26 protein-coding genes and 1 pseudogene (2 of these 27 cut by a window edge) are annotated in these 57,671 nt (G+C 75.1%); 21 read left to right on the top strand and 6 right to left on the bottom strand.

Going from position 1 to position 57,671, the window contains the following annotated elements:
• The 5 genes and pseudogenes from ACLQ2V_RS24905 to ACLQ2V_RS24885 all read left to right on the top strand — a co-directional run.
• Positions 1-16, top strand: a pseudogene (locus ACLQ2V_RS24905) (RtcB family protein); its annotated part reaches 1,181 nt to the left of the window's first position; the annotation flags it as partial.
• A 164-nt stretch (positions 17-180) separates the two neighbouring features.
• Complete coding sequence (locus ACLQ2V_RS24900; RefSeq protein ID WP_425721037.1) at positions 181-444, top strand: metal-sensitive transcriptional regulator; 264 nt, start codon at positions 181-183, stop codon at positions 442-444.
• Between the two features lie 179 nt (positions 445-623).
• On the top strand, positions 624-2,018 hold the full coding sequence (locus tag ACLQ2V_RS24895) for a rhodanese-like domain-containing protein (protein ID WP_425720996.1): 1,395 nt from the start codon (positions 624-626) through the stop codon (positions 2,016-2,018).
• 23 nt (positions 2,019-2,041) lie between these two features.
• The gene (locus ACLQ2V_RS24890; RefSeq protein ID WP_425720995.1) at positions 2,042-2,632 is read left to right on the top strand and encodes a rhodanese-like domain-containing protein; all 591 of its coding nucleotides are present in this window, start codon (positions 2,042-2,044) and stop codon (positions 2,630-2,632) included.
• 48 nt (positions 2,633-2,680) lie between these two features.
• The gene (locus ACLQ2V_RS24885) at positions 2,681-3,457 is read left to right on the top strand and encodes a sulfite exporter TauE/SafE family protein (RefSeq protein ID WP_425720994.1); all 777 of its coding nucleotides are present in this window, start codon (positions 2,681-2,683) and stop codon (positions 3,455-3,457) included.
• 51 nt (positions 3,458-3,508) lie between these two features.
• On the opposite strand, the gene smpB is transcribed toward ACLQ2V_RS24885, so the two are convergent.
• Positions 3,509-3,997: an SsrA-binding protein SmpB gene (gene smpB / locus ACLQ2V_RS24880; RefSeq protein ID WP_425720993.1), complete on the bottom strand. Its 489-nt coding sequence runs from the start codon at positions 3,995-3,997 to the stop codon at positions 3,509-3,511.
• Between the two features lie 115 nt (positions 3,998-4,112).
• On the opposite strand from smpB, the gene ACLQ2V_RS24875 reads away from it, so the two are divergent.
• The 14 genes from ACLQ2V_RS24875 to ACLQ2V_RS24810 all read left to right on the top strand — a co-directional run bounded on the left by ACLQ2V_RS24875 (position 4,113) and on the right by ACLQ2V_RS24810 (position 46,682).
• A complete protein-coding gene (locus ACLQ2V_RS24875; RefSeq protein WP_425720992.1) occupies positions 4,113-4,658 on the top strand; it encodes an RNA 2'-phosphotransferase in 546 nt (181 codons plus the stop codon).
• 120 nt (positions 4,659-4,778) lie between these two features.
• Positions 4,779-6,017 (top strand): MFS transporter, encoded by a 1,239-nt coding sequence (locus tag ACLQ2V_RS24870; RefSeq protein ID WP_425720991.1) that lies wholly within the window; start codon positions 4,779-4,781, stop codon positions 6,015-6,017.
• Positions 6,014-17,272 carry an amino acid adenylation domain-containing protein gene (locus tag ACLQ2V_RS24865; RefSeq protein WP_425720990.1) on the top strand — a complete coding sequence of 3,753 codons (11,259 nt, stop codon included), beginning with the start codon at positions 6,014-6,016 and terminating at the stop codon, positions 17,270-17,272. Before ACLQ2V_RS24870 ends, ACLQ2V_RS24865 begins: the two co-directional genes overlap by 4 nt.
• A gap of 597 nt (positions 17,273-17,869) precedes the next feature.
• Complete coding sequence (locus ACLQ2V_RS24860; protein ID WP_425720989.1) at positions 17,870-24,046, top strand: amino acid adenylation domain-containing protein; 6,177 nt, start codon at positions 17,870-17,872, stop codon at positions 24,044-24,046.
• 31 nt (positions 24,047-24,077) lie between these two features.
• A complete protein-coding gene (locus ACLQ2V_RS24855) occupies positions 24,078-31,961 on the top strand; it encodes an amino acid adenylation domain-containing protein (protein WP_425721036.1) in 7,884 nt (2,627 codons plus the stop codon).
• Positions 31,958-39,169 carry an amino acid adenylation domain-containing protein gene (locus ACLQ2V_RS24850; RefSeq protein ID WP_425720988.1) on the top strand — a complete coding sequence of 2,404 codons (7,212 nt, stop codon included), beginning with the start codon at positions 31,958-31,960 and terminating at the stop codon, positions 39,167-39,169. Before ACLQ2V_RS24855 ends, ACLQ2V_RS24850 begins: the two co-directional genes overlap by 4 nt.
• On the top strand, positions 39,166-40,392 hold the full coding sequence (locus tag ACLQ2V_RS24845) for a cytochrome P450 (RefSeq protein WP_425720987.1): 1,227 nt from the start codon (positions 39,166-39,168) through the stop codon (positions 40,390-40,392). Before ACLQ2V_RS24850 ends, ACLQ2V_RS24845 begins: the two co-directional genes overlap by 4 nt.
• A 78-nt stretch (positions 40,393-40,470) precedes the next feature.
• A complete protein-coding gene (locus ACLQ2V_RS24840; protein WP_425720986.1) occupies positions 40,471-40,683 on the top strand; it encodes an MbtH family protein in 213 nt (70 codons plus the stop codon).
• Between the two features lie 116 nt (positions 40,684-40,799).
• Positions 40,800-42,065, top strand: a complete 1,266-nt coding sequence (locus ACLQ2V_RS24835) for a KamA family radical SAM protein (RefSeq protein WP_425720985.1) — start codon at positions 40,800-40,802, stop codon at positions 42,063-42,065.
• The gene (locus ACLQ2V_RS24830) at positions 42,062-43,423 is read left to right on the top strand and encodes an MFS transporter (RefSeq protein WP_425720984.1); all 1,362 of its coding nucleotides are present in this window, start codon (positions 42,062-42,064) and stop codon (positions 43,421-43,423) included. Before ACLQ2V_RS24835 ends, ACLQ2V_RS24830 begins: the two co-directional genes overlap by 4 nt.
• 69 nt (positions 43,424-43,492) lie before the next feature.
• A complete protein-coding gene (locus ACLQ2V_RS24825; protein WP_425720983.1) occupies positions 43,493-43,906 on the top strand; it encodes a type II toxin-antitoxin system Phd/YefM family antitoxin in 414 nt (137 codons plus the stop codon).
• 90 nt (positions 43,907-43,996) lie between these two features.
• Complete coding sequence (locus ACLQ2V_RS24820; protein ID WP_425720982.1) at positions 43,997-44,638, top strand: GNAT family N-acetyltransferase; 642 nt, start codon at positions 43,997-43,999, stop codon at positions 44,636-44,638.
• Positions 44,622-45,467 (top strand): carbon-nitrogen hydrolase family protein, encoded by an 846-nt coding sequence (locus ACLQ2V_RS24815; protein ID WP_425720981.1) that lies wholly within the window; start codon positions 44,622-44,624, stop codon positions 45,465-45,467. The genes ACLQ2V_RS24820 and ACLQ2V_RS24815 overlap by 17 nt, the downstream gene beginning before the upstream one ends.
• A 42-nt stretch (positions 45,468-45,509) precedes the next feature.
• Positions 45,510-46,682 (top strand): trans-sulfuration enzyme family protein, encoded by a 1,173-nt coding sequence (locus tag ACLQ2V_RS24810; protein WP_425720980.1) that lies wholly within the window; start codon positions 45,510-45,512, stop codon positions 46,680-46,682.
• Positions 46,683-46,818: 136 nt separating this feature from the next.
• Here ACLQ2V_RS24810 and ACLQ2V_RS24805 read toward each other — a convergent pair whose 3' ends face one another.
• Entirely contained in the window at positions 46,819-48,555 is a 1,737-nt protein-coding gene (locus ACLQ2V_RS24805; protein ID WP_425720979.1) for a cellulose binding domain-containing protein, read from the bottom strand.
• Positions 48,556-48,782: 227 nt separating this feature from the next.
• Positions 48,783-50,180, bottom strand: a complete 1,398-nt coding sequence (locus tag ACLQ2V_RS24800; protein ID WP_425720978.1) for a non-reducing end alpha-L-arabinofuranosidase family hydrolase — start codon at positions 50,178-50,180, stop codon at positions 48,783-48,785.
• Between the two features lie 266 nt (positions 50,181-50,446).
• Between ACLQ2V_RS24800 and htpG the strand changes: the two genes are divergently transcribed.
• Together htpG and ACLQ2V_RS24790 are read left to right on the top strand one after the other, a co-directional pair.
• Positions 50,447-52,360 carry a molecular chaperone HtpG gene (gene htpG / locus ACLQ2V_RS24795; RefSeq protein WP_425720977.1) on the top strand — a complete coding sequence of 638 codons (1,914 nt, stop codon included), beginning with the start codon at positions 50,447-50,449 and terminating at the stop codon, positions 52,358-52,360.
• Between the two features lie 334 nt (positions 52,361-52,694).
• Positions 52,695-53,225, top strand: a complete 531-nt coding sequence (locus ACLQ2V_RS24790) for a flavin reductase family protein (protein WP_425720976.1) — start codon at positions 52,695-52,697, stop codon at positions 53,223-53,225.
• A gap of 93 nt (positions 53,226-53,318) precedes the next feature.
• Here ACLQ2V_RS24790 and ACLQ2V_RS24785 read toward each other — a convergent pair whose 3' ends face one another.
• From ACLQ2V_RS24785 to ACLQ2V_RS24775, 3 genes are all read right to left on the bottom strand, one after another.
• Positions 53,319-54,356, bottom strand: a complete 1,038-nt coding sequence (locus ACLQ2V_RS24785; RefSeq protein WP_425720975.1) for a LacI family DNA-binding transcriptional regulator — start codon at positions 54,354-54,356, stop codon at positions 53,319-53,321.
• A gap of 79 nt (positions 54,357-54,435) precedes the next feature.
• Positions 54,436-56,928 (bottom strand): beta-glucosidase, encoded by a 2,493-nt coding sequence (locus ACLQ2V_RS24780; RefSeq protein WP_425720974.1) that lies wholly within the window; start codon positions 56,926-56,928, stop codon positions 54,436-54,438.
• Between the two features lie 260 nt (positions 56,929-57,188).
• On the bottom strand, positions 57,189-57,671 hold the final stretch of the coding sequence (locus ACLQ2V_RS24775; protein ID WP_425720973.1) for an ROK family transcriptional regulator. Its footprint extends 723 nt past the window's final position; 483 of the gene's 1,206 nt are visible here — the last part of the coding sequence; its start codon lies beyond the right edge, outside the window; its stop codon occupies positions 57,189-57,191.

Below are 57,671 nucleotides of genomic sequence, written 5' to 3'. Positions count from 1 at the left end.
GCTCGGGGTGACGGGTTGCCCAGTCCCGGCCGGCGCCGGGCGGCGGCCGGGCGCCCCCGTGGCCCGGCGGAGCGGGCGAACGGCCGTGATCATGAACGTGCGACACGGGTCACGACCGTCCCGGAACAGATACCCCCTGGGGTATGTTGGCCATGGTGACAGGAGGTGGGTGCTGTGGAGATGAGTCCGGTCCTGCTCAGGGATGCGCTGACCCGGTTGAAGCGGGCGCAGGGGCAGTTGGGCGCGGTGATTTCGATGATCGAGAACGGTGACGACTGCAAGCGGGTCCTCACCCAGTTGGCGGCAGTGTCCAGCGCTGTCGACCGGGCGGGCTTCAAAATCATCGCGACGGGTATGCGGGAGTGTCAGGCCGCCCGCGAGCGCGGCGAGGAGCCGCCGATGAGCGACGAGGAGCTCGAGAAGCTCTTCCTGTCCCTTTCCTGATCCATTTTCGTCCGGGCCCGTCGCCAGGTTGCCGGCGAGTTCCGCCCCGATGTGCGCGGGACTGTGCGTTTCGGATACCCCCAGGGGTATGCACTGGCTGGAGTCTAGAAATTACTTCATGGCAGAAGTCGCGACCGGCCGCTGGCCCACCACAGAGTCAGAGCCAAGGAGAGGCAGCAGTGACTGAACTGAGTGTGGAGGTCGTGCAGACCTCGTCCCTGGGTGACCGCAGCTATCTGGCCCACGACGGGCAGGTGGCGATCGTGGTGGACCCGCAGCGCGACATCGACCGGATGCTGGCCCTGGCCGGCCGGCTCGGCGTGCGGATCACGTACGTCGCCGAGACCCATCTGCACAACGACTACGTCTCCGGCGGCCTGGCCCTGGCCCGGCTGACCGGCGCGACCTACCTGATCGCCGGTGCCGACGAGGTCGGCTTCGGGCGGCGGCCGGTGGCCGACGGTGACGAGATCATCGTGTCGGAGAGGATCCGGCTGCGGGTCGTGGCCACGCCCGGGCACACCTTCCACCACCTGTCGTACGTCCTCGACGGCGACGACGGCCCGGCCGGCGTGTTCACCGGCGGATCGCTGCTGTTCGGCACCACCGGGCGCACCGACCTGCTCGGCCAGCAGCACGCGCACGACCTGGCCGCACAGCAGCACGCCTCGGTGCGGCGGCTGGCGGACCTGCTGCCCGACGGTGCCCAGGTGTGGCCCACCCACGGCTTCGGCAGCTTCTGCTCGGCCACCCAGTCGAACGCCACGGAGTCGACCATCGGCCGGGAGCGCACCGCCAACCCGGCGCTGCGGCTGGAAACCGACGACTTCGTCGCGCAGACCCTCGCGGGGCTCGACGCCTATCCGGCGTACTACGCGCACATGGGTGCCCGCAACACCGCTGGCGCCGACCTGATCGACCTCACCCCGGTCGCCGCCGCCGACCCTGCCGAACTGGGCCGGCGGATCGCGGACGGCGAGTGGGTGGTCGACCTGCGTTCGCGCAAGGCATTCGCGCACGGGCACCTGACCGGCACCCTCAGCTTCGGCCTGGACGGGCCGATGTCGACGTGGCTGGCCTGGATGGCCCCGTGGGGTGCGCCGCTCACCCTGCTGGGTGACAGCGAACAGCAGGTCGCCGACGCGCAGCGGGAACTGGCCCGCATCGGCATCGATCGGCCCGCCGCCGCGGCCTCCGGCAGCCCCGAGCAGTGGGCCGCTGGCGACGACACCCGCCTCTCCCGGCTGACCACGGCCACCTTCGCCGACCTGGCCGCCGCCCGTGCCGGCACCCCGCCGCGCGGGCTGCCCGCCGTCGACGTGCTGCTCGACGTACGGATGAGCAACGAGTGGCGCACCGACCACATCGACGGCGCCGTGCACATCCCGCTGCCCGACCTGCCTGCCCGGGGTGCCGACGTGCCCGCCGGCACGGTCTGGGTGCACTGCGGCTCCGGCTACCGCGCCGCAGCCGCCGCCAGCCTGCTGCAACGCGCCGGCCGCCAGGTCGTGCACATCGACGACGCCTACGCCGACGCCGCCGACGCCGGCCTACCCATCGTTGCCGGTAACTGAGACAGAACAGGAGAACGCAGCACATGACCACCACACCAACCGGGATCCCCGCCGCACTCGACGTCCCCGCCCTGCAACACCTGCTCACCGACGGCCACGCGTTGCGGCTGATCGACGTGCGTACCCCGGCGGAGTTCGAGACCGCGCACATCCCCGGCTCCTACAACGTGCCCCTGGACCTGCTGCGCGAACACCGCGACGAACTGCGCAGCCACCTCGACGAGCAGGTGGTCCTGGTCTGCCGCTCCGGGCAACGCGCCGCCCAGGCCGAACAGGCCCTCGCCGGCGCGGGCCTGCCGAACCTGCGGGTGCTCACCGGCGGCATCACCGCCTGGCAGGCCGCGCGCGCCCCGGTGACCACCGGCAAGCCGCGCTGGGACCTGGAACGGCAGGTCCGCCTGGTCGCCGGCGGTATCGTGCTGCTGGCCGTGCTCGCCAGCACCCTCGTGGAGCCGGTGAAGTGGGTGGCCGGCTTCATCGGTGCCGGTCTCACGGTCGCGGCGCTGACCAACACCTGCGCGATGGGCATGCTGCTGGCCAAGCTGCCGTACAACCGGGGCCCGCGCACCGATCTCGACCAGGTCGTCACCGCCCTGACCGGCGACCGGCGGTAGTCCCGTGCCGTATCCACGCAGTCGATGCCGGCCGGGCCGGGTCCCGTCATGATCGCCTCGATCGGGTTCGGCGCGCTCATCGGGATCCTGCTCGGTCTGCTCGGCGGCGGTGGCTCGCTCCTCGCCGTTCCCGCCCTGGTCTACGGCGCCGGCCTGACTCTCGCCGCCGCCGTCCCCACGTCGCTGCTGGTGGTCGGCATCTCGTCGGCCACCGCACTGCTCCCGCGCCTGGGGGCCGGGCTGGTGCAGTGGCGCATCGCGGGAATCATCGGCGGCACCGGCGCCGCGGCGGCGTTCGCCGGTGCCGCCGTCAACCGGATGCTCGACCCGCGGACGGTCCTGGTCGGCTTCGCCGTGCTGATGGTGGTCGCCGGGTGGCGGATGCTGCGCGACACCGACGACTCCGGCGGAGACTGTGCCCTGCCCGACGGCGGCGTCAACTGGCGAGGCTGCCTCCCGAAATCCATCGCCGTGGGCCTGGCTGTCGGCTTCCTCACCGGCCTGTTCGGCGTCGGCGGCGGTTTCCTCGTCATCCCCGCCCTCGTCTTGCTGCTCGGCCTGACCATGCCCGCCGCCGTCGCCACGTCGCTGGTCGTCATCGTGGCCAACTCCGCAGCCGGATTCGCGGCGCATGCCGGTGACGCGACCGTCGACTACGGCATCGCCGTGGCGTTCACCCTCGCCGCGATCATCGGCTCGCTGGCCGCCGGCCGGATCGCGCCCAGGCTGCCCGCCCAACGGCTGCAACGCGTCTTCGCCTGGCTCGTCTTCGTCGTCGCCGCATTCGTCGGCATCCAGGCGATCGTCAACCCCGGCGCGGCCTGAGCACCCCGAGGTCGGCTCACACCGCAACTGTCGCCCTGACGGTGCAACGGCTCAGGGGCGGCGGGCGCGGGCGCCCTTGAGTCGGCGACCGAACTCCCGGGCGATCTCCCGCTTGGCGTCGCGCTCGGCGATCGCCTGCCGCTTGTCGTACGACCTGCGGCCCTTCGCCAGGGCCAGCTCGACCTTCGCCCAGCCGTCGGAGAAGTACAGCGACAGCGGCACGAGGGTCAGCCCGCCCTCGCGTACCCGGTCGAGGATCCGGTCGATCTCGATGCGGCGCAACAGCAGCTTGCGGGTCCGGCGGGGCTGGTGGTTGGTCCAGGTGCCGAAGCCGTACTCGGCGATGTGCAGGCCGTGCAGCAGCAGCTCGCCGTCGCTCTCCTGGGCGAAGGCGTCGACCAGGGAGACCCGCCCGGCCCGCAGCGACTTCACCTCGGTGCCGACGAGCACCAGCCCCGCCTCGTACGTCTTGAGGATGTCGTAGTCGTGCCGGGCCTTCTTGTTCGACGCGACGAGGGTGCGTCCGGTCTCCCTGGGCACCTCTGGCCTCCCCGTTTGTGGTTGCACGTCAACGCGAGACGCTAGCAGCCGCGCGGACCCGTCGCCTTCGGATAACGGGTGGCACGTCGCGCCGCAGGCCGGCCACAATCCCGGGATGGATCACCGCGCGCGGGTCAGGTTGAGCAAGCGGATGTCCCTGGCGCTGCGGCACGAGCCGCACCGGCTGGGCCTCACGCCGGACCGGGCCGGCTGGGTCGCGGTGGACGACCTGCTGGCCGCCCTGCGGGTGGGGCGCGACGCCCTCGACGAGGTGGTCGCCGAGTGCGACAAGCAGCGCTTCGCGGTGGAGCGCGGCCCCGACGGGGCCGACCGGATCCGGGCCAACCAGGGCCACTCCATCCCGGTGGAGCTGGAGTTGCCGGCGGAGGTCCCGCCCGAGCGGCTGTACCACGGCACCGGGGCCGCCGCCCTGGACTCGATCGTGGCGACCGGGCTGCACCGGGGCGGCAGGCACCACGTCCACCTTTCCGCCGACGTGGAGACCGCCCGTCGGGTCGGGGCGCGGCGCGGCGGCCCCACGGTGATCTTCACCGTGGCGGCGGCGGCGATGGCCCGCGACGGGCACCTCTTCCACCGCAGCGCCAACGGGGTGTGGCTGACCGAGGCCGTCCCCGCCCGCTACCTGACTCCGGGACGATAGCGAAGAGCCGAAAACGCGTTCGCCATTGAAAGTCGTCCCGTCGCCCGGCAGGATCAGCAACTCGGGGGAATCGACAGGCATGGGGACCGTTCAGTGGGGGAAGAGGCCGACGGCCGGCGTGTGGCGCGCGACCTGCGGCTTGTCGTGGCCGCCCACGCGGTGTCGACGTACGGCAGCTACCTGAACCTGGTGGCGCTGGGGCTGTTCACCCTCGAGGTGACCGGGTCGGCCGTGCAGACCGGCCTGTTCATGGCCGTCCGGCTGACCGCCGGCTTCCTCATGGGCCCGCTGAGCGGGCTGCTGGCCGGCCGGCACCGGCGTACCCGGCTGATGATCGGCGCCGACCTGCTCTCGGCGCTGTCCCTGGTGCTGCTGGTCGCCGCCCCCGCCGGGGCCGGGCCGCCGCTGCTCTACCTGCTCGCCGTGGTGCTCGGCGGCGGGCAGACCCTCTGGGGGGTCGCGCTGCGCAGCGAGCTGCCCGAGCTGGCCGGCGGCGACCGGCGGGCCCGCGCCAATGCCCGGGTGGTGTCGGCCCGGTCGGTGGCGATGCTGCTCGGCTTCGCCTCGGCGGGCATCCTGGTCGCCCGGTTCGGCTACCAGACGGCGTTTGCGATCGACGCCGGCACGTACGCGCTCTCCGCCGCCCTGCTGGCCCGGGTGACGGCCCGCCGGCCGGGCGCGGCACCCGCGACGGCGGCACCGGCCGGGCCGCGCGCCCTGGCCGGTTTCGGGGTGCTGCGGGCGGTCGCGCCGGTGGTGGTGGCGATGATCGGGGTGCGCGCCGCCGACGCGTTCGGCTCCGCCTCGCACAACGTCGGCATCCCGGTGCAGGCCACCCTGGTCCGCCCCGACTCGCCCGCCTGGTACGCCGCCGTCTTCATGACCTCCTGGGCGGTGGGTGCCCTGGCCGCCGGCCGGTGGTGCGCCCGGCTGGCCGCCCGCCCCGGCGGCGCGGTGGGTTCCGCGTCGGCCTTCGGCGTCGCGACCTGCCTGATGTCGGTCTTCTTCGTGCTCGCCTTCACCGACCCGCCGCTGTGGCTGCTGGTGCCGTTGAGCCTCGCGGCGGGGGCGGCGGACGGCTACGCCGAGATCGGCTACACCACCCGGCTCCAGGCGGTCGACGAGGCAATCCGGCCCCGGCTGTTCGGCTTCGCCAGCGCCGCCCAGAACGCCGGCTTCGGCCTCGGCATGATCGGCTGCGCCGTCGCGCTGGACCGGGTGGCCCCGCTGGCGGTCGTCGCCGTGGCCCACGGGGCGGCCTTCGCGGTGGCCCTCACCTTCCTGCTCGTGTGCATGTTCCGCCGGCCGGCCGACCGGTCCGATTCGCCGCCCCCACGACCCGTCGAGGTGACGCCGTGACCCCCGCGCAGCCCGCCCGCCGCCCCGCCGTCAGCCACGGCGGCGACCTGCCCGACGACGCGGCGTCTCCCCGGACGCTGGGCGAGGCGTTGCTGCGGGCGGCCCGGGAGTTCCCCGACGCCGGCATCCGGGTGGTCGACGCCGCCGGCCGGGAGGTGTTCCTCGATCACCCGACGCTGCTGGCCCGCGCCCGGGTGGTGCGGGCCGGCCTGCGGGCGCGCGGGGTCGCCCCCGGCTCGCCGGTGATCCTGCGGATCAGCTCCGGCGCGCAGTACTGGCCGGTGTTCTGGGGCTGCGTGCTCGGCGGCGCGCTGCCGCTGACCGTCGGCGCCCCGGCCGGCTACGACGCCGACAATCCCGCCCTGGCCGGGCTGCGGCACGCCTGGCGGGCCCTCGACGCCCCGCCCGTCGTCGCCGGCGTCGAGGACCTCGCGGGGCTGACCAACCTCCCAGCGGCCGCGACCGTGCTCACCGTGCCGGAGCTGCTGACGGCGGCCGACGCCGCCGGGGCGTCGCCGGTCGAGGGCGCGGGCGACCCCGACGCGGTGGCCGTGCTGCAACTGTCGTCCGGCAGCACCGGCACGCCGAAGATCATTCCGCTGACCCACCGGGGCCTGGCCGAGTACGCCGTCGGCGCCCGCGAGATGCTCGACATCGGGCCGGGCGACGTGCTGCTCAACTGGCTGCCGCTGGACCACGTCGCCGGCCTGCTCCTGTACCACCTCGGCGGGGTGTTCCTCGGCGCCGACTCCGTGCAGGTCGCCACGGAGTGGGTGCTCGCGGAGCCGACACGCTGGCTGGAGCTGATGGCCCGGCACGGCGTCACGCACAGCTGGGCGCCGAACTTCGCCCTGCGGCTGGTCGCCGACGCGCTGACCCGCACCCCCGGCCGGCACGCGGACCTCGGCGGGCTGCGGCGGCTGGTCAGCGGCGGCGAGCAGTGCCTGCCGGAGACCTTCGACGCGTTCGTCGCCGCGACCGGGTTGCCGGCGGCGGTGCTGACCCCGGCCTGGGGGCTCTCCGAGACCCACACCGCGATCACCTTCATGTCGTTCACCGAGCCGGGCTGCCGGCAGCGGGTCCGCACGGCCAGCCTCGACGGCGACGTGCAGTGGGTCGCCGGCGACGCGGCCGACGACGAGTGCACCGAACTGCTCGCCGTCGGCCGCCCCGCGCCCGGGGCCACCCTGCGGATCGTCGACGCCGACGGCGCGGTGGTCCCCGAGGGGCGCGTCGGCCGGGTGCAGATCCGCTCCGCCGCCCGGGTCACCCCCGGCTACCTCGGCGACCCCGAGGCGACCCGGGCGGCCTTCCCCGACGGCGACTGGCTGGAGACCGGCGACCGGGGGTACCTGCGCGACGGCGTGCTCACCATCACCGGCCGGGCCAAGGACCTGCTCATCCTCAACGGCCAGAACATTCCCTGCCACGAGATCGAGCGGGTGGTCGGCGGGATCTCCGGGGTGCGCGCCGGGCTCGTCGCCGCCGTGGGCGTGCCCGACCCCCGCACCGGCACCGAGACCCTGGCGCTCTTCCACGTCCCCGAACCCACGGCCGCCGAGCCGGCGCGGCAGGTGAGCGCCGCCGTCGTCGCGGCGGTGGCCCGCCGCTGGCAGGTCGTCCCGGGGCGGGTGGTGGCCGTCGCCGAAGAGGAGTTCCCGCGTACGACCGGGGGGAAGGTCCAGCGGGCGGAGCTGCGGCGGCGGCTGCTCGCCGGCGGCTTCCCGCCCGAGCGCCCCGACGCCGCCCCGGCGGGGGCCAACGGGTCGGGCGGCGCTGCGGCGGGGGGCAACGGCCGCGACGCCGAGCCGCCGGTTGCGGCGGGGGCACGGGCGCCGTCCGGTCCCGGCCGGGCGGCGGTACGGGCGGTCGTCCGCGAGGCGCTCGCCGACGTCCTCGGCCGCCCCGCCGAGACCGACCGGCCCTTCTACGAGCTGGGCATCGGAAGCGTCGAGATCGTCCGGCTGCGGGCCCGGCTGGAACAGGCCCTGGGGTACGCGATTCCGCAGCCGACGCTCTTCGCCCACCCCACCGTCGACGCGCTCAGCGCCCACCTCGCCACCGTGCCGCTGCCGGACTTCGCGTCGCCGCCCGAGTCCGCGTCGCCGCCCGAGCCCGCGCCGTCTTTCTCCGCGCCGTCGCCCGAGTCCGCGTCGTCGCCGCAACCGGGCACGGGGCGGCGGATCGCGGTCATCGGGATGGCTGCCCGGTTCCCCGGCGCGGCCGACGTGGACGAGTACTGGGCGCGGCTGCTCGCCGGGGTGGAGAGCATCCGCCACTTCACCCCCGAGGAATTGGCCGCCGCCGGGGTGCCCGAGGAGACCCTGCGCGCCCCGGACCTGGTGGCCGCCAGTGGCGTCCTGGACGACGTCGCCGGCTTCGACGCCGGCTTCTTCGGCGTCAGCCCGCGCGAGGCCGAGCTGTTGGATCCGCAGCACCGCCTCTTCCTTGAGACCTGCCACCACGCGCTGGAGGACGCCGGCTACCCCGCCGAAAGCGACGGCCGGCGCATCGGCGTGTACGCGGGCGGCGGAATGAACCTGTACCCGCACCACACCTACCTGCGCCACCAGCTCGCGTGGGCCGTCGAATCGGCCGACCCGGCCACCTCGATCGGCGCGGCGCTGGGCAACCAACCCGACTTCCTGGCCAGCCGGGTCGCGTACCGGCTGGGGTTGACCGGTCCCGCCGTGACCGTGCAGACCGCCTGCTCCACCTCGCTGGTCGCGGTGCACCTGGCGGCGCGCGCCCTGCTCGTCGGCGACGCCGACGTCGCCGTGGCGGGCGCGGTGGCGGTGCACGTCCCGCAGGTCACCGGGCACCGGCACACCCCCGGCTCGATCCTGTCCGCGCACGGCCGGTGCCGGCCCTTCGACGCCGACGCCGACGGCACCGTGGGCGGCAACGGGGTGGCGGCCGTGGTGCTGAAGCCGCTGGACCGGGCGCTGGCCGACGGCGACCGCATCCACGCGGTGCTCCTCGGCTCGGCGGTCAACAACGACGGGGCCGGCAAGGTCGGCTACACCGCGCCGGGGGTGCCGGGGCAGGTGGACGTCGTCCGGCGGGCGCTGCGCGACGCGGGGGTGCCGGCGGCCTCGGTCGGGTACGTCGAGGCGCACGGCACCGGCACCGCCCTCGGCGACCCGGTCGAACACCACGCCCTCGCGCAGGCGTACGCGCCGGCGCGGGCGTTCCTCGGCTCGGTCAAGGCCAACATCGGGCACCTGGACAGCTGCGCCGGGATGGCCGGGCTGGTCAAGGCCGTGCTGACCGTCCGCTCCGGCCGCATCGCGCCCCAGCTCAACTTCGCCCGGCCGAACCCCGCGCTGGGCCTGGTCGACGGGCCGTTCACCGTCACCACCGTCGCCCGCGACTGGCCGGCCACCGCGACGCCCCGGCGGGCGGCGGTCAGCGCCCTCGGCGTGGGTGGCACCAACGCCCACGTGATCGTCGAGGAGCCGCCGCCCGTGCCGCCCCGCCGCGACGAGCCGTCGACCCCGGTCCCCGGCCTGCTCCCGCTCTCCGCGGCGGACCCGGCGGCGCTGACCGCGCTCGTCCTGGCGTACGAGGACCGGCTGCGTGCCGACCCGCCGCCGCTGGCGGACCTGGTGCTGACCGCCGGCGTGGGCCGCCGCCACCTGCGGCACCGCCTGGTCGCCCTCGGCGACTCGCCCGCCGCGCTGGCCGACGCCCTGGGCCGGCACGCCGCCGGTCTGTCGGCCGACGTGGTCACGGGCGACGCGGGCGGCGACGGCGCCGGGCCGATCGCCCTGGCCTTCCCCGGCCAGGGCGACGTGCGCGACGTGCTGCTGCCGCTGGCGGCACGGTTCCCGGTCGTCCGGGCGACGCTCGACGAGGCCGCCGAGGCGTACCGGGAGGCCGTCGGCGGGGACCTGATCGCCCGACTGCGCGGGCAACGACCCCCCACCGGCCGTCCCACCGACGTCGGTCAGCCGGCGCTGGTCGCCGCCGGGGTGGCGCTGGCCGAGCTGTGGCGCTCGTGGGGCCTGGCCGTCGACCACGTCCTCGGGCACAGCCTCGGGGAGTACCCGGCGCTGGTCGTCGCGGGCGCGCTCTCCCTCGCCGACGCCGTCCGGCTGGCCGCCCACCGGGGCCGGCTGATGGCCGAGCACGTGGCGCCGGGGGAGATGCTGGCGGTGCTCGCCGACCGGCCCGTGGTGGCCGACCTGCTGGCAGGGTCGGCGCTGGAGCTGGCGGTGGTCAACGCCCCCGACCGGCACGTGCTCGCCGGGCCGCCCGCCGAGGTCGCCGCCGCCGTGGGCCGGGCCCACCGGCTCGGGGTGCCGACCCGGCGGCTGGCGGTGGACCGGGCGTTCCACTCGGTCGCCGTGGAGCCGGTGCTGGACCGTCTCCGGGCGCTGGCCGAGAAGGTCACCTTCCGACCCACCCGGTTGCCGGTGGTCAGCGCCCTCGACGGCCGGATGCGCCCGCCCGGGTGGCGGCCCGACGCCGAGCACCTGTGCCGGCATGCGCGCGAGCCGGTGCGGTGGCACGAGGCCGTCGCCACCCTGGCCGCGTCGGGCTGCCGCACGGTGGTCGAGGCGGGTGCCGACGGCCTGCTCACCACCCTTTCCGAGGCGGCCGGGCCGACGCCGCGCTGGGTGCCGTCGCAGCGTCGCGGCCTGGGGCCGGCCGAGGGGCTGTGGCGGGCGGCGGCGGAGCTGCACGTCGCGGGCACCGCGCTGGACTGGGCGGCGCTCGCCGACGGCCACGGCGGCCGGCGGGTCACGCTGCCCGCCTACCCCTTCCAGCGCCGCCGCTTCTGGTCGGCACCGCAACCGCCGGTCGCGCCCGCCGTTTCTGCCGTTTCTGCCGTCCCTGCCGTCCCTGCCGTCCCGGCCGAGTCCGCCGCCGCTTCGCCTCGGGTGGCGGAGGCGGTCGGGCCGGTGCTGGAGCGGGTCCGGGCGCTGACCGCCGAACGGCTCGGTATGGCCGTCGCCGAGGTGGGCCCCGACCAGAGCTTCTTCGCCCTGGGCGCCGACTCGCTCCTGCTGATCGGGATGGCCCGGGAGGTCGACCGCGCCTTTGCCGTCCGGGTGCCGGTGCGGGACCTCTTCACCACCGTGGACACCCCCCGCCGGCTGGCCGAGGCGATCACCGCAGCCTCACCGGCGCACCCGGCTGCGACCGTCGCGCCCGAGACCGCGACGGCCGCCACCGGCCGGCCGGCCGACCCTCCAGAGGTCACCGCGCCCGCGAGCCCGACCGCGCCGGCGGGGGCGGCACCGGGACCGACAACTCCGACCGAGACCGGAACGCCGTCTCACGGCGAGACCACAACGCCGTCCCAGGGCGCGGCCGGGGGAGCGGACCGGCCGACTTCGGGCGAGCTGGCGGGCATCATCCACCGGCAGCTCGACCTGATGGGACAGCAGCTCGCCCTGCTCGGTGCCGCTGCGGGGCACGGCGGCAGCGCAACCGCCCCGCCCCCGCCGGCCGTACCCTCGGCGGTCGCCGCGCCGCCCACGAGCCCGCCGGCCGCGCCGCCCACGAGCCCGCCGGCCGCCCCGCCACCGAGCCCGCCGGCCGCCCCGCTGTCGAGCCCGGCACCGGGCCCGGCTGCCGGCCCGGCGGTGCCACCACCGGCGGGTACGACCCCGCGCCCGGCGGTGGTGACACCGGGGCCGGTTGCGCCGCCGGTGGCCGGGCCGGTGGCCACGGCCGAGAAGAGCGACGCGCCGGGACGGACCGTCGACTTCAGCCTCTACTTCTTCGGCGACTACCCGGACCAGGACGGTCGGGACAAGTACGGGGTGCTGCTCGACGCGGCCGAGTTCGCCGACGCGCACGGCTTCCACGCGCTCTGGATGCCGGAGCGGCACTTCCACTCCTTCGGCGGCCTCTTCCCCAACCCGTCGGTGCTGGCCGCCGCCCTGGCGGCGCGGACCCGGCGGATCCGGCTCAACGCCGGGTCGGTGGTGCTGCCCCTGCACCATCCCGTGCGGGTGGCCGAGGAGTGGTCCATGGTGGACAACCTCTCCGGCGGCCGGATCGGGCTCGGCTGCGCCCCCGGCTGGCATGCCAACGACTTCGTCTTCGCCCCCGAGCACTTCGGCCGGCACAAGGAGGTCATGTACGAGCACCTGGAGACCGTCCGGCGGCTGTGGCGCGGGGAGGCGGTGCCGGCCCGCTCGGGCAGCGGCGAGGAGATCGAGGTGCGCCTGTTCCCCCGGCCGGTGCAGGCCGAGCCGCCGGTGTTCACCGCGATCGTCGGCAACCCCGACAGCTACCGGGAGGCCGCCCGTCGCGACGTCGGCGTGGTCACCAACCTGATGACGCAGGACGTGGCGCGGCTCGCCGAGAACATCGCCCTGTACCGGCGTACCCGCGCCGAGCACGCGCTGGACCCGGCCGGCGGGCGGGTGGTGGTGCTGCTGCACACCTACCTGGGCGAGGACGCCGAACGGGCCCGCGCCGAGGCGTTCGAGCCGTTCTGCGCGTACCTGCGCTCCTCCTTCGGCCTGCTCGGGCAGGTGGTCAACAGCCTCGGCATGAACATCGACCTGGCCGACACCCACGAGGACGACGTCCGGTTCGTGCTGTCGCGCGCCTACGAGCGGTACTGCGCGCAGCGGGCCCTCATCGGCTCCCCGGGCAGCTGCCGGTCGGTGGTCGAGGCGGTGCTCGACGCCGGTGCCGACGAGATCGCCTGCTTCGTCGACTTCGGCCTGCCGGCCGACGCGGTCCGCGCCGGCCTCCCGGCGCTGGACGCCCTGCGCCGGGCCACCCCGGCCCGCCCCGCCCGACCCCTGGCCATCTCGTCCGGGGCCACCCCGCCCCAGGTGGTCCCGCCGGTGGTAACCGCGCCGCTGTCGGCGGCGCAGCGCCGGTTGTGGCTGGTGGAGACGCTGGAACCGGGCACCCCGGCCTACAACGAGGCGGTGGCCGTGCGGCTGGTCGGCCCGCTCGACCATGCGGCGCTGCGCGGCGCGTTGCAGGACGTGGTCGACCGGCACGACCCGCTGCGCACCAGCTACACCGAGGTCGACGGGGAACCCCGGCAGGTCGTCCACGCGCGGATGCCGGTGCGGTGCCCGGTGCGCGAGCACGTCGGCGAGGCCGAGGACGCGGCGGTCCGGGCCGCGCTGGCCGCCGAGAGCCGACGGGTGTTCGACCTGGCCCGGGGCCCGGTCTTCGCCTTCACGCTGCTGCGCTTCTCCGCCACCCACCACGTGCTGGTGCTGGCGTTCCACCACCTATCCACCGACGGCGGTTCGTACGCCGTGCTGACCCGGGAGGTCTCGGCCTGCTACCGGGCCCGGGTGGCCGGCGTCGCCCCGCAGCTGCCCCCGCTGGCGGTCGGCTACCCGCAGCTGGCGACGGCCGACGCGGGCGAACCCGACGAGCGTGACCTGGCCTACTGGCGGGGCCAGCTCGATGCGCCCCCGCCGGCCCTGGTCATCCCCTCCGACCTGCCCCGCCCGGCCCTGCCCTCGGCGGCGGGCCGCAGCGTCTTCCGCGAGTTCCCCGCCGAGCTGGCCGAGCGGGTACGGCGCTTCAGCCGGGACGAGCGGGTCACCCCGTTCACCACCCTGCTCAGCGCGTTCGGGGTGCTGCTGTTCCGGTTCACCGGCCAGGCCGACCTGGTGATCGGCACCGGCACCTCGGGCCGCGACGAGCGCAGCGCCGACCTGGTCGGCTTCTTCGTCCGGACCCTCCCGCTGCGGCTGGACCTCACCGGCGACCCGACCTTCCGCGACCTGCTCGCCCGGGTCCGGGCCACCGCCGCCGACGGGTACCAGCACGACGGCGTGCCGTTCGACGCCCTGGTGCGCGCGGTGGACCCGCCCCGCCAGGTCGGCCGGCACCCCCTGTTCAACGTGGTCGTCGAGTACGAGAGCGGCCCGGAGGCGTTCGTCTTCGACCTGCCGGGCGTGACCGCCGTGCCCCTGCCGGCGGGGCTGGACAAGGCGCCGGTCGACCTGATGGTCTACCTGTCGCACGGCCCGACGCTGCGCGCCCACGTGGAGTACCGCACGGAGGTGCTGGACGGGGCGACCGTCCAGCGGCTGCTCGATCAGCTGCACCGGCTGCTCGACGTGCTGACCCGTGAGCCGGGCACGGCGCTGTCCCGGCTGGCCGCCCGCCTCGCCGACCCCGCCGACCGGCCGATCGGGGCGTGCCCCGCGCCCGCCGCCGACCGGCTGCACGACCTCTTCGGCCGGCAGGCCGACCGGACCCCGGAGGCGGTGGCGGTGACCGCCGGGGAGCAGCGGTGGACGTACCGGGGGCTGCGCGAGCGGGCCCGGGACCTGGCCCGCCGGATCGCCGCGCACGGCGTCGGCGCGGACGACGTCGTGGCCGTGCTGCTGCCGCGCCGGCCGGAGCTGGTCGCCGCGCAGCTCGGCGTGTTGCTGGCCGGCGCGGCGTTCCTGCCGTTGGACCCGGACCTGCCGGTGGCCCGGCTGCGTGACCTGCTGGCCGACAGCGGCGCCCGCCTGCTGCTGACCACCGCCGGTGTCGTCGACCCGACCCGACCGGCCGATCCGGCGGCCCGGCCGGCCCCGGTGGTGCGGATGCTGGTGGAGGAGCCCGCCGGGCCCGGCCTGCCCGACCCGGTCGACGCCGCCGGCCCCGACCACCTCGCCTGGTGCGTCTACACCTCCGGCTCGACCGGCCGCCCCCGGCTGGTGGGGGTGCCGCACCGGGCCGCCGTGGACGTCGTCGACTGGCACGTACGGGCCCTGGCCCTGACCGGCGCGGACACCGTGGCGCACGCCCTCGGCCTCGGGTTCGACGCGAACCTCGCCGAGATCCACCCGACGCTCGCCGCCGGGGCGGCGCTGCACCTGGTGCCGGCGCGGGTGCGCGCCGACCCGGCGCGGCTGGTCCACCAGTGGCGACGCGCCGGGGTCACCGTGGCCTTCCTGCCGGCACCCCTGGCCGAGCTGGTGCTGGCGCTCCCGACGCCGCTCGCCCCGACCGTGCGGACCCTGGTGGTCGGCGGCAGCCAGCTGCGCCGCCGCCCGCCCGTCGGCTATCCGGCGACCGTGCTCAACGCGTACGGCCCGACCGAGGCCGCCGTCGTCACCACCGCCGGCCCGGTGCGGGCCGAGGGCGTCGGCCCGGTCGACATCGGCCGGCCGGTGGACCACCGCCGGTTGTACGTGCTGGACCGGGCCGGGGCGGCGGTGCCGCCCGGCGCGGTCGGTGAGCTGCACGTCGGCGGCAGCGGGCTGGCGCGGGGCTACCTGGGGCGCCCCGCCGCGACCGCGGCGGCGTTCCTGCCCGACCCGTTCGCCGCGACGCCCGGGGCCCGGATGTACCGGACCGGGGACCTGGTCCGGCTCCGGGGCGACGGCACGCTGGAGTTCCTCGGCCGGGTCGACGACCAGGTGAAGATCGCCGGGCACCGGGTCGAGCCGGGCGAGGCCGCCGCCGCGCTGGCCGCCCTGCCGGGGGTACGTCAGGCCGCCGTCGTCGCCCGCCACGACCGCGACGAGCCCTACCTCGCCGGGTACGTCGTGCTCGACGACGAGGCCACCGGGGACCCGTCCGCCCGGCTCGCCGCCGAGCTGGGCGACCGGCTGCCGGCGCACCTCGTTCCCCGCGCCTGGCGGGTGCTGGACGCCCTACCCGTCGGGGACACCGGCAAGATCGACGTCTCGCGGCTTCCGGCGCCGGCCGCGCCGGCGGCGGGGGAGGAGCCCCGCCCGGGTCGGGAACGGCTCGTGCACGACGCCTGGTGCGCGGAACTCGGCGTGGCCCGCGTCCCCCTGGACGTCTCCTTCTTCGCGGCGGGCGGCGACTCGCTGGGCGCGGTGCGCCTGGCCAACCGGCTGCGCGACACCCTCGGCGTCGAGGTGGGGGTCGACCGGGTGCTGCGCAGCCCCGGGGTCCGGGCGATGGCCGCCGATCCCGCCGGTCCGGCGTTCGCCGCCGTCGATTCGAGCGGGCCGAGCCCCGCCGCCGATTCCGGCGGGCCGAGCTCCGCAGGGCCGAGCTCCGCCGTCGCCGATCGTGGCGGGCCGGTGCGGGACCGAGGGCCGGTGACGTACCAGCAGGAGTTCATGTGGCACCGGCAGCGCCTGGCCGCCGACCCGGCGACCGGCTACATGGCCGTACGCGTCGACCTCGCCGGCCGGCTCGACGTGGCCGCCCTGACGGCGGCCGTCGACGGTCTCGTCGCCCGGCACGAGGCCCTGCGTACCCGCGTGGTGGCCCGCGACGGCACCGCGGTGCAGGAGGTGCTGGCCCATCGCCCGGTCCCGGTGCCGGTGGTGGACCTCGCCGGAGTCGACGCCGCCGGGGCGCGGGCCTGGTGCGTGGCGGTCGGCCGGGAGGCGTTCCCGGCCGACGGGCCGTGGCTGCGGGCCCGCCTCGCCCGGCTGGCCGACGACCGCTGGGTGCTGCTGATGGTCGTGCACCATCTCTGCGGGGACGGCTGGTCGATGCTCCAGCTCCTCGACGAGTTGGCGCGCGGCTACCGGGGCCTGCCACCCGAGCGCACACCGAAGCTGCGGTACGTGGACTACGCGCGCCAGCAGCGGGCGGCCGGGGTGCCGCCGGCGGTGCTCGACCACTGGCGGGACACCCTCGCCGGGTCGTCCCGGTCCATGGCGTTGCCCACCGACCGGCCGCGCCGGGCCGCGCCCTCCGGCGGCGCGGAGTACGCCTTCGACGTGCCCGCCGAGCTGACCGATCGGCTGACCCGGCGCGCCGCCGCCGCCGGCCTGACGTTGTTCCCGCTGCTGGCCGCCGGGTACGCGCGGCTGGTCGGTGAGCTGACCGGGACCCGCGACGTCCTGCTGGCCTGCCCATACGCCCACCGGGACCGCCGCGAGGTGGAACCGTTGGTCGGCCTGTTCACCAGCACCCTGCCGCTGCGGGTGCGGCTGGTCGACGGGGAGCCGCTGGTCGACCTCGCGGCGCGGTTCGACGCGGTGTTCCTCGACGCGGTGCGGCACCAGCCGGCCCCGCTGCCGCTGCTCTACGCCGCCCTCGACCCCGCCTGGCGGCTGGGGGATGCGCCGCCGTTCGCCAGCGCGCTCTTCGCCTGGAACCCGGGGATGCCCACGCTGCGTCTGCCCGGCCTGGTCGCGGAGGTCACCGATCAGGGGTTGGACTGCGCGCGTCGGGACTGGGCGGTGATGGTCACCCCGGCCGGCGCGGGCCTGCGGGGTGCCGTCGAGTACTCCACCGAGCTGTTCGACGAGGCGACCGTCGCCGCCCGGTGCCGCCGGTACGTCGAGATCCTCGCTTCAGCGGTGGCACCCCGAGGCCCCTCAGACTGATCGATGGCTCAGCATGAGACGGCTGTCCCGCTGAGTGAGCGCTCGGTCGACAGTGAGCCATGACACGTGGCCGGCGGGCCGGGGCGAGCCGCGCCCCGGTGGCGGCGAGTTGATCTGCCGATCCACCAGGTACAACGTTGCAAGCCATGATCATAAGCGCGTCCGCTATTGGATTCCGTCGACGGGTAACTGTCGCCGGCTGGTCGGGATGCTGACAGCTCGCGCATTGACCACCTACCGGGTGCGATGCAAAATGGTCACGGCTGGCGAACATCGGGGGAACTGTCGCGGCCATCGACTGAGGGACCGAAAAGGCTTTTGGGGGAATGTGGAAAAGGTCTCTGGTTAGTGGTCAGAAACGGACAAACCCTCGTTGAGGGGGGCGATCACCGCCCTCGCTGGGCCATCTTCACCGATGACATGCGTTCACCCGGATGAGTTGCTGACTCAACTCGCTCCGGTTGTTCGGCATGCCCGGAACTGATTGCGTCCATTCCGTCCGGGGCTGGACCCTGCGGTTGTCCGTTGATTTCGAGCACATTAACGCCCGCATTTACCGACGACCTCCTGCCCTTTGCCGCTGAGGAGCTGTTTAAATTGCGCCAGTTCGAAGAGCGTGTCGACGCCGAGTACGCGCCGTCCTTCGCTCAGCACCGCATGTGGTTCCTCGACCGGCTGGAGGGCGGTCGCGGCACCGCGTACGTCGCGACGCCGATGTGGCGGGTGCACGGCCCGCTGGAGCGCGACCGGCTGGCCGGCGCGCTGGCCGCGCTGGTGGCCCGGCACGACTCGCTGCGCACCCGCTTCGTGGAACGCGACGGCGTGCCCCGCGCCCTGGTCGCCGACCACCTCGACGCCCCGGTCGACTGGCGCGACGCGGCGTCGACCGACGACGTGGAGCGCGCGGCGCAGGCGGAGGCCCGGCGCCCGTTCGACCTGGCCACCGGCCCGCTGCTGCGGGTGGTGGTGTGGCGGCTGAGCGACACCGAGCACGTGCTGCTGGTGGCGCTGCACCACATCGTCTCCGACGGCTGGTCGATGGGGCTGCTGGTGCGGGAGCTGGGTGCCCTCTACGACGGCGACACCCTGCCCGACCTGCCCGTGCGGTACGCCGACTTCGCCGAGGCCCAGCGCCGCGAACTCGACGGCGACCGCCTCGCCGGCGACGTCCGGTACTGGCGGGACCGGCTGGCCGGGCTGCCGGCGCTGGAGCTGCCCACCGACCGGCCGCGCCCGGCCCAGCCCTCCTCGGCGGGCGGCATGTGCGAGTTCACCCTCGACGCGGAGCTGGTGGCGGGCCTGGAGCGGCTGGGTCGGGAGCACGGGGCGACGCTCTACATGACGTTGCTGGCGGCGTTCCAGGTGTTGCTGGGCCGCTGGAGCGGGCAGGCCGACTTCGGGATCGGCACCCCGGTCGCCGGGCGCAGCCGCCCCGAGGTGGAGAACCTCATCGGCCTCTTCGTCAACACCCTGGTCATGCGCGCCGACCTGGGCGACGACCCCACCTTCGCGGAGCTGCTCTCCCGGGTCGCCGACGACGCCCTCGACGCCCTCGACCACCAGGACGTGCCGTACGAGCGGGTGGTCCGGGAGCTGCGCCCGGAGCGGCCGGACACCGACTCGCTGATCGACGCGTGGTTCGCCATGCAGAACGTGCCGACCCCCGACGACCGGGCCGGCACGCTGCGCTTCACCGACTTCGAGGCCGGCCGCCCCAAGGCGCTCTTCGCGGTCTCCCTCTTCGCCCAGCCGCGCGACGGCGAGCTGGCGATGACCGTCGTCTACCGCACGGACCTGTTCGATGCGGTGACGGTGGCGCGGTTGGTGGCGCGGTGTCGGGAGTTGTTGGCGGCGGTGGTGGCGTCGCCGGGTGCGCGGGTGGGCGGGCTGGGGTTGCCGGCGGGTGAGGTGGCGTTGTTGCGTCGCTTCGGTGCGGGTGAGGTGGCGGGTCGGGTGGTGGATGCGGTGGTGTCGTTCGAGGAGCGGGCGCGTCGGGTTCCGGACGCGGTGGCGGTAATCGCGGGTGGTGAGTCGGTGTCGTATGGGGAGTTGAACGCGCGGGCGAATCGGGTGGCGTGGTGGTTGCGGGGCCGGGGTGTGTCGGCCGAGGTGCCGGTGGGGGTGCGGTTGCGTCGGGGCGTGGACATGCTCGCGGCGGTGCTGGGGGTGTTGAAGGCCGGTGGGGCGTACGTGCCGATCGATCCGGCCTGGCCGGCGGAGCGCGTGGACCTGGTGGTGGCGGATGCGGGTATCGGCACGGTGTTGGCCGGTGGGTTGCCCGACGGCGGCCGCGACGACGACCTGGGCATTGCCCCCGACGCCGCCCAGCTCGCCTACGTGATCTACACGTCGGGGTCGACGGGTCGGCCGAAGGGGGTGGGGGTCTGCCGGGGTGCGATGGCGGGTCACGTGGGTCGGATGCGGCGGCGGTTTGGTCTGGGGCCGGCGGATCGGGTGTTGCAGTTCGCGTCGTTGGCGTTCGACGCGTCGGTGGAGCAGATCTTCCCGGCGTTGAGCTGCGGCGCGGCGCTCGTCCTACCCGAACACGGCCTGGTCGCCCCGGCGACGCTGCTGCCGCTGCTCGGCCGGCACGACGTCACCGTCGCCAACCTGCCCCCGGCGTACTTCGGTGAGCTGGTCGCCGAGCTGACCGAGCGGGGTGGCGTCGCCCCCGCCCGGCTGCGGCTGATGATCCTCGGCGGCGACGTGGCCCGCCCCGCCGACGCGGCCCGCTTCGCGGCCCACTGCCCGGACGTCGCGGTCCTCAACGCGTACGGGCCGACCGAGTCGATCGTCACCTCGACCGTGTACGACGTGCCGTCGGGTGTGGATGGTGTGGTGCCGATCGGTCGGGCGGTGGGGGACCGGCAGTTGTACGTGCTGAACGGGGCCCTCGCGGAGGTGCCGGTGGGTGCGGTGGGGGAGCTCTTCGTCGGTGGTGGCCTGTTGGCGCGGGGTTACCTGGGTCGGCCGGGGCTGACCGGGGAGCGGTTCGTCCCGGACCCCTTCGGCCGCGTCGCTGGTGGCCGGTTGTATGGGACCGGGGATCTGGTGCGGTGGCGTGGTGACGGGCAGTTGGAGTTCGTGGGGCGGGTTGATGGTCAGGTGAAGGTGCGGGGGTTCCGGGTCGAGGTCGGTGAGGTGGAGTCCCGGCTTCGGGAGCATCCGGCGGTGCGCGACGCGGTGGTGGTGGCCTGGCAGGACCGGTTGGTGGCGTACCTGGCCGGGGAGGGCGCGGACGTGTCGGCGGTGCGGGGCTGGTTGGCCGATCGGCTGCCGGAGTACCTGGTCCCGGCGGTGGTGATCGTGGTCGAGGAGTTGCCGCGCACGGTGGGCGGGAAGGTGGACCGGGAGCGGCTGCCGGACCCGGAGGGGCACCGGCCCGAGCCGACCGACGCCTTCGAGGGCCCGCGTAACCCGACCGAGGAGGCCATCGCCGACGTCTGGCGGCAGGTCCTCCAGGTCGACCGGATCGGCGTCCACGACAACTTCTTCGACCTGGGCGGGCACTCCCTGCTGGCCACCCTCGCCGTGGCCCGCCTGGTCAAGGCCCTCGACCGCCCCGTCGACGTGCGCGGCTTCTTCGAGCACCCGACCATCGCCGAGTTCGCCGCCGCCCTGCCGCCGGCCCGGCCGCAGGCCGTCCCCGCGCAGATCGGCCGGCTCGTGCGCAGCGGCGACTTCCCGCTCTCCTTCGCCCAGGAACGCATGTGGTTCCTGCACCGGCTCGAACCCGACGCCCCCGACTACATGGCCGCCCTGGCCTGGCGGGTCGACGGCAACCTCGACCCCGCGCGTCTCGATGGGGCGCTGCGCCGGCTCGTCGCCCGGCACGAGTCGCTGCGCACCACCTTCCCGGTCGTCGACGCGCAGCCCGTGCAGCGGGTCGCCACCACCGCCGACGTCGCCGCCACCTGGCACGACGTGCGGCACCTGCCCGACGCGTACGACGTGGCGGTCCGGCAGGCCGGCGACGAGCTGCACCGCCCCTTCGACCTGGCCACCGGGCCGCTGTTCCGGGCCCTGGTCTGGCAGCTCGGCGCGCGCGACCACCTGCTGGTGCTGGCGATGCACCACATCGTCTCCGACGGCTGGTCGATGGGGGTGCTGGTGCGGGAGCTCAGCGCCCTCTACGACGGCGACACCCTGCCCGACCTGCCCGTCCAGTACGCCGACTACGCCGGCTGGCAGCGCCAGGAGCTCAGCGGCGACCGACTCGACGCGGAGCTGGGCCACTGGCGAGACCGGCTGGCCGGGTTGCCGGCGCTGGAGCTGCCCACCGACCGGCCGCGCCCGGCCCAGCCGTCCTGGCTGGGGGCCACCTACGAGTTCACCCTGGAACCGGAGCTGGTGACCGGTCTGGAGCGGTTGGGTCGGGAGCACGGGGCGACGCTCTACATGACGTTGCTGGCGGCGTTCCAGGTATTGCTGGGCCGGTGGAGCGGGCAGGCCGACTTCGGCATCGGGGTGCCCGTCGCCGGGCGGACCCGCCCCGAGGTGGAGAACGTCATCGGGTTCTTCGTCAACACCCTGGTCATGCGCGCCGACCTGGCCGGCGACCCGACCTTCACGGAGCTGCTGGGCCGGGTCCGCGACCACGCCCTGGACGCGTACCAGCACCAGGAGATGCCCTTCGAGCGGGTGGTGGAGGAGTTGCGCCCCGACCGGGACCTGAGCCGGTCCCCGCTGTTCCAGGCCATGTTCGACCTCGAGGTGCGCTCCATCGCGTCGCCGCGCCTCGGCGCCGCCCGGCTGCGGCCCGCCGAGATCCCCTTCGACGTCACGAAGTTCGACCTGATGTTCACCTTCACCACCGACCCCGGGTCGGCCGGCGGCTTCGTGCAGTACCGCACGGACCTGTTCGATGCGGTGACGGTGGCGCGGTTGGTGGCGCGGTGTCGGGAGTTGTTGGCGGCGGTGGTGGCGTCGCCGGGTGCGCGGGTGGGCGGGCTGGGGTTGCCGGCGGGTGAGGTGGCGTTGTTGCGTCGCTTCGGTGCGGGTGAGGTGGCGGGTCGGGTTTCGGATGCGGTGGTGTCGTTCGAGGAGCGGGCGCGTCGGGTTCCGGACGCGGTGGCGGTAATCGCGGGTGGTGAGTCGGTGTCGTATGGGGAGTTGAACGCGCGGGCGAATCGGGTGGCGTGGTGGTTGCGGGGCCGGGGTGTGTCGGCCGAGGTGCCGGTGGGGGTGCGGTTGCGTCGTGGCGTGGACATGCTCGCGGCGGTGCTGGGGGTGTTGAAGGCGGGTGGGGCGTACGTGCCGATCGATCCGGCCTGGCCGGCGGAGCGCGTGGACCTGGTGGTGGCGGATGCGGGTATCGGCACGGTGTTGGACGGTGGGTTGCCCGACGGTGGCCGCGACGACGACCTGGGCATTGCCCCCGACGCCGCCCAGCTCGCCTACGTGATCTATACGTCGGGGTCGACGGGTCGGCCGAAGGGGGTGGGGGTCTGCCGGGGTGCGATGGCGGGTCATGTGGGTCGGATGCGGCGGCGGTTTGGTCTGGGGCCGGCGGATCGGGTGTTGCAGTTCGCGTCGTTGGCGTTCGACGCGTCGGTGGAGCAGATCTTCCCGGCGTTGAGCTGCGGCGCGGCGCTCGTCCTCCCCGAACACGGCCTCCTCGCCCCCGACCGGCTCGTCGCCGACGTCGAGCGGCACCGGGTCACCGTGATGGAGGTCGTCCCCGCCTACCTCACCGAGTTGATCGCCGAGGTCTCCGGCGACGGCACCACCTCGCCCACCTGGAGCCCCACCCACCTGCGGCTGCTGATCCTCGGCGGCGACGCCGCCCGCCCGGCCGACCTGGCCTGGTGGCACCGGCACTTCCCCGACACGGCCGTGGTCAACACCTACGGCCCGACCGAGACGACCATCAGCGCCACCGTGTACGACGTGCCGTCGGGTGTGGATGGTGTGGTGCCGATCGGTCGGGCGGTGGGAGACCGGCAGTTGTACGTGCTGAACGGGGCCCTCGCGGAGGTGCCGGTGGGCGCGGTGGGGGAGCTCTTCGTCGGTGGTGGCCTGTTGGCGCGGGGTTACCTGGGTCGGCCGGGGCTGACCGGGGAGCGGTTCGTCCCGGACCCCTTCGGCCGCGTCGCTGGTGGCCGGTTGTATGGGACCGGGGATCTGGTGCGGTGGCGTGGTGACGGGCAGTTGGAGTTCGTGGGGCGGGTTGATGGTCAGGTGAAGGTGCGGGGGTTCCGGGTCGAGGTCGGTGAGGTGGAGTCCCGGCTTCGGGAGCATCCGGCGGTGCGCGACGCGGTGGTGGTGGCCTGGCAGGACCGGTTGGTGGCGTACCTGGCCGGGGAGGGCGCGGACGTGTCGGCGGTGCGGGGCTGGTTGGCCGATCGGCTGCCGGAGTACCTGGTCCCGGCGGTGGTGATCGCGGTCGAGGAGTTGCCGCGCACGGTGGGCGGGAAGGTGGATCGGGACCGGTTGCCGGACCCGGAGGGGCACCGCCCCGAGCCGACCGACGCGTTCGAGGGCCCGCGCAACCCGACCGAGGAGGCCATCGCCGACGTCTGGCGGCAGGTCCTCCAGGTCGACCGGATCGGCGTCCACGACAACTTCTTCCACCTCGGCGGGCACTCCCTGCTGGCCACCCGGGTCAGCATCCGGCTGCGCGCGGTCTTCGGCTGCGACGTGGGCGTACGCACCCTCTTCGAGCGGCCCACCGTGGCCCGGCTCGCGGTCGCCGTCGAGGAGCGGCTGATGGCCGAGATCGCGGCGATGACCAGCGAGGACGTCGAGCAGGCACTCAAGGAGCAGCAGGCATGAGCGAGCGGAAAGAGGCGACGGCGTGAGCACCATGCACGGACTCATCGAGGCGCAGGCCCGGCGTACCCCCGACGCGGTCGCCCTGGAGTTCGAGGGCGCGGAGCTGACCTACCGGGAGCTGGACCGGCGGGCCAACCGGCTCGCCCACGCCCTGCGCCGGCGCGGCGCCGGCCCGGAGACGGTGGTCGCCGTGGGCGCCCAACGCTCCCTGGACCTGCTGGTGGCCCTGCTCGGCATCCTCAAGAGCGGGGCGGCGTACCTGCCGCTGGACCTGGAACTGCCCACCGACCGGCTGACCTACATGGCCGGCCAGGCCGGCGCGGTCGCCCTGGTCCGGGGCCCCGGCATGGAGTGCGACCTGGGCCTGCCCGGCCTGCCCGAGCTGACCCTCGCCGACACCGACGGCGAACCCGACGACCCGTGCGGCGTCGCCGTGGACGAGCGCAACGCCTGCTACGTCATGTACACCTCCGGTTCCACCGGCCGCCCCAAGGGCGTCGTCGCCGAGCACCGGGGCGTGGTCAACAGGCTCCGCTGGGGCCAGCACGAGTACGGCATGACCGCCGACGAGCGGGTGCTGCAGAAGACCCCGTACGCCTTCGACGTCTCGGTCTACGAGCTGTTCTGGCCGCTGATCGTCGGCGCCCGACTGGTCATCGCCCGCCCCGGCGGGCACCGGGACAGCCGCTACCTGGTCGAGACGATCCAGCGCCGCGAGATCACCAGCGTCCACTTCATCCCCACCATGCTGGCCCTCTTCGTCGGCGAGCCCGGCGCGGCCGACTGCCACACCCTGCGCCGGATCATGGCCAGCGGGGAGGCGCTCCCCGCCGACCTGGCCAACCGGGCGCTGCGCCTGCTGCCGCACGTCGAGCTGCACAACCTCTACGGCCCCACCGAGGCGTCCATCGAGGTCAGCGCCTGGGCGTGCGAGCCCGACTGGCCGCACCCGAGCGTGCCGATCGGCGCGGCCGTGGCCAACACCCAACTGCACATCCTCGACGCCGACCTGCGCCCGGTGCCCGACGACGGCACCGGGGAGCTGTACCTCGCCGGGGTGCAGCTCGCCCGCGGCTACCTCGGTCAGCCCGGCCTGACCGCCGAGCGCTTCCTGCCCGACCCGCACGGCGAGCCCGGCGGGCGGATGTACCGCAGCGGCGACCTCGCCGGCTGGCACCTCCCCGGCGTGGTCGACTACCTCGGCCGGGTCGACGAGCAGCTCAAGCTCGCCGGCAACCGGGTCGAGCTGGGCGAGGTCCAGGCCGCGCTCAACGACCAGCCCGGCGTGCGGGCCTCCGTCGTGGTGGCCGTCGGCTCGGCCGCCGAGGCGCGGCTGGTGGCGTACGTCGTCGGCGACGACGTGGACCCCGCCGCCCTGCGCGACCGGCTCGCCGACCGGCTCCCCGGCTACATGGTCCCCTCGACGATCATGGCGCTGGCCGAGCTGCCGCTGACCCCCAGCGGGAAGCTGGACCGCAAGGCCCTGCCCGCCCCCGACCGCCCCGAACTGACCACCGCCTACCGGGCCCCGGCCAACCCCACCCAGGAGCGGCTGGCGAAGCTCTGGGCGTCGGTCTTCGGCGTCGCCCGCGTCGGCGTCGACGACCCGTTCTTCGCCCTCGGCGGGCACTCCCTGCTGGCCGTGCGGCTGATCTCCCGGCTGCGCGAGGAGGTCGGCGTCGACGTCTCCCTGCGGGACCTCTTCGAGGGCCTGACCGTCGCCCGCCTCGCCGACGCGGTCACCGCCGCGCCGGCCGCCGACGCCGCGCCGGCCCTGGTCCCCGGCGGCGACGACGAGCCGGCGGTGGCCTCCTTCGGCCAGGAGCGGCTGCTGTTCCTGCAACGGCTGCACCCCGACAGCCCCAGCTACGTCATCCCCGTCGCGTGGCGGGTCGACGGGCGGCTCGACGAGGCCACCCTGCGCCGCGCCCTGGAGCGGCTCGCCGCCCGGCACGACGCCCTGCGCACCCGCTTCGTCGACGACACCCCCGTCGTCGACGGCGAGCCCCGCGTCGAGCTGCGCCGGGTCGACGCCGACGCGTGGAGCGACGACCTCGCCGCCGCGCAGCTCCGCCGCCCGTTCGACCTGGCCGCCGGGCCGCTGTGGCGGGCCGCCCTGGTCCGCCTGCCCGACCACGACGTGCTGCTGCTGGTGCTGCACCACATCGTCGCCGACGGCTGGTCCCTCGGCGTGATCGCCCGCGAGCTGGGCGACCTCTACGCCGGGGCCACCCCGCCCCCGCCGCCGGTGCGCTACGCCGACTACGCCCGCTGGCAGCGCGCCGACCTGACCGAGGCGCGGCTCGCCGGCGAGCTGGACTGGTGGCGCGGCGCGCTGGCCGGGGTGCCGGCGCTGGAGCTGCCCACCGACCGGCCCCGCCCGGCGGTGCTGGGCACCGACGGGGCCACCCACCGCTTCGACCTGCCCGCCGACGCGCTGCGGGCGCTGACCCGGCTCGCCGCCGCCCACGCCACCACCCTGCACACGGTGCTGCTGGCCGCGTTCCAGGCGCTGCTGGGCCGGCTGACCGGGCAGACCGACTTCGCCGTCGGCACCCCCGTCGCCGGGCGCAGCCGCGCCGAGGTGGAGAACGTCGTCGGGTTCTTCGTCAACACCCTCGCCGTGCGCGCCGACCTGACCGGCGACCCCACCCTCGCCGAGCTGATCGGCCGGGTCCGGGAGGCCACCCTCGGCGCGTACGAGCACGCCGACGTGCCCTTCGAGCGGGTGGTGGAGCAGCTGCGCCCGGAGCGGGACCTCAGCCGCACCCCCGTCTACCAGACCATGTTCGCGCTGCGGGACACCGCCGCCACCGCCCTGCGGCTGCCCGGGACGACCGCCGAGGAGCTGCCGCTGGGCTGGCGCACCGCGAAGTTCGACCTGACCCTCTTCGTCGACCAGGCCCCCGACGGCAGCTACGCCGGCCTGGTCGAGTACGCCACCGACCTCTTCGACGCGGCCACCGCGCGGCGGTTCGCCGAGGCGTACCGACGGTTGCTGGCCGCCCTCGCCGCCGACGCCGGGTTCCGGCTCGGCGACTGGGACGTGGTCGATCCCGCCGAGCGGGACCGGCTGCTGGCCGCCGGCACCGCCGCCCGGCCGCCGCTGCCGCAGCGGGCCGTGCACCAGCTGGTCGCCGAGCGGGCCGCCGCCGACCCCGACCGGGCGGCCGTCGTCGACGGCGACGCCGTCTGGACGTACGCCGAACTTCGGCGGCGGGCCGACCGGCTGGCCCGGCGCCTGGCCGAGCGCGGCGTGGGCCCGGAGACCGTGGTGGCGGTCAGCCTGCCGCGCGGCGCGGAGCTGGTCTGCGCGCAGCTGGCGATCCTCACCGCGGGCGGGGCGTACCTGCCGCTCGACGCCGACCAGCCCGCCGAGCGCAGCCGTTACCTCATCGCCGACACCGGCGCGGCCCTGCTGCTCACCACGCCCGGCCGGACGGCCGACGACCTGGGCTGCCCGGTGCTCGACCCGACCGCCGCCGACCCGACCGCCGCCGCCTCCACCGAGCCCGGCGCCGCCGGGGCCGTGGCCGTCCACCCCGACCAGCTCGCCTACGTCGTCTACACCTCCGGCTCCACCGGCCGCCCCAAGGGCATCGGCATCACCCACCGGGCCGTGGTCCGCACCGTCCACGACGGCGGATACGTCGGACTCGGGCCGGACGACCGGGTCGCGTTCGCCGCCAACCCGGTCTTCGACGCGGCGACCTTCGAGGTCTGGGCCACCCTCGTCGCCGGGGCGACCCTGGTGGTCACCCCGCCCGACGTGGCGCTCGACCCCGCCGCCCTCGCCGCCCACCTGGCCCGGCACCGGGTCACCACCTGCTTCCTCACCACCGCCCTGTTCCACCAGGTCGTCCGGGAACGCCCGGACGCGCTGCGCGGGCTGCGGCACGTGCTCTTCGGCGGCGAGGCCGCCGACCCGGCCGCCGTTGACGCCCTGCTCGCCCACGGCGGCCCCGAACGGCTGCTCAACATGTACGGCCCCTCCGAGGTCACCACCTTCGCCACCTGGCACCCGATCACCGCCGCGCTCGGCGGCGCGGCCGTCCCGATCGGCCGCCCCACGAACAACACCACCGCGTACGTCGTCGACGACCGGCTCCGGCCCGTCGGCGTCGGCACGGTCGGTGAGCTGCTGCTCGGCGGCCCCGGCCTGGCCCGGGGGTACGTCGGCTCGGCCCGCCGCACCGCCGAGCGCTTCCTGCCCGACCCGTTCGGCCCGCCCGGCGGCCGGCTCTACCGCACCGGCGACCTGGTGCGCTGGAGCGCCGACGGGGTGCTGGAGTTCGTCGGCCGCGCCGACGGGCAGGTCAAGGTGCGCGGGTTCCGCGTCGAGCCCGGCGAGATCGAGGCCGCGGTGCGCCGGCACCCCGCCGTGCGCGACGCCGCCGTGCTGGCCCGTCCCGACCGCAGCGGCGCGCTCAGCCTCGTCGCGTACGTCGTCGCCGACCCCGCCGAGCTGGGCGACCTGCGCGCCCACCTGACCGGGACCCTGCCGGCGTACCTGGTGCCGGCCGCCGTGGTGGTCCTCGACGAGCTGCCGCTGACCGCCAACGGCAAGATCGACCGGGCCGCGCTGCCCGAGCCGACGTACGCCACCGGGGCCGGCCGCCGCGCGCCGGCCAACGAGCTGGAACGGCAGCTCGCCGAGATCTGGACCGAGGTCCTCGGCGTCGCCGACCCCGGCATGGACGACGACTTCTTCGCCCTCGGCGGGCACTCCCTGCTGGCCATCCGGGTCGTCGGCGCGGTCGCCGCCCGCACCGGCCGGCAGCTCACCTTCCGCGACCTCTTCACCACCCGCACCATCGCCGGGCTGGCCCGGCTGCTGGCCACCGCCGACACCGACACCGCCGCGATCGTCCGGGGCACCGCGACCACCGGGCTGCCCGTGTCGTTCGGCCAGGAACGGCTGGTCTTCCTCGACCGCCTGGAGGGCGCCGGCGCGGCGTACACGATCCCGCTGGCGTGGCGCCTTACCGGGCCGCTGGACGCCGACCGGCTGGCCGCCGCGTTCGACGCCCTGGTCGACCGGCACGAGGCGCTACGCACCCGCTTCACCCTCGTCGACGGGGTGGTGCTGGCCGACCTCGACCCCGGCTGGCCCGGCCTGGACCGGCGCGCCGCGGCCAGCACGGCCGACGCCGAGCGGGAGCTGGCCGCCGAGGCGCGCCGCCCGTTCGACCTGACCACCGGGCCGCTGCTGCGGGCGGTGCTGTGGCGGGTCGCCGACGGCGGACACCTGCTGCTGGTCGCCATGCACCACACCGTCTCCGACGGCTGGTCCACCGCCCTGCTGGTGCGCGAGCTCCAGGCCCGCTACGCCGGCGTCGGCCCGCCCCGCCCTCCGGTGCGCTACGCCGACTTCGCCGCCTGGCAGCGCGACCGGCTCACCGCCGACCGGCTGGCCGGCGAGCTGACCCACTGGCGGGCCCGGCTGGCCGACCTGCCCACCCTGGAGCTGCCCACCGACCGGCCCCGCCCGGCGGTGCGCACCGGGGCGGGCGGCACCGTCGAGTTCACCGTCGACGCGGAGCTGGCCGCCGACCTGGAGCGGCTCAGCCGCGCCCACGGGGCGACGCTCTTCATGACCCTGCTGGCCGCGTACCAGGTGCTGCTGGGGCGGTTCAGCGGGCAGGCCGACTTCGCCGTCGGCACCCCCGTCGCCGGCCGGGGCCGCCCCGAGGTCCGCGACGTGGTCGGGTTCTTCCTCAACACCCTGGTGCTCCGGGCCGACCTGCGCGGCGAGCCGAGCGCCGCCGAGCTGATCGGCCGGGTCCGCGACGACGCCCTCGCCGCGTACGAGCACCAGGAGCTGCCCTTCGGCCGGTTGGTGGAGGAGCTGCGCCCCGACCGGGACCTCAGCCGTTCCCCGCTCTTCCAGGCCCTGTTCAGCTACAACGACTGGACCCTGGACACCCTGCGGCTGGGCGACACGGCCGGCGCGGCGCTGCCCGTCGACCGGGGCGCGGCGAAGCTCGACCTGACCCTGGAGCTGGTGCGCCGGCCCGACGGGCTGGCCGGCGCGTTCGACTACACCACCGACATCTTCGACGCCGACACGATCGCCCGGATGGCGGCGGCGTACCGGCTGCTGCTGCGGGCGATCGTCGCCGACCCGGCGACCCGCGTCGGCGACCTGCCGCTGACCGACGCCCCGCCGGTGCTGGCGCTGCCCGCCCGCCCGGCGGCGTTCACGTCCCTGCCGGAGCGGATCGCCGCGCGGGCGGCGGCCACCCCCGACGCCGTCGCCGTGCTCGACCCGACCGGCGCGGTGACGTACGCCGAGCTGGACCGGCGGGCCAACCGGCTCGCCCACCACCTCGCCGCCCTCGGCGTCGGCCCGGAGACCCGGGTCGGGCTGCGGTTGCCCCGGGGCATCGACACCGTGGTCGCGGTGCTGGGCGTCTGGAAGGCCGGCGGCGCGTTCGTCGGCCTCGACCCGGAGCTGCCCGAACGCCGCCTCGCCCAGCTCGCCGCCGACTCAGGGGTCACGGTGGTCGTCGACGCGGCGCTGCTGGCCGACCCGGCCCTGGCCGCCCGGCCGGTCACCGCGCCGCCGCCGACCATCCGCCCCGAGCAGCTCGCCTACGTCGTCTACACCTCCGGCTCCACCGGCACCCCCAAGGGGGTGCTGGCCGAGCACGGCGGCGTCACCGCGTACCTCGACGAGATCCTGGCCCACTACCGGCTCGACGCCGACGACGTGGTCCTGCAACGGGCCTCGCCGAGCTTCGACGCGTACCTGCGCGACTGCGTCGGCCCGCTCACCGTCGGCGCGACCGTGCTCAGCGCCGGCCGCTCCGACCTCTCCACCCTCGCCGCCGACCTGCCCGGCCGACCCGCCCCCACCGCGCTGCTGAGCATGGTGCCGTCGCTGCTGCACCAGCTCCTCGACGCCGGTGACCTGAGCGCGGCCACCCTGCCGGCGCTGCGGCTGCTCGTGCTCAGCGGGGAGGCGTGCACCCCGGCGCTGCTGGCCCGCCTGCACACCGCCCTGCCCGACCTGCGCCGGGTGGTCAACCAGTACGGCCCGACCGAGGCCACCGTCACCACCACCGTCGCCGACCTGGACCCGGCGGCGGCGTACGAGACGGTCGGCATCGGCCGGCCCATGCCGGGGACCTGGGTGCACCTGCTCGACGCGGCCGGCCGCCCCGTGCCGGTCGGGGTCTTCGGGGAGGTGCACATCGGCGGGGCCGGGGTGACCCGCGGCTACCGCAACCGGCCCGCCCTGACCGCCGCGTCCTACCTGCCCGACCCGTACGGGCCGCCCGGCGCCCGGATGTACCGCACCGGCGACGCCGCCCGCCGGCTCGCCGACGGCACCCTGGAGTTCCGGGGCCGCCTCGACCGGCAGGTCAAGGTGCGTGGGGTGCGGGTCGAACCGGCCGAGGTGGAGGCGGTCATCGCCGCCCACCCGGGCGTCGGCGCGGCGGCCGTGGTCGCCCGCCCCGACGGGCCGAACGGCTGGCGGCTGGCCGGCTACGCCCAGCGCGCCCCCGGCGTCGCCGTCACCGAGGCCGTCCTGCGCGCCCACCTGGAGGAGATCCTCCCGCCCGCGCTGGTCCCGGCCGAGCTGCTGGTCCTCGACGCCCTGCCGCTGCTGGGCAACGGCAAGGTCGACCGGGCGGCCCTGCCGGAGATCACCGCCGTCGGCGCGGACGGCGGACACGTCGCCCCGCGCACCGACACCGAGAAGATCATCGCCGAGGTCTGGGCGGAGCTGCTCGACCGCCCCGACGTCGGCGTCACCGACGACTTCTTCGCCCTCGGCGGCCACTCGCTCACCGCGCTGCGGGTCATCTCCCGGCTGCGCGACCGGCTCGACGGAAAGCTCACCCTTCGCGCCTTCTTCGAGGCCCGAACCATCGCCCGGCTGGCCCGCAAACTGGAGGAGACCGCATGACCGCCCTCACCCCCGCGCAGCGGGAACTGCTGCGCCAGCGGCTCGCGGGGCGCGCCGAGCAGCGCACCGCCCCGGCGGGCATCACCCGGGGCACCGACGTCAGCGGCCTGCCCGTCTCCTTCGGTCAGGAACGGCTGGTCTTCCTCGACCGGCTGGAGGGCGCCGGCCCCGCGTACACCATCGCGGTGGCGTGGCGCCTGGACGGGCCGCTGGACCGCGACCGGCTGACCGCCGCGTTCGCCGCCCTGGTCGAGCGGCACGAGGCCCTGCGGACCCGGTTCACCGTCGTCGACGGCGTCGTCCGGCAGGAGATCGACCCCGGCTGGGCCGGCGTCACCTGGGTCGACGCCGGCAGCCTCGCCGAGGTCACCCGGGCCACCCGCGCCGCCGCCGCCGAGCCGTTCGACCTGAGCACCGGGCCGCTGCTGCGGGTCACGGTGTGGCGGCTCGGCCCGACCGAGCACGTGGTGCTGCTGGCGATGCACCACATCGTCGCCGACGGCTGGTCGATGGGCGTGCTCGTGCGCGACCTGGAGACCCTCTACGCCGGCGGCGAGCCGGCCGCGCTCCCCGTGCGGTACGCCGACTTCGCCGCCTGGCAGCGCCGCGAGTTCACCGGCGAGCGGCTGGCCGGCGAGCTCGGCTACTGGCGAGGCCGGCTCGCCGGGGTGCCGCCGCTGGAACTGCCCGGCGACGCCACGCCGACCGGGCGCTCCACCGCCGGGGCGACGTGCGAGTTCACCGTCGGCGGCGAGCTGGTCGCCGGCCTGGAGGAGCTCGCCCGCCGGCACGGCGCCACCCTCTACATGACCCTGCTGGCCGCCTTCGAGGCGCTGCTGGGCCGGCTGGCCGGGCAGGTCGACTTCGGCGTCGGCACCCCCGTCGCCGGCCGCAACCGGCCCGAGGTGGAACACCTCGTCGGGTTCTTCGTCAACACCCTGGTCCTGCGCGCCGACCTGACCGGCAACCCGTCCTTCGCCGACCTGCTCGGCCGGGTCCGGGCCGACGCCCTCGGCGCGTACGAGCACTCCGACGTGCCCTTCGAGCGGGTCGTCGACGAGGTCGCCGGCGACCGGGACCTGCACCGCACCCCGCTGTTCCAGGCCATGTTCAGCCTCGACGACGACGCCGACGACCGGCCGGTGCGCCTCGGCGGGGTCACCGGCGAGCGCTTCGACCTGGACCTCGACGCGGTGAAGTTCGACCTGATCCTGCAGACCGCCCGCCGCCCCGAGGGGCTGGTCGCGGCGTTCTTCCACCGCGCGGACCTGTGGCGGCCGGAGACGGTGCGGCGCTGGGCCGCCCAGTACACCCGGCTGCTGGAGCAGGTCGTCGCCCACCCCGAGGTCCCGCTGTCCGAGCTGGAGCTGCTCCCCGCCGACGAGCGCCGCCAGCTCGCCGCCTGGGCCGCCCCGGCGCGGTCGTACGACTCGGACGACCTGCTGCACGAGCGCTTCGCCCGGCACGCCGCCGCCCACCCCGACGCCCTCGCCGTCGTCGCCGGGGAGCAGCGGGTCGACTACGCCACCCTCGACGCCCGCGCCAACCGGCTCGCCCACCGGCTGCGCGCCGCCGGCGTCGGCCCGGAGACCCTCGTCGGGCTCTGCGTCAACCGCGACGCCGACCTGGCCGTGGGCGTCCTCGGCATCCTCAAGGCCGGCGGCGGCTACCTGCCGCTGGACCCGGAGCACCCCCGCGACCGGCTGGAGTACGTCGTCGCCGACGCGGGCGTCACCCTCGCCGTGGTCTCGCCGGGGCTGGCCGACCGGGCCCCCGTCGCCGCCACGCTGCGGCTGGACGACCCCACCCTGGCCGCCGAGCCGGCCACCGACCCGACCCCGGTCACCTGCGCCGACAACGTCGCCTACGTCATCCACACCTCCGGCTCCACCGGCCGCCCCAAGGGCGTCGCCGTGCCGCACCGGCAGGTCGTGCGCCTCCTCGACTCCTGCGACGACGTGCTCGACCTGCCCGCCGGTGGGGTGTGGAGCCTGTTCCACTCGTACGCCTTCGACTTCTCCGTCTGGGAGCTGTGGGGCGCGCTGGCCCGGGGCGGCACCGTCGTCATGGTCGACAAGGCCACCGCCCGCGACCCGTACCGCTTCGCGGCCCTGCTGGAGGCCGAGCGGGTCGGCGTGCTCAGCCAGACCCCCGGGGCGTTCCGCAACCTGCGCGCCGCCCTCGGCGGCCGACCCCCGGCCGACCTCGGGGTCCGTACGGTGGTCCTCGGCGGGGAGAAGCTGGACCTGCCCGAGCTGGACGGCTGGCTCGACGGCCCGGCGGGGGAGGGCGTGCGGCTGGTCAACATGTACGGCATCACCGAGACCACCGTGCACGTCACCCACCGCACCGTCACCGCCGCCGACCTGGGCACCGGGGCCACCTCCCCGATCGGCCGGGCCCTGCCGGACCTGAGCCTGCACCTGCTCGACGCGCACCTGCGGCCCGTCGGCGTCGGCGTCACCGGCGAGTTGTACGTCGGCGGCGCGGGGCTGGCCCGGGGCTACCTCGGCCGCCCCGGCCTGACCGCCGACCGCTTCGTCCCCGACCCGTTCTCCGCCACGCCCGGCGCGCGGCTCTACCGCACCGGTGACCGGGCCCGGCACCTGCCCGGCGGGGAGCTGGAGTACCGGGGCCGTGCCGACGACCAGGTGAAGATCCGCGGTCACCGCATCGAGCTGGGTGAGGTGGAGGCGGCGCTGCTGCGCCACGACGCCGTCGCCCAGGCCGCCGTGGTGGCCCGGGGGGAGCGCACCGGCGAGCACCGGCTGCACGCCTACCTGGTCGTCGACGGCGAGCCGGCCGCCGACGAGCTGCGCGGCTGGCTGCGTGAGCGGCTGCCCGAGCCGATGGTGCCGGCGACCTTCACCGTGCTGCCGGCGTTGCCGCTGACCGCCAACGGCAAGGTCGACCGGCGGGCCCTGCCGGCCGCCGAGGGCGCCACCCTGGACGCCGCCCGCGCCCACGTCCCGCCGGCCACCCCCACCGAGCGGGCCCTCGCCCAGGTCTGGTGCGCCGCCCTCGGGGTAACGCGGGTCGGCGTCACCGACCGCTTCTTCGACCTGGGCGGGGACTCGATCCTCGCGCTGCGGGTGGTCGGGCTGGCCGAGCGCGCCGGGCTCGCCGTGGCGCTGCGCGACGTCTTCGCCCACCAGTGCCTCGGCGACCTGGCCCGCGCGGTCGACGCCGCCGCGACCGCCGGCGCTGCCGGCTCGACCGATGCCGCGCCGGTCGGCCGGTTCGCCCTGGTGGCCCCCGCCGACCGGGACCGGCTCCCGGCGCACCTGGAGGACGCCTACCCGCTGACCCGGATGCAGCAGGGCATGCTCTACGAGCTGCTGGCCGACGCCGGCAAGGGTGCGTACCACAACGTGACCAGCTTCCGGGTCCAGGAGCCCGCCGGGTTCGCCGCCGCCGCCATGCAGGCCGCCGCCGACGCGGTGCTGCGCCGCTACGAGATCCTGCGCACCGGCTTCGACTGGAGCTCGTACGAGGAGCCGCTGCAACTGGTGCACCCCGACGCGGAGCTGCCGGTCGGCGTGACCGACCTGCGCGGCCTGGCCGACGCCGAGCAGGCCGAGCGGCTGCGCGAGTACCTGCACGCCGAGGCGGCGCGCTGGTTCGAGCTGGACGTACCGCCGCTGATCCGGCTGCACGTGCACCTGCTCAACGACGCCGAGTACCGGCTCACCATCACCGACTGCCACGCCGTGCTCGACGGGTGGAGCCTCACCTCGCTCATCGCCGAGCTGGTCGACCGGCACCGCCGCACGCTCACCGGCGTCGGCGACGCCCCGGCCGGCCCGCCGCCGCCCCGCTTCGCCGAGTACGTGGCCCTGGAACGCGCCGCCGTCGACGACCCGGCCGCGCGGGCGTTCTGGGACACCATGGTGGAGCGCTTCCCGCCCGTGCGGGTGCCGCGTTCCGTGGCCGAGCCGACCGACAAGTCCACCTGCGAGGCGCTGCGCGGCTACGCCCACCTGCACGCCGGCATCGACGCCCTGGCCGCCCGCGCCGGGGTGCCCCGCAAGACGGTGCTCTTCACCGCGTACTACCGGCTCATGCGGCAGCTCGCCGACGGTGAGGCGTACTCGGTCGGGTTCGCCACCAACGGCCGCCCGGAGCGGGCCGGCGCGGAGGGCATGCGCGGGTTGTTCCTCAACGTGATGCCGTTCGGGGTGCGCTCGGCCGCGACGAGCTGGACGCAGCTGCTGCGCGACGTCTTCGCCGCCGAGCGGGACGTCATCGCGCACCGCCGCTTCCCGCTGGCGGAGTTGCAGCGCGGCCGGTGGGCCGGGGAGGTGCTGGTCGACACCGCGTTCAACTACGTGCACTTCCACGGCCTCGGCACCGAGCACAAGCAGGAGACCGAGGAGATCGCCCGGACGAACTTCGGGCTGATGGTCACCACCGGCCCGCAGGGCGTGTCGTTCGAGGCCGACGCCGGCCGGATGTCGCAGGGGGAGGTGGAGCGGCTGGCCGACGCGTACTGCGCGCTGCTCACCGCGATGGTCACGGACCCGCAGGCCGCCCCCGGCGTGCCGGCCGGGGCGACCGTGGTGCGGGCCGCCGCCGCCGGGCCGAACCGCGACGACCGCAGCCTGGTGGCGGTCCTCGCCGCCGCCGTGGCCGCGAACCGTCACCGGGTGGCCCTGGCCGCCGCCGACGCCACGCTCAGCTACGCCGAGCTCGACGCGCGGGCCAACCGCGTCGCCCACCACCTGCGCCGCCACGGCGCCGGCCCGGAGCGGGTCGTCGGGCTCTGCGCCGAACGCGGCGTCGACCTGATCGTCGGGATGCTCGGCATCCTCAAGGCCGGCGCGGCGTACCTGCCGTTGGACCCGCGCGACCCGCGCCGCCGCCTGGACCTGCTGGTCGCCGACACCGGCGCGGAGCTGGTCCTGGCCCAGCCGCAGTGGCGTCACCAGGTGCCCGAGCGGGTCGGCACCGTCGTCGCCCTCGCCGAGTCGACCTTCGCCGCCGAGCCGGCGCACCCACCGACCCCGGGCCCGGACGCCGACCACCTGGCATGCGTGCTCTACACCTCCGGCTCCACCGGCCGGCCCAAGGGCACCGCGCTGACCCACCGGGCGATCGTGGACTCCCTGGTCGGGCAGGACTTCATCCGGCTCGACGCCGACGAGACGGTCCTGCACCTGAGCAGCGTCAACTGGGACGCCGCGCTCTTCGAGATCTTCGGGCCGCTGCTGCACGGCGGCACCTGCGCGCTCTACCCGGCCGGGCCGGTCACCCCGGACGGCATCGTCGCGGCGATCCGCCGCCACGGCGTCACCACCACGTTCCTCACCACCACGCTGTTCAACCTGGTCGTCGAGCAGTGCCCGGCGGAGCTGGGCCCGCTGCGCCAGGTCCTCTTCGGCGGGGAGGCGGCGTCCGCGCCGCACACCCGCGACCTGGCCGCCCGCTGGCCGGACCTGCGCCTGGTCAACGGGTACGGGCCGGTCGAGTCGACCCTCATCGTCACCGCCCACCAGGTCCGCGACGTGCCGGCCGACGCGGTCAGCGTCCCTATCGGCCGGCCGCTGGCCCGCACCACCGTCGAAGTCCTCGACGAGGAGCTGCGCCCGGTGCCGGTGGGCGTGGCCGGGGAGCTCTACCTCGGCGGCGACGCCCTGGCCCGCGGCTACGTCGGGCAGGCCGGGCTGACCGCCGAGCGGTTCGTCCCCGATCCGGCCGGCGGGGGCCGGCGGCTCTACCGCACCGGCGACCGGGGGCGCTGGCGCGACGACGGGACCCTCGAGTTCGGCGGCCGCGTCGACGGGCAGGTGAAGATCCGGGGCCGGCGCATCGAGCTGGGCGAGATCGAGGCGGCGCTGTCGTCGCGCCCCGACGTGGCCGTGGCGGCGGTGGCCGCCCGCGCGGACGTCCCCGGCGACGCCCGGCTGGTGGCGTACGTGGTGCCGGTGGCCGGGCACACCGTCCCGGCCGCCGCCGAGCTGCGCCGCTGGCTGCGCGAGCGGCTGCCGACGTACCTGGTGCCGAGCGCGTTCGTGGCGCTGACCGAGCTGCCGATGACCCGCACCGGCAAGCTCGACCGGGCCGCCCTGCCGGCCCCGGACGCCTCCGCCGCGCCGGAGCGCCCGTACGCCGAGCCGCGCACCGACGCCGAGGCGACGCTGGCGAAGCTCTGGGCGGAGACGCTGCGGCTGGACCGGGTCGGGGTGCACGACGACTTCTTCGACCTGGGCGGGCACTCACTGGCCATCGTCCGGCTCGCCGCCCGCGCCTGCGACCTCGGCCTGCCGGTCGGGGTGGCCGACATCCTGGAGCACCCCACGGTGGCGGCGCTGGCCGAGGCGGTCACCGCCCGGGAGCCCGGCCCGGCCGGGGAGCCCGTGCGGCGTACCGGCGGGGTGGTCGTGACGCTGCGCGACGGCGACGGCGACGGCGACGCGGGGGACCGGCGTCCGCTGTGGTGCGTGCACCCCAGCGGCGGCAGCGTCGCCTGGTACCTGCCGCTGGCCCAGGCCATGCCGCCGGGGCGGCCGGTGCTCGGCCTGCAGGCCCGGGGCATCGACGGCGGCGTCGACGCCGACACGATGTCCGGCCTGGCCGAGGACTACCTGCGCCAGCTGCGCGCCCGCCAGCCGCACGGCCCGTACGCGCTGCTCGGTTGGTCGATGGGGGCCAACATCGCCCAGGAGATGGCGATTCGGCTCACCGCCGCCGGCGAGCGGGTCGACACCCTGCTGCTGCTGGAGCCGGCGGTGCCCGACGAGGCCGGGATGTTCGCCGTCACCGAGGCCCTGGACCTGCTCGACCGGGCCGTGGCCATGCGCGAGGCGGTCCGGGAGCTGACCCCGGGCACCCCCGCCCGGCTCAGCCAGGAACGCGAGCTGGTGGCGACGCTGCGCGCCGCCGGGGTCGAGGAGGCCGAGGCCGAGCTGGGCGCGGACTGGCCGGTGGCGATGTGGACGGCGCTGCTGCGCGCCGCCGCCGGCTACCGCCCCGAGCCGTACGCCGGGCCCGCGCACCTGGTGGTCAGCGCCGAGGCGGCCACCGCCGGCCCCGGCCGGGCCTCCGTGGTGGCCGGCGAGAGCTGGCCCACCTACGAGCGGCGCTGCCGGGAGATGTTCCCGGCGGCCACCGTCCACCACCTGCCCGGCACCCACCGGAGCATGGTCACCGACCCGGACGTGGCGGCCGTGGCCGCCATCGCCGCCGAGCTGATGGAGCGAACGGCATGACGACCACCGCACCCGTTACCGACCGCTACCTGGTCGACGACGAGATCCTCGCCGACCCGTTCCCGTACCTCGCCGAGCTGCGGGCCGCCGCGCCGGTGCACTTCAGCCCGGTGCACCGGGCCTGGCTGGTGACCGGGTACGACCCGGTGGCCGCCTGCTTCACCGAGCCGGCGGTCTCCGCCGACCGGATCAGCCCGATGCTGGCGCAGACGCCGCTGCACCTGCTCAGCCCCGAGGCCGCCCGCGCGTTCAAGATCATGGCCGGGTGGATGGTCTTCGTCGACCCGCCGGAGCACCGCCGGCTGCGCAGCGTCTTCCGGGGTGCGTTCGGGCCCAGCCAGATCCGCCGCAACCGGCCGATGGTGCGCGCGGCGGTGACCCGGCTGACCGCCCAGGCCGGCGCCGGCGGGGGCGTCACCGACCTGGTCGCCGACTTCGCCCGGCCGCTGCCGGCGACCGTGGCGGCGGCCTGGATGGGCGTGCCGGTCGACGACACCGCGATGTTCCAGCGCTGGGCCATCCGCGTCGGCGACCTGGCCCTGGGCGGGGTGCAGACCCCCGACGAGCACGAACGCTCCCAGCGCGCCCTGCTGGACCTCTTCGACTACCTGCGCGAGCTGGTCCGGGCCCGCCGCGCCGACCCGCAGGCCGACCTGATCAGCTCGGCGCTGGCCAGCGGGCTGGTCGGCGACTCCGTCAGCGAGGACGAGTTCGTCGCCATGCTCACCCACGTGGCCTTCGCCGGCGGGGAGACCACCAGCAACCTCATCGCCGTCGGGGTGTGGAACCTGCTGCGCCACCCCGACCAGCTCGCGCTGCTGCGCACCGAGCCGGAGCTCGCGCCCACCGCCGTGGAGGAGCTGCTGCGCTTCGACGGCCCGTCGAAGATGTCGATCCGGCAGGTGAAGGACGACTTCGAGCTGGGCGGTCAGCGGCTGCGCGCGGGGGAGCGGATGTACCTGATCACCGCCGCCGCCAACCGCGACCCGGCCCGGTTCCGCCGCCCCGACGAGCTGGACCTGCGCCGGCACCCCAACCCGCACCTGGGCTTCGGGCAGGGCGCGCACTTCTGCCTGGGCGCGCCGCTGGCCCGCCTGGTCGCCGGTGCCGCCCTGACCGACCTGCTGGCCGCCGCGCCCCGGCTGGCCCTCGCCGCCGACCGGGTGAGCTGGGCGCCGTCGCTGCTCAACCGCAGCCTGCAGGCCCTGCCGGTGCGGCTCTGACGCGCCCAGCGCGCCCTCGTGCCCCGACACCCCGGCACCATCCACCGCAGAGGAACACCCGAGCAAAGGAGAACGGCGATGACCGCCGACGAGGACACCCGCACCTACCGCGTCGTGATCAACCACGAGGAGCAGTACTCGATCTGGTTCGCCGACCGCGACCTGCCGGCCGGCTGGACCGCCACCGGTTTCGAGGGCCCCAAGCAGGACTGCCTGGCCCACATCGACGAGGTGTGGACGGACATGCGCCCGCGCAGCCTGCGTGAGCGGATGGCCGCCGCGCAGGGCTGACCGCCCGGCAGCCGGGGCGGCCCCGCACGGGCCGCCCCGGCCCGCGGTCCCTTCCGTTTTGAACCCCGCGCGCCCGGCGCCCGGGGCGGTATCGCTGACGATCTGAGGCGACGGTGATGAAGGTCTATTCCCACGAGCGTCTGGCGCGACTCGCCGGCCAGCGGGGCATGCCCGAGGAGTACCTGCACGACCTGCGGGTGGTCTCCTCGGTGCTGCCGTTCAAAGTCAACCAGTACGTCGTGGACGAGCTCATCGACTGGTCAGCCGTCCCCGACGACCCGATCTTCCGGCTCACCTTCCCGCACCGGGACATGCTGCCCCGGGACATCTTCGAGGACCTGTCGGCGCTGCACCTGAGCGCCGCCGCCCCGAACGTCATCCGCAAGGCAGCCCGGGACGCCCACGCCCGGCTCAACCCCAACCCCGGCGCCCAGCTGGAGGCCAACGTGCCCACCCACGACGGGCACCGGCTGGTCGGCCTGCAACACAAGTACGCCGAGACCGTGCTCGTCTTCCCCTCCCAGGGGCAGACCTGCCACTCGTACTGCGGCTACTGCTTCCGGTGGGCCCAGTTCGTCGGCAACGCCGAGATCCGCCAGGCCGCCTCGGACGTCAGCCGGGCGATGGCGTACGTCGCGCAGAGCCCCACGGTCACCGACGTGCTCTTCACCGGCGGCGATCCCATGATCATGAGCGCGCCGGTGCTGCAACGGTGGGTGGAGCCGCTGCTCGAACCGGCCCTGGAACGGGTCCGGACCATCCGCTTCGGCACCAAGGCGCTCTCCTACTGGCCGGCCCGGTTCACCACCGACCACGACGCCGACGACGTGCTGCGCCTCTTCGAGCGGATCGTGGCCGCCGGCCGGCACGTGGCGGTGATGGCCCACTTCTCCCACCCCCGGGAGCTGGCGACCCCGGCCGTACGCGAGGCGATCCGCCGGATCCGGGCCACCGGTGCGGTGATCCGCGCGCAGGCCCCGCTCATCGCCCACGTGAACGACCGGGCCCAGGACTGGGCGACCATGTGGCAGCAGCTCGTCGAGCTGGGCGTGGTGCCGTACTACATGTTCGTGGAGCGCGACACCGGCGCCCGCAGCTACTTCAGCGTGCCGTTGACCCGGGCCCTGGGCATCTACACCGACGCGATCCGGGGCGTCTCCGGGCTGGCCCGCACCGCGCGCGGCCCGGTGATGTCCGCCGCGCCCGGCAAGGTGCTCGTCGACGGCGTGGTCGACATCGCCGGCACCGAGGTGTTCAGCCTGCGGCTGTTGCAGGCCCGCGACGCCCGCGACGTCGGCCGGCAGTTCTTCGCCCACCACGACCCGGCCGCCGAGTGGTTCGACGACCTGCGCCCCGCCCTGGGCTCCTGGTGGCCGGCGTGACCCGCCCCGCGCCCGCCGACGCCGCCGTGCCCGCCCCCGACGCCACGCTGCTTCCCCCCGACGACGAACAGGTGCCACCGATGATCGAGCACGCCCCGGCGGCGCTGCCGGCCGACCAGGACGCCACCGCCGGTCCGGCTCCCGTCGCCGATCGCCCGGTCAGTCTCTGGCGCAACCGGGCCTTCAACCTGCTCTGGGTCAGCCAGTGCCTGTCGGACCTGGGCGCCACCATGTCCAACCTGGCCCTGCCGCTGCTCGTGCTCTACGTCACCGGCTCGCCGACGCAGGCGGGCCTGGTGGGCACGGCCGGCCTGCTGGTCACCCTGGCCTGCCGGCTGCCGGCCGGGGTGCTCGCCGACCGCTTCGACCGCCGCCGGCTGATGGTGCTCTGCGACGTCGTGCGGATCGGCGCGTACCTGGCGCTCGGCGTGGCGGTGCTGGCCGGCGCGGCCAGCCTCCCGATGATCCTGGTGGTGGCCGTGATCGGCGCGGCGGGCAACGCGGTCTTCGGCACCGCCGAGCATGCCGCCGTGCGCAACCTGGTCCCGGCGGCGCAGCTCTCCACCGCCGTGGCCCGCAACGAGGCCCGCACGTACGGCACCCAGCTCGCCGGCCCGCCCCTGGGTGGCCTGCTCTTCGGGCTGGGCCGGTCGCTGCCCTTCCTCGGCAACGCGCTGACCTACCTGCTCTCCCTGGTCGCGGTCCTGCTCATCCGCGAGCCGATGCAGCAGCCCCGCGAGCGGGCCCCCGAGTCCGGGGGCGCGGCCGTGGCCGAGGGCATCCGGTTCGTGCTGGCCAACCCGTTCCTGCGCGCCCTGCTGGTGATCGCCGCCCCGCTCAACATGGCGTTCACCGGGATGATCTTCGCGCTGATCGTGTCGTTGCAGCGCTCCGGCACGCCCCCGGCCCTCGTCGGGGTGGCCAGCACCATCTTCGGCCTGGGTGGCTTCCTGGGCGCGTTCGCCGCCCCGATGGTGCAACGCTGGCTGCGGCTGCCGACCCTGGTCGTGGTGCTCTGCTGGGCCACCGCCGCGCTGATGGCGGTGAGCACCCTCTTCCCGACCAGCGTGCTCGCCGCCGTGCCGCTCGCCGCGGCGGTCCTGCTCGCCCCCACCGCCAACGCCGTCCTCTTCGGATACCAGGCGGAGATCACCCCGGACCGGCTCCAGGGTCGGGTGGTCAGCGTGATCTTCCTGGCCGCCACCTCGGCGGCGGCGCTGGCCCCCGGCCTGGCCGGGTTGCTGCTGGCGCACTTCTCCACCGGCACCGCGATGCTGGTCTTCCCCGCGCTGGTCGCCGTCTCCGCCGTCACCGCGACGTTCAGCACCGGGATCAGGACCATGCGCACCAAGTCCTGACCTGCGGCGAAGGGCGCCGTGGCGGGCGGGGGACATTTATTGTCGTACCCCTGCGTCAACATGGCAGGCATGGCTGCCCCCGCCCTGGCCCACGAGCCCACCCCGCCGCGTGCCCTGCCGATGCGCGAGGCCCGCACCCGACTGACCCAGCTCATCGCGATGGCCGAGCTGACCGACACGGTCACCATGGTCACCCGCGACGGTGACCCCCGCCCGATCGCCGCGATCGTGCCGGCCTGCGCCGCCCGCACGGCGGCGCAGGCGCGGGCCGACGCCGACCGGCTCGCCACGGTGACCGCCGGGTGGGCCCGCCGCCTCGACGAGCTGCACCGGCAGAGCAGCCGGCGGCACGCCGTCGAGCTGCGGGCCCTCACCGACGCCCTGGCCGAGGTCTGGGCCGAGCTGGACCGCCGGGTGGTCCCCGGCAGCGATCCGGCCCTGGCCCGGCTCCGCGCCGCCCACACGGACCTGCTGCGCGCCTGACCCCGGCCGTTGCCGGGTCCCGCCCGCTCGACGGCGCGGCGCGGCGTGTGGTCTGCTGTCCGGGTTGCCGTTTCGCCACCGGGAGGTGCGGTGTACGCCCGTGCCCTGACCGCCGACGCCGAACTGCGCCCCCTCGACCCGGGGCGGGCCGAGGAGTTCCTGCGCAACCTGGACCGCTGCCGGGACCACATCTCCCCCTGGGTGGGCGCGTCCTTCGTGGCCGTCGACCTGCCGTCCGCGCGGGAGGTCCTGCGCCGCTACGCCGAGCGCTGGGCCCGCGACGGCGGTGGCCTCTGGGGGATCTGGCTTGACGCGACGCTGGTCGGCGGGGTGATGTTCGTGTCGTTCGACGTCGTGTCGGGAAGCTGCGAGGTGGGCTGCTGGGTGGAGCCGACGGCCCAGGGGCGCGGCCTGGTCACCCGGGCGGTCGGCCTCATCGTCGACTGGGCGGTGCGGGGCCGGGGCATCCACCGCGTGGAGTGGCGCACCAACGCCGACAACGCCCGCAGCATCGCGGTGGCGCGACGGCTCGGCATGCGCCTCGACGGCACGCTGCGGCAGGTCTACCGGGGGCCGGGCGAGCGGATGGACCTGCAGATCTGGTCGGTGCTGGCCCCCGAGTGGCGCAACCCGGCCCCGACCGGTGAGCGCGTCGCCGTCGGAGGGGACGCGACCGGGCCGGTCGGCGAGCCGGCACCCACGACCGGGGGCCCAGGTGAAGACGACGGGTGAGACCCCGGCCCGGCCACCGCTGCGGGTGGCGGCGGCGCAGATCGAGGCGGTCGGCGGTGACCTGCCCGGCAACGCCGCCACGCACGCCGCCGTGATCGCTCGGGCCGCCGCCCACGGCGTGGACGTGTTGGTCTTCCCCGAGCTGTCGCTCTGCGGGTACGACTTCCCGCTGCTCACCGCCGACGTCGCCCGCTGCGAGGTGGCCCCCGGCGACCCGGCCCTGCGCACGGTGGGGCAGGCCTGCCGGGACCACGGGGTGACCGCCGTGGTCGGCGGGTGCGCCCGGCGCGCGGACGGCTGGGCGATCGCCTCCTACGTGGTCGGCCCCGGCGGGGCGGTGGTGGCCGGCTACGACAAGCGCCACCTCGACGCCGACGAGCGGGGGGTCTTCGTCCCCGGCGTCACCGACACGCTCGTCGAAGTGCGTGGCTGGCGGCTCGGCCTGGGTATCTGCTACGACGTGAGCTTTCCCGAGCACGCCCGTGGCCTGGTGCTGGCCGGAGCCGACGCCTACCTGCTGGCCGGCGCGTTCAGGGTCGGCGACTCCGACCACCGGCGTAGCGTCTACTGCCCGGCCCGTGCCCTGGAGAACACCAGCTACCTGGTGGTCGCCAACTACGCCGGGGCGCACGGCGGGTGGCGGTTCGCCGGCCACAGCGCCGGGTACGCGCCCGACGGTCGGCCCCTCGCCGACGCCGGCGCCTCGGCCGGGCTGGCCGTCGCCGACCTCGACGACGCGCGGCTGCGCCAGCAGCGCGACGCCCAGCGGATGCTCGCCGACCGCGCCGCCCCCGCGTCCGCCCCCGCCCCGGTCGTCGTCGTGCCCTGACCCGCCGTTTCCGCTTCGCACCACCGACTCCGAAGGAGCACCGTGACCGGCATCGGCACGACCGCGATCCACGGCGACGACGGCCTGGCCCCCGCGAACGCGGTGTCGCCGCCGATCGTGCAGAGCGCCACCTTCAGCGCCGATTCCGACGAGCACTTCACCGAGGTCGCCACGCAGCAGCGCAGCGACGCCTTCTACACCCGCTACGGCAACCCCAACCACGCCCAGGTCGCCGCCGTGGTCGCCGAGCTGGAGGGCGTCCAGGCGGGCCTGGTCACCGCCTCCGGCATGGGGGCGATCACCACGATGACGCTGGCCCTGCTCAACGCCGGCGACCACGTGATCGTGCAGCGCAGCACGTACGGCGGCACCACCTCGCTGACCACCGGCCTGCTCACCCGCTTCGGGGTGACCTGCACCCAGGTTGACCAGACCGACGTCGACGCGTTCGCCCGCGCGCTGACGCCGCAGACGAAGCTGGTGCTGGTGGAGACACCCAGCAACCCGCTGCTGGAGCTCACCGACCTGGCCGCCGTGATCGACCTGGCGCACGCCCACGGCGCGTACGCCATCGTGGACAACACCTTCGCCACCCCGGTCAACCAGCGCCCGGCGGCCTTCGGGGCGGACCTGATCTGGCACAGCGCCACGAAGTTCCTCGGCGGCCACTCCGACCTCTCCGCCGGGGTCGTGGTCGGCTCCGCCGAGCTGATCGACCGGGTCTGGCAGACCTCGATCGTCACCGGGTCGACGCTCGGCCCGATCGACGCCTGGCTGCTGCTGCGCGGCATCCGGACGCTGCCGCTGCGGATGGCCCGGCACAACGACAACGCCCTCGCGCTGGCCCGCGCGCTCGAGGCGCACCCGGCCGTCGCCCGGGTCCGCTACCCGGGGTTGGCCAGCCACCCGCAGCACGACCTGGCCGCGCGGCAGATGAGCGGGTACGGCGGCGTGTTCAGCCTCGACCTGGCCGGCGGTCGGGCGGCGGCGTCGACCCTGCTGGCCGAGCTGCGGCTGGCCAAGCGGGCGGCCAGCCTGGGCAGCGTGAGCACCCTCGTGGTGCACCCCCGCTCGATGTGGGCGGCCATCGTCGACGTCGAGCAACTCGCCGGCATCGGCATCAGCGAGGGCCTGGTGCGGGTCTCCACCGGCATCGAGGAGACCGCCGACCTGCTCGCCGACTTCACCCGCGCCCTGGACGTCGTCGCCGGCTGATCTCGCGGCGCTTCGACGGCCCGTACGCCGTGACGGACTGGAATCCCTGAGCCCGCGGCGGCGGGCACCGGGTGGGTGGGTGCGGCCCGGCGGTCGCACCCATCCACCCGACCTCCAGTGGCGGGCCCGGCGGGTCCTAGAGGGTGAGTACGACCGTGGAGATGCTGCGCGCGCCGACGTTGACGGAGACCTGGCCGCCGTTCACGCCGACCGACTGGCCGGCGGCGTTGGCGTTCTGCGAGGTCAGGTAGTGCTCCGCCTTCGTGACGTTCTGCGGTGCCTGGATGACGGCGTTGTTGACCGCGCTGGTCGACCGGTTGAGGATCACCAGGGTGACCTTCCCGTCACCCTGGTAGGCGGTCACCTCCAACGGGGAGGCCTTGGAGCTCTTGGTCAGGGCGATCCGCTGGTAGCCGGGGCGGACGTACTTGGCGTACTGCGAGAAGGCGTACCCGCGCTTGAGCGGCGCGCCCGCGACGGTGCCGTAGGCGGACTCGCCGTCGCCGATGAAGGAGTAGTAGCGCTTGCCGTACCACCAGACGTAGGCGTTCCAGTTCGCCTCCATCGACCTGTGCACGGTGCGCATGATGTCGTCGAGCGTCTCGTTCCAGACCGTCTGGTTGGCGGGGTTGCCCCAGATGTTGGAGCCGCTGCCGTCGGCCGCGTGCAGGTTCCACTCGGTCATCCACACCGGCTTGCGGTACTGCTCGGCCAGGGAGTACGGCTTGAGCCGGCCGGCGGCCTCGGTGCCGTACAGGTGGCCACCGACGTAGCCGAGGTTGTTGCGGGCGGTCGCGTCGTTGAGCGTCGGGTCGGTGTAGTTGTAGTTCAGGTTGATCGCCTCGGCGACCATCAGCTTGGTGTTCTGCACCCTCGCGCCCTGGTCGCGGACGAAGTTGCGCAGCTCGGTGCCGCTCCAGTCCATCGAGTCGTAGTCGGGGTGCCAGTCCGGCTCGTTCTGCACGGAGGTGACGTCGATCGTCACCCCCTGGCCGCGCATGTACTGCACGTAGCTGTTGAGGTGGTTGGCGTAGTCGTCGTAGTAGTCGGTCTTCAGCTTGCCGCCGCCGGTGCGGCTGTTGTTCGTCTTCCACGCCGCCGGGGCCGTCCACGGCGAGGCGAGGATCTTCACCCCCGGCCCGGAGGCCTTGGCCGCCTTCAGCGCGTTGACCTGGGTCGCCCACTCGCTGGACACCGGCGAGATGCCGGTACGCACGATCGACAGGCCGAGCTGGTTGGCGCCCAGGCCGACCAGGGTCTGGGTGTCGGCCGTGGACCAGGTGCCGCCCCAGATCGGGGTGGCGGCCCCGAACCCGTCGACCGTCTGGTACCGGGTGGCGCTGTTCACGGTGATGTCGGCCGGCCCGGTGGGCGGTGGCGTGGTCGGCGGTGGCGTGGTGGGCGGTGGCGTGGTCGTGGGCGGTGGCGAGGTGGGCGGGGTGGTGGTCGGCGCCGGGCCGCCGGTGCAGGCCACCCCGTTCAACGCGAAGCTGGTGGGCGCGGGGTTGCTGCCGGCCCACGAGGCGTTGAAGCCGAACGAGGCGGTGCCGTTGGTCGCGATGGCCCCGTTGTAGTCGACGTTCCTGGCGGTGACGGCGGCGCCGCTCTGCGTCACGGTCGCGTTCCAGGCCTGCCCGACGGACTGGCCGGCGCTGTAGGACCAGGTGAGCGCCCAGCTCGTGACCGGGTCGCCGAGGTTGGTGACGGTGACGTTGGCGCCGAAGCCGTCCTGCCACTGCGACGACACGGCGTAGTTCACCGAGCAGCCGGCGGCGACCGCCCCGGCCGGCAGTGCCACGGCGACCGCCGCCGAGGCCAGCAGGACGGTGCCGGCCGACAGCAGGGCGGCGTTGGTCGATCTGTGCCTTCTCATGAGGTTTCTCCCGAGGGTGGGGTCGAGGTGACGGCCGGCGCGTTCCGGGGGCCCGCGATGGTGCGGGTGGGCGGCGACCGGCGACGGCGGAATGTGAGCGATATCAATTGCCCGGCAAGGGGCGCTGGCACCACTCGAAGAAGGGGTGGGCCGGCGGGCTCGGCCACGTGCCGAGCCCGCCGGGGGGATCCTTGTCGCGCCGGACCTGGTCAGGCGGCGGGCGGAGGCTAGCGCTGCAGGGTCAGCAGACCCGGCCGGTAGGGGAGCAGGCCGTAGTCGCCGCCCGAGTTGGGCGAGCGGCCCTGGTAGAGCAACTGCAGCCGGCAGGGGTCGACGGTCATCGTCTGGTCGGCGTTGGTGCGCAGCAGCTCACCGTGGCTGATGTCGTTGGTCCAGGTGGCGCCGCTGTTGGCCTTGCCGGCGAACGGGTTGCTCTCGGTGGCGGCCTGCGGGGTCCACGAGCCGCCCAGGCTGGTGGCCGTGAAGGAGCGGAAGTAGCGGCCCTGGGAGCCGATCGCCTCGACGAGCATCAGGTACTTGTTCTCGCCCTGGAGCTTGTAGACCTGCACGGCCTCGAAGAGGTTGTTGGTGGTGTCGCTCATGACCACCGTCGAGGTGGAGCCGAAGCTGCCGGGGAAGTTCCCGATGGGCATGCTGGCCCGGTAGATCTTGCCGTTGTCGCCGGCGAAGAAGAGGTACATGTTCTGGCTGTCGCCGATGACGGCCTGGTCGATCGGGCCGGTGCCGGAGCCGGAGATGCTCCCGGTGAAGAGCGTCTGCTGGGCGGACCACCCGTTCGGGTTGGTGGGGTCGGTCGACGTCCGGTAGGAGAACGCGGTCCCGCCCCACTGGTAGGCCAGCACCCAGATGTTCTTCGGGGCGAAGTAGAACAGCGAGGGGGCCACGGTGGCGGAGGACATCGCGTTCTGGCTGGCCGAGGCCATCTCGGACCAGTTGGTGAAGAGGCCGAAGTTCATCGACCCCCACCGGGTGCCGGTGTCGTGCGTCGTCGCGTAGACCAGTTGCCTGCCGTTGTAGGGGGCGACGGTGAAGTCCTTCAGCGAGACCCACCCCGACTTCGGTTGCGCCAGCGCGCCGGTCGACGACCAGCGGTACGTCGACGGAAGCGAGCACGAGGGCGGCGGTGTGGTGGGTGGCGGTGTGGTGGGCGGCGGAGTCGACGTCGGGGGCGGGGTCGTCGGGGGCGTGCCGCCGCCGCAGGTGACGCCGTTGACGGCGAAGCTGGTCGGGGCCGGGTTGCTGCCCGTCCACGACCCGTTGAAGCCGAACGACACGGTGCCGTTGGTCGGCACCGCCCCGTTGTAGTCCACGTTCCTCGCGGTCACCGCCGTGCCGCTCTGTGTGACGCCCGCGTTCCACGCCTGCGTCACCGTCTGCCCGGCGCCGAACGACCACGTCAGCGTCCACCCGTTCAGCGGATCGCCGAGGTTCGTGACGGTGACGTTGGCGCCGAAGCCGCCCTGCCACTGCGACGACACGGCGTAGTTCACCGAGCAGCTGGCGGCGGCGGCGCCGGCCGGCAACGCCACGACGGCCGAGGCCGACGCCAGCAACGCGACGCCGGCCGAGACCAGGCCGACGGTGGTGGCTCTAGATCTGGTCATGGAACGCTCCTGAGGGGATGGCGGCCGGAACAGTGAGGGGAATCATGTTTTGTGAGCGTTAACAGCCGCGTCCAGCATGTTACGGGAGCGCTCCCACGTACTCAACCTTTTCGATCTCGCCAGGCCGGCTGACCGCCCGCCCGGCCCACCGTGTGCCGCCGGGGGCGCCCCGGAGCGGGCGGGTGAGGCGACGGGCGGCGACGGCTCGTATCCTGTGCGCGAATATCCTGTCCGCGAAGGCTCGCAAGTAACTGAAGGGGGTCGGTGTGAGCAACCGGATCGAGACGCTGGAATTCCAGGCGGAGGCACGCCAGCTGCTCCAGCTGATGGTCCATTCGATCTACTCGAACAAGGACGTCTTCCTGCGCGAACTGATCTCCAACGCCTCCGACGCGTTGGACAAGCTGCGCCTGGAGTCCCTGATCGACAAGGATCTCGACGCCGACGTCGCCGACCTGCACATCGAGATCGAGGCCGACCGCGAGGCGCGCACCCTGACCGTGCGGGACAACGGCATCGGCATGACCCGCGACGACGTGGTCCGCCTGATCGGCACCATCGCCAAGTCCGGCACCGCCGAGCTGCTGGCCAAGCTGCGCGAGTCGAAGGACTCGGCCGGCTCCGCCGACCTGATCGGCCAGTTCGGCGTCGGTTTCTACGCCACCTTCATGGTCGCCGACAAGGTCACCCTGGTCACCCGCCGCGCCGGGGAGACCGAGGGCACCCGATGGGAGTCCACCGGCGAGGGCACGTACGTCGTGGAGACCGTCGACGACGCCGCCCAGGGCACGGCCGTCACCGTCCACCTCAAGCCGGCCGACGACGACGACCACCTGTACGACTACACCGCCGACTGGAAGATCCGCGAGATCGTCAAGCGGTACTCCGACTTCATCGCCTGGCCGATCCGGATGACGGTGCAGCGTCCCGGCGAGGGCGACGAGACGACCTCCGAGGTGCAGACCCTCAACTCGATGAAGGCGCTCTGGGCCCGCCCGCGCAGCGAGGTCGACGAGGCCGAGTACAAGGAGTTCTACAAGCACGTCAGCCACGACTGGGCCGACCCCCTCGAGACGATCCACATGAAGGGCGAGGGCACCTTCGAGTACGAGGCGCTGCTCTTCCTGCCCTCGCACGCCCCGGTCGACCTCTTCGCCCCGCAGGCCCGCCGCGGCGTGCAGCTCTACGTCAAGCGCGTGTTCATCATGGACGACTGTGACGCGCTGATGCCGAACTACCTGCGCTTCGTCAAGGGCGTCGTCGACGCCCACGACCTGAGCCTGAACATCTCCCGCGAGATCCTGCAGCAGGACCGGCAGATCCAGGCGGTCCGGCGGCGGCTGGTGAAGAAGATCCTCACCACCGTCAAGGAGATGAAGGCCAACGAGACCGAGAAGTACCGCACCTTCTGGTCGGAGTTCGGCCCGGCGCTCAAGGAGGGCCTGCTCGACGACCCGGACAACACCGAGGCCATCCTCGACGTCGTCTCCGTCGCCTCCACCCACGACCCGGCCGAGCTGACCGGGCTGCGCGACTACGTCGAGCGGATGAAGGACGGCCAGGACGACATCTACTACATGACCGGCGAGTCCCGCTCGATGATCGAGAACTCGCCGCACATGGAGGCGTTCCGCGCCAAGGGCTACGAGGTGCTGATCCTCACCGACCCGGTGGACGAGGTCTGGGTGGAGCGGGTCGGGCAGTTCGACGGCAAGCCGCTGCGCTCCATCGCCAAGGGCCAGGTCGACCTGGACACCGAGGAGGAGAAGAAGGAGACCGAGGCCGCCCGCGAGCAGCAGCGCCAGGAGTACGCCGACCTGCTGACCTGGCTGACCGAGAAGCTCTCCGGCAGCGTCAAGGAGGTGCGGCTCTCCACCCGGCTGACCACCTCGCCGGCCTGCGTCGTCGGCGACGCCCACGACATCACCCCGACGCTGGAGAAGATGTACCGGGCGATGGGCCACGAGGTCCCGCAGGTCAAGCGGATCCTGGAGCTCAACCCGGGGCACCCGCTGGTCGAGGGGCTGCGCAAGGCCCACGAGCAGGACGCCGCCGCCGACGCGCTCGGCGACACCGCCGAGCTGCTCTACGGCATGGCGCTGCTGGCCGAGGGCGGTGAGCTGGCCGACCCGTCCCGCTTCACCCGCATCCTCGCCGACCGGCTGGCCCGCACCCTCTAGCCGCTTCGCGGCACCGGCGCGCGCCGGGCACCCGGTCGACACCGTTGGCCGTGGACGCCCGGCGCGCGCCGTCTGCCGTGTCACGAGGCGCGTCGGGGCCGGGAAAACTGGCTGAGCGGGTCGAGCCGCCGCACCGCCAGCGGATGGCCACCCTCGCCGAGCGGGCCCGCGTCCTGGCGCCGCCGGCCGGCTGGCACCCGTCCTGGCCGAGCTGCGCGCCAAGGCATTTCCTATGGGGGCGATAGGGATTGCGGATGGTGGTGTGGTGGGCTAGTTTCGGGTGCAGTCGGGGCCTCCCGGAGGGAGCGACGAGGCGGGAGGAGCACCTGCACCCATGACCGACCCCCAGCCTGAGCCGCCCGTCGAGGTGGACAGCGACGCGCTGCGGTCGATCCTGCGCCACCAGGCCAGCACGGTCACCGTGGTCACGGCCCCCGGCGCGTCGCCGGCCGGCTTCACCGCGACCTCGTTCACCTCGGTGTCGCTCGCCCCGCCGGTCGTGTCGTTCTGCCTCAACCTCGTCTCGTCGAGCTGGCCCACCGTGGCGCGGGCCCGGCACGTCGCCGTGCACCTGCTCGCCCGCGACCAGCAGGAACTGGCCCGCACCTTCGCCACCAGCGGCGTCGACCGCTTCGCCGCCCCGACGCGGTGGCGTCCCGGGCCGGAGGGGGTGCCGATCCTGGACGGCACGCTGGCCTGGCTGCTCTGCCGAGTGGTGGACCGGGTGGTCGTCGGCGACCACGCGATCGTGCTGGCCGAGCCGGAGCTGCTGCGGCACGCGCGGGCGGGCTCGCCGTTGCTCTACCACCGGGGCGGCTACGCGGCCCTGCGCGCCGAGGCGGAGCCCAGGCCGGCGGCGGCCTGACCGCGTCGCCCGGCGCGGCGGCCCGGCCGGCGGCGGCCTGACCCGGGCCCCCGCCGCGCGGTCCCGTGGCCGTCCCCGGCAGGCGGGCCGGGGTCAGCGGCGGCGCGGGGCGGCGGTGCTGTCCCGCACGGTCAGTCGGGGCGCCAGCCGGGTGGCGTCCGGCACGGCCTCGCCGTGCACCTTGCGCACCAACAGCGACACGGCCAGCCGGCCGACCTCCTCGGCCGGCACGGGCACCGACGTCAGCCGGGGGGCGGCCTGCTCGGCGAACTGGTCGGGGCAGATGGCGACCACCGAGACGTCCTCGGGCACCGGCCGGCCCAGGGTCGGCAGCGTGGCCAGGACGGGGCCCACGGCCGCCTCGTTCTGCACCACCAGGGCGGACAGGTCGGGCCATTGCCGCAGCAGCTCCACCAGCTCCCGGCGGACCGCGGCCGCGCCCTCCTCGCAGGGACGCGCGACGGCCTGCACGCTGAGCCGGGCGGCGGCGTCGGCGAAGCCGGCGCGGGTGCGGTGGGCGAAGCCGGTGCCCCGGTCGTAGACGGCGGCCGGGGCGCCGAGCAGGGCGACCCGCCGGTGGCCCAGCCCCGCGAGGTGCTCGACGCAGACCTCACCGGCCCGGTGGAAGTCCAGGTCCACACAGGTCAGCCCGGCGGCGTCGGCGGGGAAGCCGATCAGCACGCTGGGCCGCCCCAGCCCCCGCAGCAGCGGCACCCGGGAGTCGTCCAGCTCCACGTCCATCAGCAGCAGACCGTCCACCATGGCGCTGGCGGCGATGCGGCGCAGCCCGGCCGGGCCCTCGTCGGAGGTGACCAGCAGCACGTCGTGGTCGAGGGTGCGGGCGGTGGTCACCACCGACGTGGCGAACTGCATCACCACCGGCACCTGGATGCCGGAGCGCAGCGGCAGCACCAGCGCGACGACGTTGGCCCGTCGGCTGGCCAGGGCCCGCGCGCCGGCGTTCGGGTGGTAGCCGAGCGCCCGGATGCTGGCCCGCACCCGGGCGCGGGTGCCCTCGGAGATGACCCGCTTGCCGCTGAGCACGTACGACACGGTGCTGACCGCGACACCGGCGTGCCGGGCCACGTCGGCGATGGTGACCAGGTCGGGCGACTTCGCCGGGTGATCCACCCGCGCCGACCGCCTCGGCGGCGCGGAGCGGTCCGCTGTCGTCGGCCGGTCCGGGCGCGCCGGGCCGGGCGCGTCGCGCTCAGCGGGGCCGGCCGACACCGGCGGCCTCCCGCACCGGCGACTCGGGCGGGGTGGCGCAGCCGGCCGCGCCCCGCACGTCGAGCGCGCCGACCAGACGCACGTCGCGGGCGGAGCGCCCGACCAGCACGCTGTGCGGGGCGTCCTCCACCACGTACCGGCCGAGGGCCTCGTCCCACCAGCACAGGTCGGCGGCGCGCAGCCGCAGCCGGACCACCGCGCGCTCGCCCGGGGCGAGGGCGATGCGGGCGTGGTCGCGCAGTTGCCGCAGCGGCTGCTTGACCCGGGAGCGGCGCTGCCGGGTGTAGAGCTGCACGACCTCCTCGCCGGCGCGGTGCCCGGTGTTGGTGACCTCGACGCTCACTTCGACCTCCTCGTCGGCGGCCACCGACGTCGCGCTCAACCGAAGGTCAGCGTAGTCGAACCGGGTGTAGCTCAGCCCGTGGCCGAAGGGGTACAGCGGCTCACCCCGGTGGTAGAGGTAGGTGGCGTCGGCGGAGATGATGTCGTAGTCGAGCGGGTCGGGCAGCTCGGCGGCGTCGGCGTACCAGGTCTGGGTCAGCCGCCCGCCCGGCTCGGCCTCGCCGAGCAGCACGGCGGCCAGCGCCGCCCCGTGCTCCTGGCCGCCGTGGGCCGACCAGAGCACCGCCGGCAGGTGGGCCTCGGCCCACCCGATCGCGTACGGGTAGCTGCTGGTCAGGGCGAGCACGGTGCGCGGGTTGGCGGCGTGCGCGGCGCGCAGCAGCGCCTCCTGCCCGGCCGGCAGGGCCAGGTCGGCCCGGTCCTCGGTCTCCCGGCCGTTGACCATCGGGTGGTTGCCCAGCGCCAGCACCACCACGTCGGCGGCGGCGGCCAGCTCGGCGGCGCGGGCGGGGCCGTCGATGAGCAGCTCGACGGCGAACGCGGTGGCCGCGCCGGGCCCGGCGGCGTCGGCGCGCAGCCGCCGGTCGGGCCCGACGCTGACGTACCGGTCGGTGGCGAGGTGGTGCAGCAGCACCGTGCCGTCGGGGCCGGGGACGAAGCGGAAGGTCTCCCGGACCACCCAGCCGCCCGGCCCGGGGCGGTCGTCGACGAGCTCGCCGTCGTCGGTCGCGCCGACGTGCCGGCCGTTGGCGACGGCGCGCAGCGCCACCGTGTCGGCCCCCCAGTCGTAGACGTCGAACCAGGTCTGCGAGGTGGCGGTGGCCGCGTCGGCGGTGAGCGGGCCGCCGTCGCCGGCGGCGGCGCGCACGTACCGGCCGGCGGCGCGCAGGGCGATGCGGTCGGCCCCGCTGTGCGCGGTCATCTCGCTCACCGCGCCGGCCAGGGCGTCGAGGAGCGTGACCGCGTACGGCAGCGTGCCGCTGTACCAGTCGGTGTGGACGGTGTCGGCCAGCGGGCCCAGCACCGCGACCCGCAGCCCGGCGGCCGGGTCCAGCGGGAGCAGGCCGTCGTTGCGCAGCAGCACCACGGACTGCCGGGCGGCCTCGCGGGCCAGCCTGCGGTGCGTCGGGCAGTCCACCACCTCCGGGCCGGTCCCGGCCCACGGGTCGTCCTGCGGCGGGTCCAGGTCGCCGAGGCGGGCCCGCACGGTCAGGATCCGCCGGACCGCCCGGTCCACGTCGGCGGCGTCGAGCAGGCCGCGCTCCAGCGCCTCGGTGATCCGCGCGACGGTGGGCCGGGGGTCGGTGTCGTCCTCGGTGAAGCTGTCGATGCCGGCGCGCAGGGCGGCGGCGAAGCCGCTGACGTGGTCGGGCAGGTGGGCCTGCGCCCCGGCGATGTTGCCGACCGCCCCCGCGTCGCCGACCACCATGATCTCGCCGGGGGCCATCGGGCGCAGCTGCGCGCCGATCAGCGGGCTGAGGTGCGCGGGCACGCCGTCGACCAGGTTGTACGAGGCCATCACCGCGACCGCCGCGCCAGCGGTTAGCGGGGCGCGGAACGCCGGCAGCTCGTACTCGTGCAGCACCCGTGGGGGCAGGTCGCTGGAGGTGGTGGCGCGGTCGGTCTCGTGGTTGTAGCCCAGGAAGTGCTTGAGCGTCGGCGCGGTGCGCAGCCGGTCGGGGTGCCCGCCGCGCAGCCCCGTGGCGTACGCGGTGGCGAGCCGCCCGGTCAGGCCGGGGTCCTCCGACCAGCCCTCCTCGTTGCGCCCCCAGCGGGGATCGCGCAGCGGGTTGACCACGGGTGCCCAGACGTTCAGGCCGATCCGTGCGGGGTCGGCGTGGTGCTTGGCGCGCACCTCGTCGCCGACGGCGGCGCCCACGGCCCGCACCAGCTCCGGGTTCCAGCTGCTGGCCAGCCCGATCGCCTGGGGGAAGACCGTGGCCACGCCGAGCCACGCCACCCCGTGCAGCGCCTCGGTGCCGGTGCGGAACGGGGGTAGGCCGAGCCGGGGCACCGGGGCCTGCCACTGGTGCAGCAGGCCGATCTTCTCCGGCATGCTGAGCCGGGCCAGCAGGGCGTCGACGCGTGGGTCGGGGGACGGGCCGGGCGTCCGGCCGGTGCTGTCGGTCATGGTGGATCGGGTACCTTCCCTGGCTGGCCGGCGCCCCCGGACGGCCCGTCGAAGCGCTTCGACGACCGTCGTGGCGCGCGGCATCGCGGTGGTGGTGTGGCGGGGGTCGGCCCGGACCTGGTGAAGCGCTTCGACAACCGTGGGACAGCAGCCGCCCGACTGCCCGGACCGGACGGCTGCTCCGAGGTTGGCACCGCCGGGCCGACCCGGTCAAGGGCCGGCCGCCCCGGTGCCCGCAATGGACGGACCCGGGTGGGCGCTCAGCGGGCCGGCAGTCGGCCGCTCTCCACCCCGGCCAGCGCGGCCGTCGCGCCGCCGAGCGCGGCGGCGGCCCCGCCCAGGGTGGACGCCTCCAGCCGGCACCCGCCGGGGGGCAGGGTCCGGGCGGCGAGCTCGGCCCGCGCGGCGGGCAGCAGCCACGGCCCCAGCGTGGCGAGATGGCCCCCGACCAGCACCGCGTCGGGGTCGACCAGGTTGGCCAGCAGGGCGACCCCGTGCCCCAGGTGGCGGCCGATCTCGGCCAGCCCGGCCCGCACGGTCGGGTCGTCCTGCCCGGCCAGGGCGCGGATCCGCTCGAGCTCCGGCAGGAAGTCGGTGACCGGGCCGTCGGCGGCGGTGTCGGGCAGCAGCCGGCGCACCACCGCGGGCAGCCCGATCAGCGCCTCCAGGCAGCCGGCCCGGCCGCAGGGGCAGGCGGGGCCGGCCGGGTCGACGGTGGCGTGCCCGATCTCGCCGGCGAAGCC

It is taken from the genome of Micromonospora sp. DT233, from assembly GCF_049841815.1.
Taxonomy (GTDB): Bacteria; Actinomycetota; Actinomycetes; order Mycobacteriales; family Micromonosporaceae; genus Micromonospora.
The sequence above is the reverse complement of the archived record's forward strand: the minus strand, read 5'-3'. Positions and strand labels throughout refer to the sequence as shown.

Coding starts and splice junctions, on each gene's coding strand:
- ACLQ2V_RS24900 (WP_425721037.1), top strand. CDS start 181: ATGAGTCCGGTCCTGCTCAGGGATGCGCTGACCCGGTTGAAGCGGGCG.
- ACLQ2V_RS24890 (WP_425720995.1), top strand. CDS start 2,042: ATGACCACCACACCAACCGGGATCCCCGCCGCACTCGACGTCCCCGCC.
- ACLQ2V_RS24885 (WP_425720994.1), top strand. CDS start 2,681: ATGATCGCCTCGATCGGGTTCGGCGCGCTCATCGGGATCCTGCTCGGT.
- ACLQ2V_RS24875 (WP_425720992.1), top strand. CDS start 4,113: ATGGATCACCGCGCGCGGGTCAGGTTGAGCAAGCGGATGTCCCTGGCG.
- ACLQ2V_RS24855 (WP_425721036.1), top strand. CDS start 24,078: ATGCACGGACTCATCGAGGCGCAGGCCCGGCGTACCCCCGACGCGGTC.
- ACLQ2V_RS24850 (WP_425720988.1), top strand. CDS start 31,958: ATGACCGCCCTCACCCCCGCGCAGCGGGAACTGCTGCGCCAGCGGCTC.
- ACLQ2V_RS24845 (WP_425720987.1), top strand. CDS start 39,166: ATGACGACCACCGCACCCGTTACCGACCGCTACCTGGTCGACGACGAG.
- ACLQ2V_RS24840 (WP_425720986.1), top strand. CDS start 40,471: ATGACCGCCGACGAGGACACCCGCACCTACCGCGTCGTGATCAACCAC.
- ACLQ2V_RS24835 (WP_425720985.1), top strand. CDS start 40,800: ATGAAGGTCTATTCCCACGAGCGTCTGGCGCGACTCGCCGGCCAGCGG.
- ACLQ2V_RS24825 (WP_425720983.1), top strand. CDS start 43,493: ATGGCTGCCCCCGCCCTGGCCCACGAGCCCACCCCGCCGCGTGCCCTG.
- ACLQ2V_RS24805 (WP_425720979.1), bottom strand. CDS start 48,555: ATGAGAAGGCACAGATCGACCAACGCCGCCCTGCTGTCGGCCGGCACC.
- ACLQ2V_RS24800 (WP_425720978.1), bottom strand. CDS start 50,180: ATGACCAGATCTAGAGCCACCACCGTCGGCCTGGTCTCGGCCGGCGTC.
- ACLQ2V_RS24790 (WP_425720976.1), top strand. CDS start 52,695: ATGACCGACCCCCAGCCTGAGCCGCCCGTCGAGGTGGACAGCGACGCG.
- ACLQ2V_RS24780 (WP_425720974.1), bottom strand. CDS start 56,928: ATGACCGACAGCACCGGCCGGACGCCCGGCCCGTCCCCCGACCCACGC.